The sequence below is a fragment of the Dyadobacter luteus genome (assembly GCF_003383615.1).
Taxonomy (GTDB): domain Bacteria; phylum Bacteroidota; class Bacteroidia; order Cytophagales; family Spirosomataceae; genus Dyadobacter; species Dyadobacter luteus.
The window spans coordinates 57,672-102,930 of record NZ_QNUL01000024.1 but is presented as its reverse complement, the minus strand read 5'-3'; the positions used below and the strand labels follow the sequence as shown (position 1 = coordinate 102,930).

The window sequence follows — 45,259 nt, the reverse complement described above, 5'->3', positions numbered from 1 at the left end:
AAAATCAAAGAACGTTCATAATTAATTTATTTACAACGTGTTATAAGAATTTTTTAAAAGTTAACGCATCACTAGTAATTTAGGATGAAGGAAAGAAAGAGCAAAAAATAACCACAGGGAAAAGTCGCTGTGGTTATTTTTATCGGTATTAATATTAGTTAGTCTCTCTCAAAATACAGCCACTTTAAGGCCATCGGAAACTCCTGGCTCCAGCGTTTTTCAGTGTGCTGGCCTGTAGGATCAATGGAAGTGTGGATTTTTACACGGTTATATCCAAATCCCTGGCTTTGCAGTGTTTCCTGCAATTTGGTAACATTCGGTATCATATTTTCGCCCTCTTTTCCACCGGCATATATGTAAATACGCGTTTCGAAAGGTTCAAAGAAGTGAATAGCATCGAAATAGATGCGCTGTGATATCCAAAGCGACGGAGAAAAAATCATTAGCCGCCCAAAGATATTCGGAAACATCAAAGCCGCATAAATAGATAAAAGTCCACCTACTGAGCTACCTCCCATACCGGTATTGAGGCGGTCAGCTTTGGTTCTGTATTGTTTATCAATCTGAGGCTTCAGTGTATCAATAACGAAACGAAGGAATTTTAATCCCATTCCTTTGCCCAGTCGTGGGTTATCGTAAGGTGAGAACTCCTGAACGCGGTCTTCTCCGGCATGATCAATCGCCACAATGATAACGTCAGCCTTATCTTCTGCCGCGAGTTTCGTAAGTCCTTTGTCGATTTCCCAGTTACCATAAGGAGAGCCGTCGCCGAAAAGGTTCTGGGCATCTGTCATGTATAGAACCGGATATTGCCGATCCGGATTCTCATAATAGTTATGTGGTAACAATACATGAATTCGCCTTTGCTTATTGAGTTGGGGAATTTCGAATGTATCGGACAAGACTTCTACGATAGGAGCCAGACTCTCCTTTGTATTACCTTGTTTCTGCCATCTTGTGATATAATCTATGACAGGTCCGTCTGTTGGATCGGCGAGACGATTTCCCTGAGGCTGACCGTAGTTGTCCAACTCTACCTGATCCCAGCCGCCTCGTGTATATTTATATTCAACCGGATAATCCAGCTCCAGTTCTTTAGGAAATTGAAAAGTGTAATAACCTGGTTCTACTTCGCGCATCCGGTAATCTTCCAGGTCTGGCAACCACTTACAAAACTCTCCTGTAATAAATATAGGACGTTTGTCCGACGGCGGAGTTTTTAGTTCAATCCTAAGCGTATCTACTGCTACTTCCATTCTTTCAATATCACTGACTTCGTAATTTCGGGGGGCAAATTTACGATTTAATCCCGTTTTTTAGAATAATTAACGAAGTTAAATGAAAAAATGTGTCGGTCATCTGCCTGATGAACAGTGCGTTCAATTTCCTCCCATTGCTCAGGATTGGATATTTCAAAGAAAGTGTCACCGTTAGTTACTGTTTCTACCTCTGTAATGTAAAGTTTGTCGGTAATTGGAAGAGCTTGTTTGTAGAGTTCGCCGCCACCGATGATGAAAACTTCCTGTTGTTCTATTTTGCGGGCTTCGGTCAGAGCCTCTTCCAGGGAGTGTACAACAAGAATGCCGTCTGCTTTGAAATCCTGGTTACGGGTGATGACAATGGATGTTCGGCCCGGGAGTGGTTTGCCAATGGATTCAAAAGTTTTGCGACCCATGATCATTGGGTGCCCCAGTGTTAAGGCCTTGAAACGCTTCAGGTCGTTGGGAAGCCGCCAGATTAGTTGATTGTCTTTTCCTATAACCCCGTTTTCAGAAACGGCTACAATGATTGAAATAAGCATTTTTGTCTTTTTGCAAATTTATCCAATAAAACAGGAAGAATGGAAATGGAGCTTTATTTTACCTGAAATTTGCATCCCTAGCGGGATTTCTCCTCCCTATGTTCGGCATTTTTCTGCCGGAAATTACATCGCTACGCGATTGATCCAGAACAACGTATGTTAATCCAATGCTGTCAGGCATGTCCTTTTGGTAGCAACAGATTTTGTCAGTTTGTTCCGTAAATACCTTTAGGCATGTTACCTTCGTTTCAATATTGGCGAATTGTTGTTACATCCCTAATTGGATTTCTATCCATTGTATGTTATATTTTCCCACCAATATTGCATTGCTACTCGATTATGGGATTTTATAGATTTTAATGCCGTTAGGCGTGTTATTTCGGTAGAAAAATAATTTTGATGCCGCCTAAATGCCTTTGGGCATGTAATGGATGCATCTAAGGTTGTCAGGTAATTCAACGGATATTTGGGCCAATTACTCAGGATGCTTGAAAATGTATTGTTCGTTATAATCGACTTCGAACTTTTGAAGAATCAACTTATACTCGTCTAAAAAGTTGATCTTTTTATGGTGTTGCTTCTGATTTTGAATGTAGTTGATTACATCAGAAATTTGTGATTTGGAATAAGAAAACACGCCATACCCGGTTTGCCAATCGAATCTCGACTTGCAAAATTTGTTTCTATTAATCCATTGAGAGGAATCTGCCTTAACATCCTGCATGAAATCGGCTATTGATTGGTTAGTCCTGAATCCGACAAGCATGTGAAGATGGTCCGCCATGCCATTTATTGAGATCATTTTATGGTTGTTTCTTTCAGTTATTCCACAGATGTATCTGAAGAGTTCATTTTCCCAACTGGAATCGATTAGTGAAAGCCTATACTTGGGGCAGAATATAAAATGAAGATGGATTTGAGAATAGGTATTGGCCATATACATAGAATTTTATGGTATACAGCTTTTATTTAAAAATGTCACAAATGTTGTTGCATCCCTAGCGGGATTTCGTCTGTTTGCCGACTGCAATATTTCTACCGAAATGACATCGCTACGCGATTGAGTCAGAATCATGTATGTCGAGCCAATGCCGTCAGACATGTCATTTCGGTAGCAACAAATTTTATCAGATTGTTCCGTAAATGCCTTTAGGCATGTAACTTCATATTAAAAGGAATAAATTGTTGTTATCATCCCTAATGAATAATTTCTATCCATTGTGCACGATATTTTCCTGCCAATATGTTGCATCGTTACGCGATTGAAAGACGGCGGGGAGATTTTTGTTCCATCAACTTTGAAATCTACCCCAACTTCGTCCCTCTCAACAAATCACCTATCTCCATTCTCTTTTTCCCTTCGAGTTGCAGTACTTCTATGGCCAAAGCCCCATCGCCGGTTTGAAAATGCAGAAATCGTTTATTGTCAGTTTGGTAGTAACCTGGTGTTGCGGATGCACCTCCTTCTACCAATTTCGTTTTGAATATTTTGCAGGATAAACCATTTAAGGTTGTCCATGCTGCAGGGTAGGGGGAAAGTCCTCTTACAAAGTTATGGATTTCTGATGCCGGTTTTGTCCAATCAATTTCGCAGGTTTCCCTGAAAATCTTAGGAGCTGCTTTTAACGGCTGACTGTCATCCTGATCCTGTTGCGGATAATCACCATTCTGAATCGCTTCTACGGTTTTTACAACCAGACCAGCCCCTTTATGCATCAGTCTTTCATAAACACTTCCGGCATCGTCATTGTCATAAATGGGTTCCGTCTCACGATAAATGATTTTTCCTGTATCGATCTCTTTCTCAATAAAAAATGTAGTAACACCCGTTTCTTTTTCCCCGTTAATCACCGCCCAGTTAATAGGGGCAGCTCCACGATATTGAGGTAATAATGATCCATGAAGATTGAATGTCCCGTACGACGGCATACTCCAAACTACTTCCGGCAGCATACGAAACGCTACCACAACCTGCAGGTCGGCCTGATAGGAACGCAACTCTTCCAGAAATGCGGGATCTTTTAGTTTTTCAGGCTGAAGAACGGGTATTCCCTGCTCCTGAGCATACTGTTTTACAGGTGAAGATGTCTGCTTTTGCCCCCTTCCTGACGGCTTGTCGGGAACAGTTATTACCGCTACGACGTTAGATTTGTTTTCAACCAGACTTCTTAAGCTTGGCACCGCAAACTCAGGAGTTCCCATGAATATTATTCTCAGTCCTTTTGACATATATTGTGGCCTCTTTTGATAAAAATGGTTGTTACCATTTACAAATATTGTTATTTTTGCCGTTCTTACAGAAAAATATGGTGAAGATTCAAAAACATATGAACCGAAAAGACGACGTCTTTTAGCCTTCTACTACGAGTTGAGAATACTTATGTAGAGCGGTTTTAAGGCCGTTCTTTTTTTTTACCCAAATTTCAAAAAATTCAAACAAGACTAATTAACTGATTTAAGGTCATGGCTAAGATTTCATACTATACTGAAGATGGTTTAAACAAGCTGAGGAATGAGCTGAATGATATGAAAACCAAGGGCCGCACGGCCATTGCTGCGCAAATTGCAGAGGCTCGTGACAAAGGAGATTTGAGCGAAAATGCAGAGTATGACGCGGCAAAAGATGCACAGGGAATGCATGAGATGAAAATTGCGAAACTGGAAGAGATACTTTCTAACGCAAGAGTGATTGATGAATCTGCTTTTGATAATTCACAGGTGGCGATCCTTTCTGTAGTGAAGATAAAAAACAAAAAAAATGGTATGGAAGTAGCCTATACCCTTGTTTCGGAAGAAGAAGCGGACTTGAAATCAGGAAAGATTTCAATTGGCTCCCCGATAGGAAAAGGTCTTCTTGGTAAGAAAGTAGGTGAAACTGCTGAAATCAAAGTTCCGGCCGGACTTATGGAGTTCGAAGTACTCGATATCAGCCGTTTTAGCTAATTACAGATTGCCTTATTATATTGATGTTGGATTCAGGTATAAATCAAACCTGAATCCAACATTTTTCTTTTTAGTATCGTTGACTAAATAATACCGAAAACCGATCATTTACGGATTACATGAAATTCAAAGGTTTTCAATTGTATACTTCGTTTCTTTGGGTGGAGGCCATGGCGATTTTTCCTTTCATTTTGTTGAAAAGAGAACGACCAGGTGCTACATTGCTCAATCATGAATGTATCCACCTGCGGCAGCAGCTGGAAATGGGTCTCGTACTATTTTACATCTGGTACTTTGCCGAATACCTTGTAAGATTGCTGCAGTACCGGGTTCATTACCTGGCTTACATGCATATCTCATTTGAACAGGAGGCATATCGCAACGAAAAGGATCTTAGCTACCTTTCGAAGCGGGGTTTGTGGGCTTTTTTGAAGTATGTTTGAGAAGGGAGGAGTTAAGAGGTTGAAGAAGTTAAGTAGTTAGCAGAGAATTATAAACATAACAATCAGGAATTTTCAGATCAATTTATAACAGCATGTCAGATAAAAGCACAGAGTTTCTTTATAAGTACTTGAACAATGCTTCCCCGACGGGTTTCGAGTCTACAGGGCAGCAGATTTGGCTGGATTATATCAGACCATATATTGAAGAGCATATCGTGGATGTTTACGGAACTGCGGTAGGTGTTATCGGTCCGGGCCAGGATTACAAGGTTGTTATCGAAGCGCATTCGGATGAGATTTCCTGGTTCGTCAATTACATTTCAGAAGACGGTTACATACATGTTCGTCGTAACGGAGGCTCCGATGCTGCCATAGCTCCTTCAATGCGGGTAAACCTGCATACGGCTAAAGGTGTAGTGAAAGGCGTATTCGGCTGGCCGGCAATCCACGTGCGTGAGGTTGCCAAGGATCAGGTTCCAAAGGTGCATGAGTTATTTATTGATGTCGGTGCTGCCAAAAAAGACGAAGTGCTTGAAATGGGTATCCATGTAGGTACTGTAGTCACTTTCGCGGACGGTCTGGATGAATTGAATGATAAATACTATGTTGGTCGTGCCTTGGACAACAGAATGGGTGGTTTTATGATTGCTGAAGTAGCGAGAAGGCTGCATGAAAACAATGTAAAACTTCCGTTTACGCTTTACGTAGTGAATGCGGTTCAGGAAGAGATCGGCTTAAGAGGGGCCGAGATGATTGCGCGCAGACTAAAACCGGATCTGGCGATTGTAACGGATGTTACCCATGATACGCAGTCTCCGATGTACAATAAAAAAGAACAAGGGGATCTGAAAAGCGGTGGCGGACCAGTGATTTGCTACGGCCCGGCGGTGCAGAACAACGTGCGCGCTCTACTCGAACGCGTTGCCGACGAAAAGAAAATTTCTTTCCAACGCCAGGCGGTGAGCCGTTCTACAGGAACTGATACGGATTCATTTGCTTATTCGACAGAAGGAATTGCATCAGCGCTTATTTCACTTCCTTTGAAATATATGCATACCACAGTTGAAATGGTTCACAAAGATGATGTGCAGAACGTAATTCAGTTAATATACGATACACTGCTTTCATTGAAAGGAGACGAAGATTTCAGGTATATCAAATAGCGATTTCAAGGTTAAAAAAGGAAAGAGCCGGATTGAGCAATATGCTTAGTCCGGCTCTTTCCTTTTTAAATAAAATGTATTGTAGATGAGGAGATTGTGTTGTAAATTAAATTAATTGTTGTTTTTGGTATCTGAAATTGATCTTAAAATTGTTATTTTTGATATCAAAATAAGAGTTTCAAATTCAGCGTTCGGAGACATGGAAAGACCAAGAGGGAGAGGTGCAGGAATCAATTCTCACAACAGATTTCATAAGCTGGAAACGGAATATACTTCTGAGGACTGGCAGCAGTGGGAGGATCAGGAAGTCAATCCGAAAACGCAGTTTATTATAGAAGAATCCAAAAAGCTGTTAAGTGTATCGGATAGCCCTGATTTGAGGAACTATAACTCCATCAATCCATATCGGGGCTGTGAGCATGGCTGTATTTATTGTTATGCCCGAAACTCCCACGAGTACTGGGGCTTCTCAGCCGGTATTGATTTTGAAACTAAAATCGTTGTTAAGAAAAACGCACCTGAACTTCTTGAAAAATTATTTCATTCCAAAAGCTGGCAACCAACCAGCATTATGTTTTCCGGAAATACAGACTGTTATCAGCCAGCGGAGAGGAAATTCCAGCTTACCCGAAAGTTGCTGGAGATTTGCCTGAAGTACCGGAATCCTGTAAGCATTCTCACAAAAAATGCCTTAATCCTCCGTGATATAGATATTCTTGAAAAAATGGCCAGGCTGAATCTGGTTCATGCTGCTGTCTCGATCACTTCTTTAAATGAAGATTTGAGAAATAAACTCGAACCCCGTACAGTAACCGCAAAACGCAGATTACAGGTCGTGCGGACGCTGCATGAAGCAGGAGTACCCATGGGAATCATGAGTGCACCTATCATCCCCGGACTCAATGACCATGAAATTCCGGCTATTATTCAGGCTGCTGCTGAAAACGGTGCAGCCTGGGCCGGTTATACAGTTGTAAGACTAAATGGCGCCATCGCGACTTTATTTAAAGAATGGGTGCATCACCACTTTCCTGATCGTGCGGAAAAAGTACTGAATCAGATTGCCGCCTGCCATGGAGGTAAGTTGAATGATTCACGTTTCGGACTCAGAATGAGTGGCGAAGGGAAGTATGCGGAGCATATCAGGCAGTTATACAATTTAGCTTGCCGTAAATACTTTGGTGAAAGGGAATTACCGGATCTGGATACATCACAATTCATAAGAGGAGGACAAATGAAGTTGTTCTGATAATAGAAACAGTGAAATCACAGATTGGCCAGTTTTATTGGATGAGATTTTTGTAAATGTTAGATTGCTGTTCGTAATGAAATTAGGAGCCGTTAACCGAAATAACCTGAACCCGCAGAATTATGAAAAGATATATCTTCACTTTGGGATTTGTTACACTAAGTAGTTTTTTACACCTGAACTGTGTAAGTAGTTCTTCATCCGGTAAAAATGCAGCTGTCATACAAAACGACTCTTTGGGCAGGGAGCAACACATAACTGATGGGAATGCAAAGACAATTGTGACCGGTGCCGATCGTACCGGAGAATATGTCAGCTACCTGAAAGGAAAAAAAGTAGGGGTGGTTGTGAATCAAACTTCAATCATTGGCAAAATCCCTTTGGCAGACAGTCTTGTTTCTTTGGGGCTAAATGTTGTGACCATTTTTGGTCCTGAGCACGGGTTCCGTGGAACTGCAAGTGCAGGGGATAAGGTGAGTGATACGAAGGATACAAAAACCGGCATTCCTGTTATTTCGCTTTATGGAAAACTAAAGCGTCCTACGAAAGAACAGATGGATAAGCTGGATGTAGTTGTTTTCGATATGCAGGATGTAGGAGCCCGCTTTTATACCTATATCAATACACTCGGGCATGTGATGGAAGCATGTGCTGAGACGAACAAGGAAATGGTGATTCTGGACAGGCCTAACCCCAATGGCTTTCTGATAGACGGGCCACTACTGGAAGACCATCTTCACTCCGGAATCGGGATGTATCGTATACCAATCAGTCATGGGCTTACCATCGCAGAATTTGCACAGATGATTAATGGTGAAGGCTGGTTACCCAACAAGATGAAGTGCAAACTGAAGATTATCAAGGTAGCCAATTATAATCATGATCTGCCTTATGTATTGCCTGTAATGCCTTCCCCGAACCTGAATACCCAGCAGTCGGTAATGCTTTACCCTCATATTTGTTTTTTTGAAGGCACCATCCTTAGTCAGGGCAGAGGAACTTACATGCCTTTCACTGTACTAGGTTCACCGCTGCTGAAAGGGAAATATGATTTTAGTTTTATACCGAAAAGTATCAAAGGAATGGCGGAAACTCCGTTGCATCAGAATCAGGAATGTTATGGGCTGGATCTGCGAAAATATGATATCGAGTTGCTGAGAAAAAGCCGACAGCTGCATCTCTCCTGGATCATTGAGCTGTACAACGCTTATCCTGATAAGGAACGGTTTTTCGATCGGAGTCAGAGCAAGCAAATGAATGATTTTGATAAACTTGCGGGTACAGAAAATCTTAGAAAACAGATTATCGCAGGTGCTACAGAAGAAGAAATCCGGAAGAGCTGGGAGCCGGGCTTATCGGATTTTAAATCCATGCGTAAAAAATATTTGTTGTATCCCTGATCAGGAAAACGTCTTTATCCTGCTCATCAACTCATTACGACTATCTGCAGTAATAGGAATTTCAAAATCATCGATCATCACATTGATATAGTTGATACCAGTAATAGCGTTGAGATTGATGATGTATGACTTATGAACCCGCAGAAACAGATTGCCTGGTAATTGGGCAATCATGTTTTTCATGGTTTCGCGAATCGTGTACTTTTTCTTCTTTGTATGAAGCTCCAGGTAGTTGTCGTCACTTCGGATATAGAGCAGGTCAGAAAGAAGAATCTTTGTGAACATGTGTTTTTCTTTGATAAAGAGCGCGTCCTTGATCACGGTGCTGTCTTCATCATCTCCACCTTCATGTGAATCTCTTTTTCTAAAACCCTTTAGCGCAAGGTTAACAGCAGTATAAACTGCAATTTTCTGAAATGGCTTATTAAGAAATGCATGAGGTGATGTGTTGAGTGCAGCATTAACGATCGCCATATCGTCGTGGCTCGTCAGGTATAAAAAAGGAATATCAAGATTGTCCTTTATGTATTCTCCCACATCTATCCCGGTTTGATAACCGTTCAGGTTAATATCCAGTAAAGCGAGGTGATATACGTTGGTTTGCAACAACTCAATGGCATTATGGTAATTTGTAGCCACATCATTTGCCTCATATCCGAAACTATTGAGGGTAAACTGTAAATGCTTCGCAATAATGTGCTCGTCTTCAACAATTAATATGTTCATTTCAATACTTACTAATGAAGATTAGGCTTCATAGATTGAAGACTAAAATAATTCTTATTTCCTCTGTAAAACTAAGTAGATCAGTTTATTTCTGACATATTTACGAAGGATTCACAAGGTAAGATTTTTTTGTACGAACTTTTTTGTAATTGAGAAAGAATCTAACTTATTAGATTTTATATATTCCTATTGGTCAATGGAATATAGGAATTGTCTTAAAAATGTCCGGGCGGTCAGTGATTGTAGGATGAAAATATTTCGGTCTGCTTATGAATGTATTTCTAACGGTACTAATGGAAATGAGATATACTTCCTTTTCGGTCAGGGTTGGAAATCGGCGATTTTCTCAGGCTCAGACTTATGCCTGCCAAAGGCCATGAAACCAGCAGCGAGAATTGCAAAGCCTGCGAAAAAATACAAACTCAGATTGAAATGGTAGTAAATAATCGCCACGAGGCATATAGAAGAGAGTATCAGTGACACGATTGGGAAAAATGGATAAAAGGGGACTTCGAAAGGACGCTCCAGGTTTGGTTCTTTCTTTCTCAGAACAAGCAATGCTACCATACTGATTATATACATCACTACCGCACCTAGTGCCGCAAGAATAATGACCTGATTGGTATTCCCAATGCTCAGGGCTATGCAGCCGATCAGGCCACCAGCGAGCAACGCCCAATGTGGTGTTTGATAACGGGTATTGACCTTTCCAAGAAAAGGAGGCAGGTAGCCACTTCTTGCCAATGCGAAGATTTGTCTGGAGTAACCGATAATGGTTCCGTGAAATGAAGCGATAAGCCCGAACAGCCCGAGGCTTGCAAAGATATGTGTGAGTCCTGAGTCTCTTCCTAGTATGTGGCCAAGTACGGCAGGCAAAGGATAATCAATATCACTGAGTTTGGACCAGTGTACCACTCCACCGGTGAAAATCATTACTGCAAGCGCCAGTAGAACCAGGGTAAGTATGCCATATATGTAACCTTTTGAGATTGTTTTTTTAGGGTTTTCGACTTCCTCTGCCACCATGGCAACTCCTTCTATAGCCAGGTAAAACCAGATCGCAAAAGGCAATGCTGCAAAAACGCCCTGCCAGCCGAACGGCATAGGGTCGGTTACATAGGTTTCCATTGAAAAATGAGGTGCAACAATTCCAATGTATACGAGCAGTTCGGCCACTGCAAGTATCGTTACAAACAGAGAAAATGTAGCGGACTCTTTGATACCAAGTAGATTGATGCCAATAAATATTACGTAGCATGCAAATGCAACCTGAAGTACAGAGAGGGATGGATAAAGGAAATTGGTATAGCTGCCAAGTGCGAAGGCAATGGCCGGGGGAGTGATGAGAAACTCCACCAGCGTCGCATAGCCAGCGATGAAGCCGCCCCACCATCCAAAAGCCCTGAAAGAATACGCAAAAGGGCCGCCTGCCTGTGGTATGGAAGTGGTGAGTTCGGTGAAACTAAAAATGAAAGTAATATACAACACTGTAACCAGCAGTGTGGCGATCAGAAAACCAATAGTACCGGATACTCCCCAGCCGTAATTCCATCCGAAATATTCTCCCGATATCACCAGTCCCACGGCAATTGCCCAGACATGAATCGGTTTCAGTACTTTTTTAAGCGAAGCGTTCGATGGTGCCGACATATTAGCTGGAATACAGTGAGTTTACGATACTAGTCTAATACTGAAAATGATGCTTAACGTCCTATCGCGGAGCGGTACGCAGGTAGTCTCCCATTTGAACGACCTTGTCAGTATTGAGATAATCCACTTTTAGATTCATCATCGTTTTCCAGGTATGGATGTTATCGGGCGTAGCCCAGAATCTGATTTTTTTGTTCTGATTATGAACCTGATCAATCACTCTGGTAAGTGCCTTTCTGTCTTTTTCTGGTAGCTCTCCTTCTCCGTTCCATCTGGAATACTTTTGAAACGCCTGGCTGATCAGTCCAACACGCGCCAGTTGCTGAGTGGTATATTGTATTTCGGGTCTTCCATCGAAGAAAATAAAGGTGGGATATTTGACGAAAGCTTCGGGCGAAGGCGTGTTTCCGCTTACCACAATTTTTACCGGTCCTTTGGGTGCCAGGACAGCTTCGTGAGGTTTAAGAATTTTGACAAGCGCAGCCAGCGTTTCGTCTGCAGGCGTTTTCAGATCAATCAGTAACTGAAGAGTAAGGTCTTTTTGCGGATAGATTTGCCCGTTATTTTTCTTGATCTCCTGAAGTATCGGGTTAAGGTATAGCTTGGAAAAAGTTTTTTCAGGTTTGATATCTTCCCGGTTATGAGCTGCATACAATGAATCATTGATAAGAAAAAGATCAGCTTCAATGGAGCCGAATTGCTGTTTATAGGCAGCTATAAAGGGAGTTAATTGTTCGTAATCATTATGAGAATGTGCCTGAGCCGTTGTATAAGTTGTGATGGTTTGCCCGAAGCTCAAACTGGTAAAAAACAGGAGAATAGCAGAGAAAGTACTTTTCATAAATGGCTGTTAGTGTTGGGGATAAGGATTTTGTAAATATAAACTTTTACAGCTGATTACGGAAACGAGAGTATGCTAAAAGTGACAAGTATGCGAAAGTGTAAATAGTCGATAGAAAATATTATATTGATAGTTGAATTTGAAATTTTATATTGACATTATGTTGATATTCAAACAACTTGTGAAGTGATACCCTGATCATTGAAGAATATGCTTATTTTCGCAGCCGCATTCAACAGCGGAGCTTACCTAACTTTTAATCCTGAATGGAAAAAAACACTTCTCTATTTCGTAAAAAAACAGTTGATCAGATTTTAAAAGATGCGCATGATGGCGAGCATGGTGGTTTGGCGCGTATCCTTGGCGTAAGGGATCTGGTTTCATTGGGTATCGCTGCGATTGTTGGGGCAGGTATTTTCAGTACAATAGGGCTGGCCAGTTACAACGGCGGACCGGCAGTTTCGCTTCTCTTCATTTTTACTGCCATTGCCTGCGTGTTCACAGCGCTTTCCTATGCGCAGTTTGCGAGTACGGTTCCGGTTTCGGGTAGTGCCTATACGTATGCCTATGTAGCATTCGGAGAATTGTTTGCATGGATTATTGGTTGGGCGCTTATTCTTGAATATGCCGTTTCCAATATGGTTGTCGCCATTTCCTGGTCTGAGTACTTTGTGAGTATGCTGAAGGGATTTGGAGTCACACTTCCCGGATGGTTGACGGTCAATCCGGCTGCTGCAAGTGAGGCTTTTGAGAAAATGCAGGCTTCGGGCATAGCATCTCTCAGTACTTACGAGCAAATGGCTGCCAATGCTTATGCAACTGCTCCTAAAATCGGCGATATATCTATACTGATGAATCTACCTGCCGGATTGGTCACTCTTTTGGTTACTGCATTGGTTTATGTAGGGATCAGAGAATCGCGTACGGCTAGCAATATTATGGTTATCCTGAAAATAGGAGTGGTACTTCTGGTGATTTTCGCCGGTGCTTTTTATGTAAAGCCTGATAACTGGACGCCATTTGCACCTAACGGGATGAAGGGCGTTTTAAGCGGAGTTGCTGCAGTATTTTTTGCCTTTATCGGTTTTGATTCCATATCTACCACAGCTGAGGAATGTAAAAATCCGCAACAGGATATGCCCAAGGCAATGATCTATTGTTTGATTATCTGCACCGTATTGTATGTGTTAATCACGCTTGTACTTACAGGGATGGTCAATTATAAAGAATTAAAAGTGAGTGATCCGTTGGCGTTTGTATTCCAGAAAAACGGGCTGGATTTTATGGCCGGGATTATTTCCGTGAGTTCAGTGATTGCTATTACCAGTGCTTTGCTGGTATATCAGTTGGGGCAGCCGCGTATCTGGATGACAATGAGCCGTGACGGATTGCTTTGGAAGAAATTTGCAACCATTCACCCGAAATATCAGACTCCTTCATTCGCAACAATTGTAACAGGGCTGGTAGTAGGGATTCCGGCGTTGTTTTTCAAGATGGACTTTTTCGTTGACCTTACAAGTGTAGGGACTTTCTTTGCTTTTATCCTTGTATGTGGTGGTGTTCTTTATCTGGATCACACAGGAATTTCAGCAAGATCAAAATTCAGAGTACCCTATATCAATGGTAAGTTCATTGTTGGTTTCGGCTTTGTTGCTGCTATTTTGGGTTTGGTATTTTATGGACAAGAAGTAGTTGCTGAGTGGCAAGCTTTGTCGGTGGCTGAGATTTTTGAGCACAAATTACTAACCATCATATTCTGGATTACCTGGTTGGTCCTTTCTGTGATGAGTTTTAAATACAACTTCTCGTTTTTGCCTGTCATGGGTATTCTCACCAATCTGTATCTGATGACAGAACTTGGGGCATCCAACTGGTTTATATTCGTGATCTGGCTGGCAATAGGTCTGGTGATCTATTTCAGTTACGGATACAAGAAAAGTAAGCTGGCAGGGAATTAGGATTTCATTGAAGAAGGGAAAAGGGCAAAGTGCTGGTGAACCGGCCTTTGCCCTTTTTTTGCTTTTATCTCTTCTCAATTTTTAAAGAGATGGAATATTTTTCCTTGGTGAAAGTGCTGTCAGCTATTTTGTGCGGATTTACATTTTCAAGAATGAACCTGTATTTCTGGCCTGCAAATTCATGGTCGAGCGTATCGGCTTGCCGGAAAGAGCCTGTTCCATATTGTGAGCGGCAATCGCCAAGACACATATTGATATGTTCAGTTAATTTACCTTCTGTGTTTACACCTTCTAAGAGGAGGTCCACCGTTGCGTTTCCTGCCCATATACAATTCACTCCTTCGGGACAACGGCTATCGTTTACATCGAAAAATGTGAGAGAAGACTTCGGAACATCATTTATAGAAACCGTTTCTTTCAGATGTATGTCTGATAATTTTTTCTCAATTCCGCTACTTTGGCAAGCCATGACGGCGACCAGTGAACTCAATATCAGTGCTTTCATCATTTTGTCGTTTGTTTGCATGACATGAAAAAGAAAGAAATGGTTGCAACACTTCACAGCGATATTGAAATATTCTAAATCATCAATGTAAATATGGTTCCCTTGCCTGCTTCCGACGATACATTAAGCTGACCATTATGTTGTTGTAGTATTTGTCTCGATAAGCTGAGCCCGATTCCGGATCCTGTTTTCTTGGTGGTGTAGAAAGGTATGAATATATTTTCGATGGCCTCAGGCTCAATACCGTCACCGTTATCTTTTACTTCAATTATTGTGAGATTCTCAGACTGATAGCCGTTGATCGTAATCAGCCGGTCGGTTTGAGAGGAAAATGATTCGGACGCATTTTTGATGAGATTAATCAATACCTGCTGAATTTGTCCTGTATCTACTTTGAAGGTCAGGTTTTCCGGTTTCACAGAGAGCTTCCATAACACACCAGATGCCATCAGGTCGGTTTGCAGTAGCTGAATTACTTCCTGTAAAAGTTCGGCAACATTTACAATTGCAAATACCGGTTTTGGCAATGTAGTAAAGTCTCGGTATGCATTCACAAACTGCATCATGCCCTTGCTTCTTTTCTCCAGCGTTTGCAGGGCCTCTTTCAAATCATTAACAGCTTCCTGATCAGATGTAGCTCGTTCAATGTCCTCATTTACAATCATTCTCATCGTACCTACAAGTGATACGATGGGGGTCATTGAATTCATAATCTCGTGCCGGAGTACGCGCGTCAGGTTTTGCCAGGATTCCACCTCCTGTTGCTGAAGTTCTGTCTGGATATTTTGAAGAACCACAATACGCACCCATTTGCCGCGCATCTGAATGGAAGCACCCTGTAGCGCAAGTGGCTGGTCGGAAGGGGTACGGTACAATTCTCTTACGCCCGAGTCAAGATTAGACAGCAGCTCATAAAGTCGGGGGTGTTTGTCCCTTAATTCGCTCAGCTGGTGAAGCCGGTAAATGCCTAGCATGCGCAGAGCGGCATTGTTGATCAGGCTCACCTGGCCGGAACTGTCGAAGGTAATCAGTCCCGTACCGATATGTTGTACGATGGTGTTCAGGTATTGCAGATTCGCTTCTTTTTCTGCCCTTGCCTGGCGGAATGCGTCCAGTACTTCATTGAACTGCTGATTGAGTTCCTGAAATGTACGACCCATTTTGTTGTCGTGGCGGAAATTGATCGTAAAGTCGGAATACCGGACAGATTCCAGAAAATAGGTTAGTTTTCGGTTGACATTAGTCACATAACGATACAGCAGTGAGCCCTGCACGATGATAAATATACCACCCAGAATATAGATCAGGACTACGTTGGTCTGTAACGAACCAAGCCACAAAATAACAAGCACACTTATAATGATCAGGATGATCCTTATTCCTATCACGAAACTGAAGTGTCGTAGTCCGATCATTTATTTTGTGCCTCTTATTCGTTGATGATGCTAACAGGCTGCCCGCACATTTCTTCAAAAATGTAGTGATTCAGCGAGGGGATTTTGTAATGTGCCAGGTCAAATTTCGGATGCTCATACACCTCCATAGCCGGTACGGATATGGTAATCATTCCGGCAGCATGCGCAGACCGCAGACCAGCGTGGGAATCTTCAAAAGCAATACATTCTTCAGGCGTTAGTCCGAGTTTGGCAGCTGTGGTAAGGTATACGGCAGGGTGTGGTTTGGTGAATTCTTCCAGTTCTCCTGAATGCCACAATTCGAAATAATCTATGATTTTCAGTCTTTTCAATACTCCTTCTATCAGCTCCATATGCGAAGCAGATGCCACTGCAAGGCGTAATCCACTTGCTTTCAGATTTTTTATGATTTCAATTGCACCAGGCATCGCCACCGCATTGGCTAATATATTTTTGTGCGCATGTTCAAGAATTTCCTGTTCCAGTTCTTCAAAGGTAGGCGTATTCCATGGTTGAATCTTGTAACAGAATTCAAGAAAAAGTTTTATTGACAGACCGGTTGTCTGTAATTTCAGAGCATGTGTCAGTTCGAAATTTACCTTTTGCATTACCTCACGGGCTGCATCCGCCCATATCGGCTCGGAGTCTATAAGCAGACCGTCCATATCAAAAATTGCCGCTTTAATATTTTGCATCAATACTGGTTTGAGATTTAAAAATAAGGCTGGTAAAAGAGGAATAATGATTATTCCGAAGCTTTTAGCCAGCTTTTTAATTATAGTCAAAACTACTACTTTCGCAGTTAAGAATGGCTTTAGGGGTGTCCTATTTACGGACTGAGATTTATACCCTTCGAACCTGATACAGTTGAGGCTGTCGTAGGAAAAAGCGCTTGAAGATCCTGAATGATCTTTTTTATCCGTTTTTCGGCTCCTCCCGGTATTAGCCCATTCTGTTTGTCTAACTCACAATAACAAGATTATGGAAAAACCAGGAAAAGCACTAGCCTCAGTACAAACACAGGTCCCGCTTGTGCACAATATAACGAATTTCGTTGTAATGAATTTTACAGCCAACGCTTTACTGGCCGTTGGGGCATCGCCCGTCATGGCACATGCCGTTGAAGAAGTTGAGGAAATGGTTGCTATCGCCGGTGCACTGGTGGTTAATATTGGTACCCTTGCCCCTCAGTGGGTGGAAGGGATGAAACTTGCAATGAAAAAAGCAGTGGAATTGGGCAAACCTATTATTCTGGATCCGGTGGGAGCAGGAGCTACTTCGTACAGGAATCAGGTTCTGACGGAATTACTGGAAACTGCAAGTCCTTCTATTATTCGTGGAAATGCTTCCGAAATATTGGCTTTGGCTGGTTCAAACATCAAAACGAAAGGTGTCGACAGTACTGCCAGCTCAGCGGATAGTCTGGAAGCTGCCAGGGAATTGAGTAAGAAATATGGCTCGGTTGTGAGCGTGAGCGGAGCAACTGATGTAATAGTCAGTGGTTCAGATGTGGCTTTTGTAGATAATGGTGTGCCTCTTATGACCCGTATTACGGGAATGGGCTGTTCGGCATCTGCAATAGCCGGAGCATTTGCTGCTGCTAATCAGGATGCTTTTGTCGCTGCTATCGGGGCTGCTGCCACGATGGGAGTATGCGGTGAAATTGCTTACGAAAAAGCGCAATTACCCGGATCTTTTCAGACCTTCTTCCTGGATGCCCTGGCTGAGATTAATGATGAAAAACTAAATCAACTGGCAAAAATCAGGCAGTGATGGAAATCGAAAAACACATACAATTGTATCTGGTCACAGACGAAAAGGCATGTTTGGGAAGAGATTTCTTCTGGGTTGTGGAAGAAGCCGTAAAAGGTGGCGTAACCATGGTACAGCTCAGAGAAAAGGAATTAGGGACGAGAGCATTTATTGAAAAAGGCAAAAGGCTGAAAGATCTTCTTGATATGTATGGAGTTCCTCTGATCATCAACGACAGGGTCGATGTGGCTCTGGCTATTGATGCAGCGGGTGTACACGTCGGGCAAAGTGATATGCCATTTGCCATTTTGAAAAATTTATTGCCGCCGGAAAAAATTACTGGTTTATCAGTAGAAAGTAAATGGCAGGTACAGGAGGCAGAGGACTGGAATGTATCCTATATAGCAGCGAGCCCGCTATTTTCTACTCCTTCAAAAACCGACACCGAGTCGCCCTGGGGCATGAGTGGCCTGCGTTGGATGCGCGACAATACACATCACCCTGTGGTTGTGATAGGTGGTTTGAGTGAAACCAACACAAAGCAGGCGATCACCAACGGTGCCAAAGGGATTGCAGTTATTTCTGCTATATGCAGCGCACCTTCTCCCTACGAAGCGGCCCAAAATCTGCGGGCGCGCATTGTCGCAGGCGTTCAATCTTAATATTCTAAAACATGACTACAGAAGTGAACAGATATCCCACGGTATTGACCATTGCAGGTTCTGACAGTGGTGGAGGTGCCGGAATACAGGCTGACCTTAAAACCATAGCAGCTTTGGGTGCTTATGGAACCTCTGCTATTACGGCGCTGACTGCTCAGAATACCCTTGGTGTGAAAGCAATACATGCGGTGCCGGCAGAATTTCTCGAACAGCAACTGGATGCGGTTTTTGAAGATATTACTGTAGACGCAGTGAAGATCGGGATGATTAACACCATTGAAGTAGCCAAAGTGGTAGCTACAGTTTTAAAAAGATACCAACCGGCATTTGTAGTTTTTGATCCTGTGATGGTATCTACAAGTGGGGCGAAATTGATTCAGGAGGAAACTGTGGAAGTACTCTGGACAGAATTGTTCCCGATTGTGGATCTCATCACACCGAATATAGACGAGGCTGAAATTCTGACCGGCAGAAAAATAAGATCTGTAGAGGAAATGAAGGAAGCATGTGAACAGATGCTTGACCGTGGGTGTAAATCGGTGCTGCTGAAGGGTGGCCATCTTATCGGTCCGGTCTTGTATGATGTTCTCGCTCAGGAGCAACAGGAGGTTATCACATTGCAAAGTGATTACATCGAAAGTAAAAATGTACACGGAACGGGCTGTACCTTATCTGCCTCGATAGCCTCTTATAGGGCATTGGGTTACGATCTCCAAAATGCTGTGAAACATGCCAGAATTTACATCGCAGGAGCCATTGAGGCCGGGAAAAATATAACTACAGGAAAAGGATCCGGTCCGCTCAATCATTCCTATTCACCTGTTAAAATGCAAATACGATCATGAAATTTACAGAAGAACTCTGGGAGGCAGCTTTGCCCATCTACAATCAAATAGAGAATCATAGTTTTAACCAGGAACTGAAAACTGGCATTTTACCGGTAGAAAAATTTAAATTCTATATTTATCAGGATTCGCTGTACCTGGCAGATTTTGCGCGTGCTTTAGCCACTGCGGGTACGAAGGCGGGAGGTAGCCAGGATCTGCTGGACTTTCTGGAATTTGCCCAAAATGCCATTTTGGTAGAGCGGGCGTTGCATATCAGTTATTTTAAAGAATATGAAATCAGCCATGATGGAGTGAAAGCACCGGGCTGTTTCGCTTATACCAATTACCTGTTATCGGTGAGTTCCTTCGAAAGTTTTGAAGTTGCGGTAGCTGGATTGCTTCCATGTTTCTGGATTTACAAGAAGGTGGGTGATTATATTTATGCCAATCAGACGAAGCCAAATGCTTACCAAAACTGGATTGATGCATACGCCGGAGAAGAGTTTGCAGCATCAGTGGAAAAGGCGCTCAGTATCTGCAATCGTATTGCTGAAACTGCTTCTTCAGCAACGCGGCAAAAAATGAAAGACGCTTATATTACAGCTTCCAGATTGGAATATATTTTCTGGGATAGTGCATACAAGCTGGAGCAGTGGCCGGTGTAACGGTTCATCCGATAAATCTGAAATTTCATCAGGTTAATATGTACGTCCATCCATAATGCTTAGTTTGTTTTATCAGCCTGTTTTACTTTTGAATCGTTGGCAAGAGATTGTCAACATTCAGACATTAACTCATCTGTAACAATTATAAAAATGGAAACTCCCCGAAATGAATTTCTTTGGAAAAAAGCCAAACATCGTGCTGCTTTCAAAATGCACCTGCGCACTTATTCATTGGTGATCGGCGGTTTGTGGGTGATTTATTTTCTCACCAGCGGCAATAGTTTTCTTACCAATTGGGACAACTGGGGACACCGTGCTTATCCATGGCCCGTATGGCCGATGTTAGGTTGGGGGATTGGTCTGGTTTCTCATTATATGTCGGCGTACGGGCATACTAATGAGGTAGATATGGCAAAAAGAGAATATGAAAAATTGCTGAGAGAACAGCAATAATTGATATAGAACAAGTGGTAGAAATCGGCAGGTGGCGTTTAGTCAACTGCCGGTTTTTCTATGTATAACCTCCGGTTTTGGAACAGTTGTTTTAGGATACACAACCTGAATGACAGAATCATAAAACATGAATTATTATGGAAAAGGACCTGAGAGATACGGAAGCAATCAAAAAACTAAAATCACTGGGTGAAGATATAAGGTTTTGTATGTACACCACCTTCGGAAATGGCAGAATAGATTCCCGTCCTATGACGACGCTGGATATAGATGAAAACGGAAATGTATGGTTTTTTACAAGTCGCAACACAGATATAGGCAAGGAAACAAACTGGGGTGAGAGTGTCACGCTGATCTATGCCGATCCGAAAAATAGCAGTTATCTGAGCGTAGCCGGACAAGCTGCGGTTGTGAATGACGAACAGAAGAAGGAGGAGCTCTGGAACGTAATGACCAAAGCCTGGTTTCCCGGTGGAAAGGATGATCCTGATTTAGTATTGCTGAAAGTTACAACGGATGAAGCTGCCTATTGGGATAGCAATTCGTCCAGAATGGTCGTATTCTTTTCCATGCTTAAAGCAGCTGTAACGGGTACAACGCCCGAAGGAGGCGATCATGGTAAGCTGGATCTGGCTTAAAATAACTTCGAATTTCTTTTTGGCAATCGGTGTGAAATGGAGCTCATGCCGATTGCTTTTTTGTATATGAAGAATAGAATTTTACTATAAAAGTCTCAGGGAATGATTTTTGAAAAGACATCTTTTACCTGAAAATTAAACTTCTTATGAGTATGCAACGACCGGTTAAAATTACGCTGATTATTGTTTTGATACTGGTGCTCGTTGCCGGTGGTTGGTATTTCTTCAAAGTTTACAAGGGAGAGAATGAAAATCCGGTTTCTGGTCTGAAGCCAAAGGTGGAGCTGGGAATTGGTCAGGTAAGTAATATCACTGACAGCACCGTGGATGTGAAGCTTAATCTGCTTATACACAATCCGCTTCCTGTAGGTTTCGACCTGGATGGTTTTGATTATTTCGTAACTATGAACGACAAGAAAATTGTCGAGAACAATTATGAAAAACCGTTGGCATTAAAAGCCCGGGACAGCAGCGCGATAGAGTTGCCTGCTCAGCTTAAAATCAAAAATATATCTGAAATAGGTGATGCTGCCACAGAGAGGGGCGAGGACAGTGCCAATTATCACTTTGAAACTGTTTTCCATCTCAAAAAACCTTTGCTTGGAAAGGATAGTATTACCCTGTCTGTGGATAAACGCTTACCACTGTGGCAGCTACCGAAGGTGGAAGTTGCAGGATATGATGTTGAGAAATTTCGATTGAGTAAATCAGAGATTGTGCTGCAACTCAAATTCACCAATAGAAACAGCTTTCCTATTCAGTTTAAAAATCCTTCTTATGTGATTGATTTGGGTAAACAAAAAAGGTTGGCGGAAGGAAGTGTAAAGGGTTTTACGAAGGTGAAAGGAAAAAGCAGTGAAATCTATGAAATTCCGCTTGCTATTGATATGGGGAAAATACTGAAGGCGGCAGGGCAGATTATTGTCAATGGGAAAGATATTCCGTTCACCTTGTATTTTAAAAGTGTGCTCGTTTCTGAAAATGATATCTTTAAGGACAGCGATGTGAATGTGGTTGTGAACGGTGAGCTTAAAGATATGGCAACAGTGCAAAAGAATCTGGGTAACTGATATTTGTATTTTGACCACGGATTACACGCATAGCAAGAATGCATGGCAGTCGGGTTGTGCGTATGATCCGTGGCGTACAAGCAGGTGTCTATTTTGTATTAAACCAAACCGTCATTTCATTGGCTCCTCTGTTGGCCCAGGCATAGAATGGGATCAATTTAGTCTGATCCGAATTCAATGTTGTAATACCTCCCAACAGGTTGGCATCGAATTGCGGTGTGAATGTTTGATCAGCATGGATAACAATCGAATTTGCCTTCCCGTGATTGTCGTGCCCCTCGGCACAATACAATACCGGCCCTCTTTCAATTGCTATTTTGCCTACGTTGTCTTTGATGTTTTCATTAGCAATCACTTGTCTCACCGGCATATCCAGCACCACTTCTACCACATCACCTTTCTTCCATTTGCGGGAAATTTTTGCATAACCGCTCTCAGACTTTATCTGCACTGTTTTCCCGTTCACTGTAATTGAAACAGGGTTCATTTTCGCTGATTTATAAGTATACAAATCTCCCGGAATAGCCTCTCCTGTTGCCCAGCCTGGTATCCTGATGGAAAGCGGAAACTCCTGCTGTTTTTCTGGCGAAACGATCAGTTTGATTTTACCTTCCCACGGATAATTGGTCTGCTGCGAAAGTTTAACTTTGTTATTTTCGATAGTAAATTCAGTTTCACTATCTGCAAACAGGTTTACAATAAGATCATTCCCATTTTTAGCATAGATAAACGCAGGAACCTGGGGTAAAAAACGTGCTACGTTTGTAGGACAGCAGGCTGTTCCAAAAAATGGATGGCGTACTGCGCCGGATCCTTTTCCAAAGTCATTTTTACCATCAGAAGCCATTGGGTTTACATAGAAGAACTCATCACCTTTGACTGACATTCCGCCCAGAAATCCATTGTATAGTACTCTTTCAAAAACATCCATGTATTTGGCCTGGCCTGTGTACAAGTACATTTTATGGTTCCAAAGCATATTGGCTATAGCGGAACAGGTCTCTGCATAGGCATTGTCGTTGGGTAAGAGGTAGGCTTTGTCAAAGGCTTCCCCGTCTTCGCGTGCACCCACTCCACCGGTGATGTATTGCTTTTTGTAGGTTGCGTCTTCCCAGATATGGTGAATTGCTTTTTCATAAGCAGGATCTTCTTTTTCAATCAACATGTCAGTAATGGCGGCATACAAATACTGGGCACGTACGGCATGTCCAACCGCCTCTTTTTGCCTTACGACAGGAATCTGATCCTGGAAATAACTCGGTCCCAGTTTGTGTTCGTCAAGGAACAATGGGCGTTTATCCGATCGCCCGCGCATGTCAATGAAGAATTTTGCGAGATCATAGTATTCCTTTTTTCCTGTCGTCCGATACAAGCGTATCAGAGCGGTTTCAGTTTCTTCATGACCAGGCACGACAATCAATTGACCCGGACCGGTCCCAAATGTGCGTACAAGATGATCCGCATTTTTGGTGGCAACATCCAATAAGGATTTTTTGCCAGTTGCTTCATAGTGTGCAACTGCTGCTTCATAAAGATGCCCCACATTGTAGAGTTCATGACTGCCGTTTTCAAATGAATAGCGGGTAGGACCGGCGATCCAGTCGTAAGATCCGGTAGTGTCCTTATTGATGGTTCGCAGGGTGTAGAGGTATCCGTCTGATTCCTGAGCAGCGGCGAAGAGTACGATCAGGCTGTCCAGATATTTGTCTAATTTAGGATCGTATTGATTTTGAAGCACGTATGCCGCTCCTTCTACTGTTTTGAAAACATCAGAGTCATTGAAACGTGCTCCCTGAAAAATGCCTTGTTTCAAGCCGCCTGCGACTGCGAAGTTATCTATGCGGCCCGAAGTTTCAATTTCATGCAATACGTGGGGAATTGTAGTAGTACGTGCACTTTCGATGCGCTGGTGCCAGAAGCCTTGTTTGGTTTTTACACTTTTTAAAGGAACCGGAGACGGTTTATTGCTTTGAGCAGAAATGAATAGAGTGTGTAGGAGAAAAATTATTGCAATGAGATATTTAGCCATTTTGGAATTGTTTGCAGTGTATATAAACTTGAAAACAATCCCAAAATGAAAAAATTATGCCTTTAACGAAGATTTTTATCTGCTTTTACCAAATGAACCGTCACATACATCTCCTTCTTCAAACTCGGTCAGCCAAACTTTCAGTTTTTCATTACGTTCATTTGTGAGCTCCGTCAGATATAATGACCAGCACATAGGATGCGCACTCCCATAGGCGTTAGCTTGCGTAAGCGGATACTTGGTAAGCATTTCTGCGTCTCTGAACTGGATCCATATACGCTGTGTGTTTTTAAGGTTTTTGATGAAAAGTTTATCCGAGGCATGTTCCTTCAACACTCTTTGATATGTCGCATTAAGCGCTTTATCTGCTTTTTTATAATTCAGATCAGCTTCCTGGTTCATTTCAGACTGAGTCTGAGCGGAAGCAGCAGTTAGTGCCGAACAGAACAGGAAAATCAGAATAAGGTATTTCATCGTCATTGAATCTAAGTTTATAACCCGTATTTTTCCATACGCCTGTATAATGCGGCGCGGCTTAGCCCTAGTTCTCTTGCTGCGTCAGTGATATTGCCATTAAAACGTTTCATAGCCTTCACAATGAGCGTCTTTTCCATGTTTTCAAGATCGAATCCAGTAGCGGTTGCAGCAGGTCCGGTCGCACTTTTCAGAAAGAGGTCGTCGGGTTGCAACGTTTTTTCCTGGGATAAAATTACCGCTCTTTCTATCGCATGCTGGAGTTCACGGATATTACCAGGCCAGTTGTATTGCTGCATTTTTTTGATCAGCGCACTGCTGATATCGTTTACAGGCCTGTTGTATTTTTTACTGAACTGTTTCAGATAGAAATCTGCCAAAGCTGAAATATCTTCATGCCTTTCACGTAGCGGGGGCAAATCCAGTTCAATAGTATTGATACGGTAAAGTAAATCCTGACGGAAAGTTTTTTCCTGTACCATTTTTTCAATATTCATGTTGGTAGCGCAAATAAGGCGTACATCCAACGCTATCGATTTGTTAGAACCTACGCGTGTCACTTTCCTGTCCTGAATAACTGTCAGTAACTTGGCTTGTAGCGGCAAACTCAGATTGCCAATTTCATCCAGGAAAATAGTGCCGCCTTTAGCTTCTTCAAATCGCCCTGCACGATCCTCTTTTGCATCCGTGAAAGCTCCTTTTACATGACCAAACAACTCACTTTCAAAAAGGCTTTCGCTTAACGCCCCTAAATCCACCGTTACAAAAGGTTTTTCCGCACGTTGCGAATGTTGATGAACATGCCGGGCCAGTTGCGTTTTTCCGGTTCCGTTTTCCCCAAGGATAATAACATTTGCATCCGTTGCCGCTACACGCTCAGCCGTGAATAGAACCTGTTTCATTGCATCGCTGGTGGCAACGATTGTATCAGCGTTGTTTTTTGCTTTTTTAGTCTCTTCTTTCGTTTTCTCTTCCGGTGCTATTCCAGCGCCGCCTGCGTTGTTGACCAGTAGCGCTGCTGAAATGGTAGCCAATAATTTCTCATTTTCCCAGGGTTTCAGCACAAAATCCGTTGCTCCCGATTTGATTGCCCTGATCGCCATTTCGATATCACCGTAGGCAGTAATCATAATCACCTTCATCTTTGGATTGATGTCCAGGATGCGGTCGAGCCAGTGAAATCCTTCTCTTCCGCTATTGACATCACGCGTGAAATTCATATCCAGCAAAATGAGATTGTACTCTCCGTTCGTTACCAGAAACGGAAGTTTTTGAGGATTTTTTTCGATGTCAACGGATTTGGCGTGGCGTTTCAGTAAAAGTTTTGCAGCACTCAATACGTCTACGTCGTCGTCAATGATGAGGATTTTGGCTTCTGATAATTGCATGGTTCTTAAATTAGATATTTTTCGTCGAACACGATCTGGTGTTCATTTAACATGGCTATAAATTCGTCCCTAAAAGTAAGCTTTTTGTGGTGCTCTACCTGATTTTTAACATATTCTATTAACATATCTCTATCTCTGACTGAATAGGTAAAGGCTCCGTAACCCTCCTGCCAGTAAGTAAATCCTGCAAAGAGACGATTTTCTTTGATGTATAAGGAAGTCCCGATCTTAATATCCTTAACCAGAGAGGATAAAGAAACAGAGGGATGAAGACCCGTCAGAATATGAATGTGATCTTCTACACCATTCAAACGATAAAGATGGCAATTTTTATTTTTTAGCAATCCGTAAATGTATTTGAAAAGTTGGGGACGGTTGTTTTCAGTCAGGACGCGTTCGCGATTTTTGGTACTGAAAACGATTTGATAGAGAATTTGCGTGTAGGTGTTCATGGTAGATAAGATGGTGAAGATGACAGTGTGATCTGAGGAAAGAACTGGGATTTTGACCGGTATGGTAGGAAAATGTAACGGATGGAAATCGGCTGTAATATTCAACCCTTACAGGGTTGCCGGGCGACGTGGAGTTTGTGCTTGTTGCCCCGGGTTTCACCCGGCGTTATTCGTATTTAAGCCCTCCGGGCTTCTTCTTCCGACTTCGAGTTAAATCCTCACCTATTATTCGTGTATCTTCTGTTTTTTTTCTGAACATCTGATTTCGGATGATCCCGGAGGGGATCCAATACGAGTAGCGCCGGATGTAATCCGGTGGAATAATGCGTTGATGAGTAACCACACATGATCCTGTAGGGATCAAATATGAATAGGGCCGGATGCAATCCGGTTGAAAGAGGTATTGATGAACAGTTACGCGCGATCCTGTAGGGATCGAATATGAATAGCGTCGGGTGAAACCCGGTGGGACGGATGTAATCCGTTGGAATGAGGTGTTGATGAACAGTTACGCATGATCCCGTAGGGATCGAATACGAATAGCGCCGGTGAAACCCGATGTGACGGATGCAATCCGTTGGAATGAGGTATTGATGACCAGTTACGCATGATCCCATAGGGATCAAATACGAATAGCGCCGGGTGAAACCCGATGGGACGGATGCAATTCGCGGATGCGTTGATAACCGGTTATACCAACCCCATCGGGGTTGAATGTTATTTACACAATGCGCTCAATGTCCGTACATGCACAGAAATGTCCGATAATGAACAAAATGTTAAAATGTAAAATGTACTAATTGTTTGAATATCAATTGTTTGATTTTTTTATTGACTCATGGCATAGTCATTGAAATTAACCTATGGATTTTAGTACTGATACGACTTATATTACATCGAAATAATGGAAGTGAAAACACCTAACGCGCCAGGTTCCGGCAATGGATTTACAGGCGGATCATCAACAATGGATAAGATTAAACCGAAGAAATTCTGGACAACGAAGCGTATCGGTCTGATTGCAGGTGGGGTTTTGTTTGCGAGCTTTTTGATCTATCAGTTTTTCTTCTCCGAAAAAAGAACCCGATTGAATGTGGATCAGGATAAACTCACTATATCATCTGTTTCACAGGGCAAATTCGATGAATTTATTGTTGTTACCGGTGTAGTTCAGCCACTCAAAACCATACAGCTGGATGCAATCGTGGGTGGTTACGTCACAGAAAAACTGATTGAAGGTGGTAACATGGTGAAGCAAGGAGAGGTTCTACTTCGTCTTGAAAATCAGAATCTTAAATTAAGCTTTCTTCAGTCTGAAACAGAAGCCAGCCGATTGGTAAACGATCTTCAAAATACGCGTCAGAGTTTGAAAATTGCACGATTTAATCTGCAAAAATCATTGAGCGAACTTGATTTTCAGATTGATCAGGCGAAGGATGCACACGACCGTAATACAAAGCTTTACAAGGATAAGGTCATTCCCGATGCAGATTATCTTAAAACCAAGCGTGATTACGAGCGTCTGGTGAAACAAAGAGAAATTGAGATCGAGTCTCAGAAATACCAGGAGGAGAATGCTAAAATGCAGATTGCTCAACTGGAAGGAACGCTGGCAAGCACGCAAAAGAACGTGAACCTATGGAAGCAAACGTTGGAAAATTTATCTGTGAAAGCGCCGGTGTCTGGCCTGTTGTCTTCTATGAACGTGGAGGTAGGTTCTAATATTAATCAGGGACAGAATATTGGCCAGATCGACGATTTGAATGGTTTTAAAATGCGTGTAGGGGTGGATGAACATTATATTTCCAGAATCTTTGCCGGACTGACTGGTACCATGGATTTCAATGGTAAATCTTATGGACTGAAGATCATCAAGATATATCCGGAAGTAAAAAGCGGCCGTTTTGAAGTGGATATGGAGTTTGAAAAAGCGCCCGAACTGATCAAAAGAGGGCAGTCGGCTCCGATACGCCTCCAATTAGGTCAACCATCTCAGGCCACACTTTTACCGGTAGGAGGTTTCTTCTCTGAAACAGGTGGAAACTGGGTGTACGTGGTGAACGAGGATGGAAAACGAGCTACAAAACGTAGTATCACCCTGGGACGTAAAAATCCGGAGTATTTTGAAGTATTGGATGGATTGAAGCCTGGCGAAAAGGTCATCACCAGCTCGTATGAGAATTTCGGAGATAATGAAGTACTTGAGTTTTAATAGAGCTATTAGCTTTTAGCGATGAGCTTATAGCTAATAGGGAATGTCAAACGGATCGAAGTTTTTTAATAAATGCTGTTAACATCTTTTGGACTTCGGTAAGTAGAGTATCAAGTTGATCGTAGTCAGAATGAGATAAATAGTCCAGTTCTTTTGCAAGGAAGATTTGATAGAAGAGTTCTGAAGCGGATCCATTGGCGATGATTAAAAACTGCGCTAGTTCTTTATCCGACATTCGACCACAGCCTTCAGCAATATTAGAAGGTATTGAAATGGCCGAACGTCTGATTTGACTGGTAAGCCCATATAATTCTTCTTTTGGGAAAATTTGGTGATTTCATAGATAGCAAAAGTTAAAATATGGCTCTTTTGCCAAACCAGAAGTTCTTTAAAATTTTTCATTTGATACCAATAGCAAGATTTGTCAATTAGAATAAACTTTTATGGATAAGTAACTATGTGCTCATCCGATCAAAATATTTAAATTATCTGTAATCTTGGCTAATAGCCAACAGCTCAAAGCTAATAGTATGATCAAAATTACCAACATGCACAAGGTTTTCTCTACGGAGGAAGTCGAGACTACTGCCCTCAATGGCATTGATATGGAAGTGAAAGATGGCGAATTTGTGGCCATCATGGGCCCTTCCGGTTGTGGGAAATCCACTTTGCTGAACATCCTCGGACTGCTGGATAATCCCAGTGAAGGATCTTATGAGTTCTATGGAACCGAAGTTGCGAAAATGTCGGAACGGCAGCGTGCGCAGATCAGAAAAGGAAATATTGGTTTCGTTTTCCAGAGTTTTAACCTGATTGATGAACTGACTGTATACGAGAACGTGGAGCTTCCGTTGTTGTACCTGAAGACACCACCTGCCGAACGTAAGGAAAAAGTGGAAGCAGCTCTGACGCGCATGAATATGATGCACCGTCGCAATCACTTCCCTCAGCAGCTTTCCGGTGGACAGCAACAGCGTACAGCCATCGCCAGAGCTGTTGTAGCCACTCCCAAGACGATCCTTGCCGATGAGCCTACCGGTAACCTTGACTCTAAAAACGGAGAAGAAGTAATGAATTTGCTAAGCCAGCTAAACAATGCAGGAACGACGATTCTGATGGTGACTCACTCACCTTATGATGCCGGTTTTGCACACCGTATCGTGAACCTGTTTGACGGAAAAATCGTGACCGAAAAAGTACACGTTTAGATTTTAAGAAACAGCCTGAGGCTGATACCAAATTAACTACCAAAATTTAATCCGGCCATGAAAAGAAAATTTTTAATCTTCATGCTTGCGGCTGTAACTGGTGTATCCACTACCACGTTGGCTCAGAAGAGCACGCACATTAGCAGGAGTATTGATGATGACGGAAATAAGTTGTCGATCAGTATCAACGGTACTATAGATGGCAAAAGCATTCGCTACGACCGTACTTTTCTTGTGGCCGGACTAACTAAGGCGGAGAGAAAAGATATTACCCAGGAGGCTTTTGATTCGTTAGGATTGGGAAGTGTTACTTCGCCTGAGCCCCATACAGCTCCGGAGCCACCACGAAGCAGACCTGCTCCACGCCCCGTTCCCTCTACATCCAAAGATCTCTCTGTTTCAGATCACAAAGAGATACGATCAACAGAAAAGGTAACCGGGAAACCTTTTACGAAAGAGGTTAAGTTCGATTCAGAAACCGGAGAAATGTATCTCAAATATGAATTCACGCGAAATGGCGAGGAGTTCGTATTTGAAAAAACGGTGAACGCTACGTCAAAATCTGCCAAACAGCGTGAGCAGATTATCAGCAACTTCGAAGCAGAGATCGTACTTCCATCAGGAAAGTAAAATAGTGCACCGAAAATAGAGGTACTTATCCGGTTCTAATGAGGATCCGGATAGGTACCGGTAATCCTTCATGTTCTTACAGCAACATAGCCATGTACAAAAACTATCTCAAAATCGCATTTCGTAATCTTTTTAAACACAAGGTTTTTAGTGTGATCAATATTGCTGGTGTGTCCGTCGGGCTTGCCTGTTTCCTGCTACTGGCTTTGTATGTGAAAGATGAACTAAGCTATGACCGTCATCATACGCATGCGGACCGAATCTACCGTTTGTCGAGAACTTTTCTTTCCAAAGACGGAACTACTTCCCTGAAACTTGGGCATGTAGCTCCTCCGTTTGGCCCGCTTATCAAAGAGGATTTTCCGGAGATAGAACAAGTGGTCCGCATGCTGGAAACCGGGGGACTTGTCAAATACGGAGAGCACAATTTCAATGAAGATGATTTGTTCGCGGCTGAACCCAACATTTTTAAGGTATTCAGTTTTGATGTGATTAGCGGGAATGCCGATAAAGCACTTGAAAATCCCTTTTCTATTATGTTTTCAAGACCCATGGCCGAGAAATATTTTGGAAAAGAGAATGCGCTTGGCAAAACTGTGCGGCTCGACAATCAGATTGATTATACCGTTACAGGCGTTTTTGAGCCCCTGCCTGCTCAGTCTCATTTTCATCCTTCTTTTCTGGTTTCATTTTCTACACTGAATGACCCACGCATTTATGGAGCGGATGGGTTAAAACGGAACTGGGATAATAATTCGTTTTCAACGTTTTTACTTTTACCTGAAAATTACAATCCTGAAAAGTTAGTAAAAGCATTTCCTGCTTTCCAGAAAAAACACATTGGCGACACTGCTCCGCAGTACTCTGTTCTTGACCTAATGAAGTTGACGGACATACATTTGTATTCTCATCTGGACTCAGAAATTGAGGCTAACGGCGATGTCCAATATGTTTATTTGTTTTCAGCTATTGCCATCTTCATTCTGCTGATTGCCTGCATCAATTATATGAATCTCGCAACAGCCAAATCGGCGACGCGGGCGAAGGAAGTGGGGATGAGGAAAGTGATTGGAGCAGTCAGGTCCCAGCTTGTTGGTCAGTTTCTGAGTGAGTCCGTGATGCTGGTTTTTATTTCGGTAGTTCTGGCGGTGCTGATCGTTGTATTCTGTTTGCCATCGTTGAATACATTTACTCATAAAGAACTCTCATTCTCGGCTTTACTCGATCCGGTGTTCCTGGGTATCCTGGCATTCATTACCATATTTACGGGTTTTGTAGCAGGAAGCTATCCGGCGTTTTTCATGACGTCGTTTCAACCTATCAGCGTACTGAAAGGCAAAATTGCAACTGCTCTGAAAAACGGACAGCTTCGCCAGTCATTGGTGGTCGTTCAGTTTTCTATTGCGGTGATACTCATCATCAGCACTGTGGTAGTGTATAGCCAAATGCGGTACATCCGTAATTATAGTCTTGGTTTTTCAAAGGATCAGGTGGTAGTGCTCAACATGCCACAGGATACCACAACCGATTTTGAATCCATCCGTCAACGCCTGAAAGAAAATAACAACATCAAGGAAGTGGGGCGCTCTTCACGTATACCATCTATGCGTTTGCTCGATTCCTGGGAAGCTTATGTGATGAAGGGAGACTCATTTACAGAGTCTAATATCATTATCAAATCGTTGTCGGTGGACGAAGATTTTATTCCTGCTTATCAGATTGAGATGGTTGCCGGACGGAATTTTTCAAGGGATTACGGAACAGATAAAACCAGCGGCTTCATTTTGAACGAAACCGCCGCCAGGCTGCTTGGCTGGAAAAACCCTTCAGAAGCAATTGGTTCGGGTTTTGGTTACGGGCAAAGCAGAGGACAGATTATCGGTATCACAAAAGATTATCATTTTGAATCTCTCCACCAGAAAATAGTGCCATTGGTAATGATGTATCAAGCTAATAGATTGGGACGCGTATCGGTGCATATATCAGGAAATAATCCTCAGGAAGCGATTGGCCATATAGAATCATTTTGGCGAAGCAAGTATCCGGATATTCCGTTCAGCTATGAATTTCTGGATCAGCGGTTTGGCAAGCTATATGCCACTGAGCAAACGCAACAATTACTTTTCGGTCTATTCGCAGGGATTGCCATCTTTATTTCTTGTCTGGGATTACTTGGACTTTCGATGTTCATGGCAGAGTTGCGAACTAAAGAAATAGGTGTGAGAAAGGTACTTGGTGCTTCAGTGGGGAGTCTGGTGGCTCTGCTGTCACAGGATTTTCTTAAACTGGTTTTGATCGCCATCGTCATTGCTTCCCCAATTGCCTGGTACGGCATGCACAACTGGTTACAGGATTTTGCTTATCATACAGAAATTCAATGGTGGGTGTTTGTACTTGCTGGCGTTCTTGCCATAGGTATCTCGCTTGTTACCATTAGTTTCCAGAGTATTAAAGCAGCGTTGATGAACCCGGTGAAATCGTTGAGAAGTGAGTGAAGGTAGCTAATAGCTGTTAGCATTTAGCTTTTACCCAAAATTAGTTGAGTTTTGGAACGAACATATTAATTAAGAGCCAATAGTCATAAATACCCATTGCCATTATTTAAGGCTGATAGTAGATAACCAAAGCTAATTATTAAAGTAGCAGACTCTCAAAGCTAACGACTAAGAGCTCACAGCTAAAAGCTTAAAAAGCCATGTTCAAAAACTATCTAAAAATCGCCTGGAGGAACTTGTGGAAAAGCAAGTCGTTCAGCCTCATCAATATTCTCGGACTTGCACTGGGAATGGCTTGCAGTTTGTTGATTGTCCTTTGGGTAAAGGATGAAATCAGGATGGATCGGTTTCATGAGAATGACGCCAGACTGTATCGTGTGTATGAAAATCAACATTATTCCGGCACCATAAATACGACAGTTGCAACGCCGGGTGTACTTGCAGAAAACATCGTGCGCGATATTCCTGAAATTGAAATGGCATCTCAACTACTTTGGGAGGAAACGCCTGTATTGAAGGTAGGCGACGTGTTTGACAATGAAAGCGGGAGGTATGTACAGGGTGATTTTCTGAAAATGTTCTCTTATGATCTGGCGGAAGGTGATGCCGCCAGCGCACTGAAACGTCCGGATGGGATTGTCATTTCTCAAAAACTGGCGGGTAAGTATTTCAAAGGCCAGAGCGCGATGGGAAAAACGATACGGGTGGATGGTAAAACGGATGTGATAGTGACAGGTGTATTGAAAGATATTAATCCTTCTTCATCACTGAATTTTGAATTTTTGATGAGCTTTGATCAATGGCTGAAGGACAATGCCTGGGCCAAAGAGTGGGGTAACAACGGGCCACGTTGCGCGGTAATGCTCGCGAAAAATGCGGACGTGGATAAGGTGAATGCCAAGATCAAAAACTATATCAAGACCAAAAACAAGAATAGTAACATTGATATTTTCCTGGTCAATTATGGAGAATCTTATCTGTATTCGAAGTGGGAATCGGGTAAACAAACAGGCGGGCGCATTGAGTATGTGAAGATGTTCTCGATTGTCGCAGTTTTCATTCTGGTGATTGCCTGCATTAATTTTATGAATCTGGCTACTGCGCGTTCTGTGAAAAGAGCGAAGGAAGTGGGGCTGCGCAAAGTTGTGGGCGCATACAGACATAGCCTCATTGCCCAGTTTATGGGAGAGTCGGTACTTATTACACTGATTTCATTGCTGGTTGCCATCGTAATCGTAGTTGTGATGCTTCCTTCTTTCAATCAGCTGACAGATAAAAAGCTTTCTTTTGATCTGTTCGATCCTGTTATGCTGGCTGTAGTTTTTGGTCTTACTGCCTTTACCGGTATCATGGCGGGGAGTTATCCGGCCTTGTTCATGTCGTCTCTCAATCCGGTAACGATTCTGAAAGGATCTTTGAAATTCAAACCGAGTGCATCCTATTTCCGCCAGGGATTGGTTGTTTTTCAATTCGGGCTATCTATTCTGCTGATTATGGCGATGATCGTTGTATACCGGCAAATCGATTTCATTCAGCATAAAAACCTTGGTTTCGACAGAGGTAACCTGCTTTATATTGATGACCTGGAAAAAGGAATGGCCAAAAATTTTCCGGCTTTTAAACAGGCGTTGGAGAATGAACCGGGAATTAAATCTGTAACTGCTTCTCAGGCAAGTCCGCTTGAAGTAGGGAGTTCGACCATGGGTGTAACCTGGCCCGGAAAAGATACAATTCAGCAATTGCTTTTTGCAGTGAATCCATCTGGTTACGATTTTGTCAAAACTATGGATATTCAGCTGTTGGATGGTCGCGATTTTAGTCCCGAATACGGAACGGATACATCCAATTACCTGATCAACGAAGCGGCTGCAAAAAAGATCGGTTATAAAGATCCCGTAGGTAAAGAGTTGACGATGTGGGGTAAAAAAGGGAAAATTATCGGGCTGATGAAGGACTACCACATAGGTTCTCTGCATGTAGCCATCGAACCATTGATTGTCGGTTTGCAACCTAAAACAGACAATTGGGGAGTTGCATTAATCCGTACTGAATCAGGACAGACCAAACAGGCCATTGATCGTATAGAACATGTCTTCAAACAATTCAACCCTGGTACACCGTTCAAATATTATTTCGCCGATCAGGAACTGGATAAATTGTATAAGTCTGAAAATGTGGTGAGTAAGCTTTCTAATTACTTTGCGTTCCTGGCGATTTTTATATCCTGCCTCGGATTATTCGGTCTGGCGGCTTTCACTGCAGAACAAAGAACCAAAGAAATTGGCGTGCGTAAAGTATTGGGCGCAAGTATAAGTAATCTGGTTGCCATGTTGTCGAAGGACTTTGTGAAATTGGTAGCCATTTCAGCATTAATTTCCTTTCCTATTGCCTGGTATTTCCTTCGAAACTGGCTGGACAAATACGCTTACAGGATTGAGTGGTGGTATTTTGTGGTTACTGCCATTGCTGCGCTTTCTATTGCTTTAATAACGGTGAGTTTTCAGGCGATTAAAGCAGCGCTGTTGAATCCTGTTAAAACGCTTAAAAGCGAATGATGAAATTAGCTTATAGCTATTAGCATTTAGCCGTTAGCCAGGGTTCGGTTTTATGCTGAGTAGCTAACCGCCAGTGACTCATAGTTAATAAATTGTATTGTAAATAAATTATTTAAGGCCCAAAGTATGTCACTCAGGCCAGTTGTAAAAGTTGCGACTTAAAGCTGGTGGCTAAGAGCTCACAGCTAAAAGCTAAAAAACTATGTTCAAAAACTATCTAAAAATCGCTTGGCGGAATCTTCGCAAAAACCAGTTCTACACCTTTCTGAACATGTTCGGTTTGTCGCTGGGGTTGGCTAGTTGCATGCTCATTACATTCTACATCGTCGATGAACTGAGTTTCGACCGATCGTTTGAAAATGCAGAGCGGATTTATCGTGTCAATTCGGATATCAGATTTGGCGGAGCGGATATGACACTCGCTGTAGCGCCTGATCCGCTTGCTTTTACATTGAAAAAAGATTATCCTCAGATAGAACAGGTAACAAGGCTGCGTGAAAATGGGAGCCAGCTTGTGAAAGTGGCCGGAACTACCGAAAACCAGAGAGAGAACCATGTTTTCTATGCTGATTCTACATTCTTTGATGTTTTCTCTGTTCCATTGGTAGCCGGTCAGAAAAATAAGGTATTGAGTACTCCGAATACTGTAGTTCTGTCTGAAACGGATGCACGTAAATATTTCGGTGACGCCGATCCCATAGGTCAGTCGCTGATCGTGGACAACAATACGACTTACACTGTCTCGGGCATTATGCAGGATATTCCTGCAAAGTCTCATCTCAGGAACGTACACATGTTGTTTTCAATGAGCTCCAGTGAAGAAAGCCGCAGGAATAATTGGGGAAGCCACAATTACAACACCTATTTGTTACTTAGTGAGGGAACAGATCCGGCACAGTTTGAAAAGTATTTTGATACTGTTCTTGAAAAATATACGGCCCAATGGGTGCAGTCATTTCTTGGAACAACGCTGGCGGAAGTCAGGAAATCGGGAAACTACATCCGTTACACACTCATGCCACTTACAGATATACACCTGTATTCTGACCGTGGAGCTGAAATAAATGCAAACGGGAATATTCAGTATGTGTACATTTTCGCTGTGGTGGCTGTATTCTTGTTAGCAATTGCCTGCGTCAATTTTATGAATCTGGCTACGGCCCGGTCTACCAACAGAGCCAAGGAAGTGGGAGTGAGGAAATCACTCGGATCGGGTAGATCAGCATTGGTACAGCAATTCCTTACAGAGTCGGTGATGCTGAGTTTTTTATCTCTGGGAATTGCATTGCTGCTGGCCTATCTTACACTGCCATTTTTTAATCATCTTGCAGGTAAACAAATCGTATTTCCGATTACAAATGTCTTGTTCTGGGCGATTCTGATAGTCACGTGTACTATCGTAGGGATTTTGGCTGGAAGTTATCCCGCATTTTTCCTGTCAGCATTTGAACCTTTACGTGTTCTCAAAAAGAATATTGAGCTGACCGGAAAAGGGAATGGAGCGATGCGGAATATCCTGGTGGTATTTCAGTTTGTAATTTCTGTCATGCTGGTTGTAGGTACCGGAGTAATTTATCGTCAGCTGAACTATATCCAGAACAAAAAGTTGGGGTTCAACAAGGAGCAAATGCTGATCGTGAATGATGCTTACGCGCTAGGCAGTCAGGTGGAAGCTTTCAAACAGCAAGTATTAAAAATTAAGAATATAGAATCGGGTACGATCAGCAGTTTTTTGCCTACTCCGTCTTCACGTACTGACCATACGTTTTTTCCTGAAGGACAAATTCAGCAGGACAAGGGAATTAATATGCAGAAATGGGCTGTTGATCTTGATTTTGTGAAAACCCTTGGTCTGGAGGTAAAAACGGGTCGGAGTTTCAGCCCCGATTTTCCATCGGATTCTACAGGTATTATTGTCAACGAGGCTGCTGCCAAAGTAATGGGCTATGACGACCCTGTTGGGAAAAAGATATTTGGCTACGAAGACGCTGAACTGACAAAGAAGGTGACGTATACGGTCATAGGGGTGGTTAAAAACTTTCATTTTGAATCACTGCGCAAGAACATAGGTGCTTTAAGTCTTATTCTTTATAAAAGCAATGGTACGGTGGTATTGAAAATGAATGGTGGTGCAGTTCCTGAGACGGTCAGTCAGGTGGAGGCGCTATGGAAAACTATGGCACCTGGTCAGCCTTTCAACTATCGTTTTATGGATCAGGACTTCGACAACGTGTACCGTAGTGAGCAGCGTGTCGGACAGATCTTCATCACTTTTGCAGCTATTTCAATTATCATTGGTTGTCTCGGACTTTTCGGTCTTTCTGCTTACACTGCCGAAAGACGGATGAAGGAAATCGGAGTAAGAAAAGTATTGGGTGCTAGTGTGGCAAGTATTGTGGCTCTGCTTTCGAAAGAATTCCTCAAACTGATTGTGATCGCTATTGCGATTGGAAGTCCTATTGCCTGGTTTGCCATGAACAGGTGGCTCAACGACTTCGCTTACCATGTGGAATTGTCGTGGTGGATGTTTGCCGCTGCGGGTATATTGGCCGTACTCATAGCCCTGTTTACTGTAAGTTTTCAAAGTATCAAAGCAGCATTGATGAATCCTGTGAAGTCGTTGAAGAGTGAGTGATATTGCGAGTAGCATTTAGCAGTCAGCAATTAGCCAGATGAATTAATAACTTTCTGATTGGTAGCGTCTTAATGTTGAATGCTTAATGCTGATAGCTAAGTGAAATGTTAAATAAACTCCGCCAATGCTTAAAGCTAACGGCCAAGAACGAATAGCTATGCTAAAAAACTATTTCAAAATCGCCTTCCGGAATCTCATCAGAAACTCCGTGTTTTCTGTGATCAATATTGCAGGCTTGTCGCTGGGGCTTACCTGCTGTATGCTGATCGTGCTGTATACTAAGGATGAACTTAGTTTTGATAGGTTTCATGAAAACAGGAATGAGCTATACAGGATTGATGTTACAATGAAAGATCACGAGGGCAGCAGGACTATCGGTAGTACAAATGCTATTCATGGGCCTTCGTTCAAGCAGGAAATTCCTGAAATTAAAGAGGTGGTACGGGTCCAGGGCAGTTCCTTTGTAATCAAAAAGGGTAGTGAGTTATTGAACGAAAATGTAATTTTTGCAGATAATAATTTCTTCAGTGTTTTTTCAATGCCTTTGCTGTCCGGTGAGCCCGGGACAGTGCTTTCGGACGTGCAGTCCGTTGTACTTACTGAGAAAATGGCTGAGAAATACTTTAGTACCATAGAGGCAGTAGGAAAGGTCTTAGAACTCAAAGTCGGGGAAAGTTTTGAGCCCTTTGTTGTGTCGGGAGTTGCAAGGGATTGTCCCCAGAATTCATCTATTCAGTTCGACTTTGTTTTGCCATTTGCTTTCCAGGAATCCAGAAAATGGATTGACAATGAATGGCTTGGGTTTTACATGAACACATTTGTTTTGCTGAACGATAAGGCTGATTACCAAGCTATATCTCCCAAAATGAACAAGGTTTTTACTACCAAATCTGCTGAAGAAATTAGTAAAATAAAGGATTTTAAGCAGAAAATTACCTTCCATCTTAAACCGTTCCTAGAACTTCATCTGGATGCCGAAGCGGATGGTGGGCTCAGGAATGGTTTGACTTATGCAAGTAATCCCATTTACTCATACATTCTTTCAGGGATTGCTATTTTTATCTTGCTTATCGCCTGTGTGAATTTCGTCAATCTGACTGTCGCACGTTCGTTGAAGCGCGCGAAGGAAATTGGAATTCGTAAGGTGGTGGGAAGTCAGCGGAAGCAACTCACGATTCAGTTTTTAGGCGAATCATTCCTGCTGTCCCTGGTCGCTTTCACATGTGCCATTATATTGTTGGTAGTTGTTTTACCCACTTTTAACGATTTGGCAAACAAACAATTAGCATTCTCCTATCTCCTGGATTTAAAACTCGTTTCCGGATATGTTGCTTTGTATCTGGTAACAGGCCTCACAGCAGGATTTTACCCTGCGCTGGTTTTGTCCGGATTTAGCCCGGCGCAAACACTTTATCACCGGACAAGGCTAACCCGAAAAAATTACCTCACCAAAGGCTTGGTTGTTTTCCAGTTTGCACTTTCTGTATGTCTTGTAGTTGGGACGGTTGTTATTTACTCACAGTTTAAATATTTGACAAACAAGAATTTAGGATACAATGACAAAAATCTGATGATGTTCCGCATCGGGCGGGGAGGCACAGCAGAAAATGCCAGGACAAGTATCATGCAGGATTTGAAGGGTATTTCCGGGGTCGAAAATGTTGCGGCATTTAACGGGAATTACAATGGAACAGGTGCAAAAATAAACGGGAGAGAGATCAGTTTTGGCTATATCGGGGTTGATGACAACTTTTTACGTACAATGGAAATTCCTGTTTTGAAGGGCAGAAACTTTTCTCAGAACTTCCCCTCAGATCCTGAAAATTCAGTCGTAGTTAATGAAGCCTTTGTAAAAGAAGCCGGGTGGAAAGATCCGATAGGCAAAGAGATTGACTTTTTCTGGAAACAAAAAAAGATGACTGTAATCGGCGTAGTCAGAGATTATCATTATGCATCTCTGAAGGAAGAAATCCAGCCTCTTCTTTTGACACAAGATCCCAATTATGGCTTAGGCGCTATTTATCTCAAATTGAATGAAACAGGTATTCCCGAGACGATGAAAAAGGTTTCAGCTATTTTTAACAAGCATGTCCCTTTTCTCCCTTTTGAATACAAATTTGAAGATGCTTCCAACTTGCAGCGGTATGAATCAGAAGCGAAATGGAAACAAATCATCACCTTTGCGGCTATCTTGTCCATTTTCATTTCCTGTATTGGTTTGTTTGGATTGGCTACTTTTAATGCTGAATCACGGATGAAAGAAATAGGAATTCGCAAAGTCCTCGGTGCTTCTGTTGCAAGCATCACAACCCGGCTTTCGGGAGATTTTATCAAATTGGTATTGATTGCGATTGTGGTAGCCCTCCCATTGTCAGCATATCTGGCCAATCTTTGGCTGGAGAATTTCCCGTACCGGATAGAAATTTCATGGACGTACTTTGCGATAGCGGCGCTGCTAGCAATAGCAATTGCTATGCTTACTGTAGGTTATCAGAGCATCAGAATGGCCATGACCAACCCTATCAGGTCGCTGGGAAGTGACTAATGCGCTACAGGCTGTTTGCCACGGAGCTTCCAGCTATTTTACCGGGATATATTTAGCGCCGCAGGGGGCAATACAGCCCGGGTTAATGACAAGTGTTTCGGGAGTAAGTTCAGAATACGACCATTTGGTTTTGTGAGGAAAAGAAACAGAATCTTTAACACTCAAAACGATAGTGCTGTCTTTCAGTAGTTTGTAGGTATTATTCACATTAATAGAGGAATAAATCAGCCCTTTTATCTCTGAGAAATCTCCATTTGCTTTGAATTCAAGAAGTGAAGATGCGTGTTCACCTACTTTTTGCCAGTTGGTAACACCATTTTGATCAGTCGTATTGATCAGTCGTAAATGTTTCTGTTAATTTCCATTTACCTACGATTCCTACATTTTCACGGCTATTTATATTTTCCTTTTTACAGGAAACAATGATGCAACCAGTTGCAAGCAAGATAAGGCTGTACAGCTTTTTCATAATAGGTTTGGGTTAGAGGTATGAAGTAATGACAGTATATCGGTTGATTTGGTTGGATTTATATCCGGATTTTTTCGCAACACGACCCGGTTAAAAAATGCCAACTTCAATTTCGTACAAATGTGTTCGGAATCGGACAATATGGTTTTAAGTGACTGATATAAGTATCTGTATATTAGTGTATTAAAATTAAATTTATAGCTGGTATAATTATATGCTTTTTAGTTTGAACTGTTAAGGATGCTATGCTCAAAAACTACCTGACGGGGATTAGGGGCATGGGGCACAGGATATTTGTACTGATAAGTATTATCCCAGGCTATTAACTCCATGCCCAAATTCCTCTGCTCAAAGCCCTTAGAACTCTGCCCTAATCCCTTAACCCCCAACCCTTATGCTGAAAAACCACCTGAAAATTGCGTTTCGGAATCTGATGGCTTCGAAATTGTTTACCGGCCTCAACATCATCGGTCTTACCGGGGGAATGGTTGCAGCTGTCTTCATTTTGCTATGGGTTCAGAATGAGCTGAGCTTTGATGCATATCATCAAAAATCTGACAAGATTTCCAGAATCATTACGCATCTCCAGGTAAGTAAGGAAGAGACCTGGCATTGGTCCAATACGCCATTACCATTGACAAATGAGCTGAGTAAACTACCAGAAGTCGAAATGGTCACGCGGAAAAATAGTATCGGGAGCTTATCATTGCGAGTGGGTGACCGAAAAGTGAATGCCGAAAATGTGATTTATGCAGATTCCAACTGGTTTCGCGTTTTCGATTATCAGTTTGTGGAAGGCTCTGCTTCGGATTTTTCAGCTACGGTACGCAACATCGCAATGACGGAAGCAAAAGCATTGCAACTCTTCAACACATCCCATGCGCTAGGTGAAATTGTCAGAATAGATTTGCTGGATTATACTGTTTCGGCTATCTATAAAGCCAATCCGGCCAATTCCAGTTTTCAATATGATTTCATTATTCCAATAGCAGCTTATTGGGCTAACCCTAAGATATTTGAAAATGACAATAACTGGAATCAGTTCAACTACGAAACTTATACTGTATTAAAGAAAAACACGAATCGGAATGAGTTTGGGAAAAAGTTAACTAAAGTGATCTCTGGTGCAAAGTTGGATGACAATGGAAAACCGTCGACAAACATTACTCTGGAAGTGGAGCCGTTAACCCAGATGCACTTTAACAATCAGATTCAGGGAGCCAGCCAGCACGTGGGCGACAAGCGCACAATTTATATTTTCTTTGGCTTGGCTTTGGTTATTTTGCTTGTAGCCTGTATCAATTACGTGAATCTAACCACTGCAAGAGCCAGCGTAAGATCTAAAGAGATAGGTGTTAAAAAGCTTTTGGGGGCAGGTAGCTCGCATCTTTTCGGGCAATTTATGACCGAGTCTGTACTGACATGCTTTGCCGCTTTTCTATTGGCATTTTTGTCTGTTTATTTGTTAATTCCTGTCTTCAATTCCCTGACAGGTAGAACTTTTGAGTTTTTTCTTAGCAATGCTTCACTCTGGTACGTTCTCGTCGGAACTACATTCACAGCCATACTTCTTACAGGTGTTTATCCTTCCTTGCTATTGTCGTCGTTCAAGCCTTTTGATATATTAAGAGGAAACAATGTGCTCGGCTCTACAAACGGGGGTTTCAGAAAAGCGCTTGTGGTTGTTCAGTTCACCGTGGCGGTAGTTTTTCTTATCTCTACTTTGGTCGTATTTCAGCAGATGAAATTTGTACGTGAAAAAGAACTGGGATATGACCGTGCTCACACATTTACATTTCGGATTCCTTGGTCACTGAAAGCAAAAGTTGCACCAGTGACCATGAAAAGTAGGTTACTAACTGAATCCAGTATTGCGGATGTTACTGTGGCGAGCCAGAGCATCGTACAAATCGGTAGCAGCACAACGGGCAGTTACGATTGGAATGGTCGTCCAAAAGATTTCAATCCTACTGTTTCCCAAATTGCGGTCGAAGATAACTTTCATAAGCTGTTCGATGTGAAAATAAAAGAAGGAAGGTGGTTTGAACCCAATAGCATCACAGATCAAAGTAATGTAGTCCTGAATGAAACTGCTGTTCGGAAACTGAATTTGCCCAAGCCTGTGATTGGTCAGAGGTTTGATTTCCAGGGTAAAAAAGGTGTAGTGATCGGTATTGTAAGAGACTTTCATTTTAAAAGCCTTCGTGAGAAAATTGAACCTCTGGTGCTTTTCAACAATACCGAATGGAGCTTGGGATTGTATGTAAAAGCGCTTCCGGGTAAGGAGGCAGAAGCGATACGCGCGGTAGAAAGAGTTTGGAATGAAATGATTCCAGATTATGCCTTGGACTATTCATTTCTTGATGATACCTACGACAGGCTCTATAAAAGTGAGCAGCGTACAGCGGTTCTTTTCAACGCGTTTGCAGCGATAGCTGTACTCATTTCCTGTCTTGGTCTGTTTGGGCTGGCCACTTTCACCGCCGAAAGACGCCTTAAAGAAGTAGGAATCCGGAAAGTGCTGGGAGCATCTGTTGCCGCTATCGTAACGCTACTTTCTACAGATTTTCTAATTCTGGTATTGATAGCCATCGTTATCGCATCTCCTATTGGCTTCTATTTTATGTCTTCCTGGCTCAAAGGCTTTGAATATAAAATCGAATTAAACTGGATCATTTTTGCAGTTGCTGGTTTTTGTGCCGTTCTCGTGGCACTTTTTACGATTAGCTACCAAAGTATCAGAGCGGCGCTGATGAATCCCGTGAAGAGTTTGAAAAATGAGTAGGACCATGAGGATTAGCGTTTAGGATTGATAATTGCCATCAGTCCAATTGTGAACGAAAGTGTCCGTAATTGAACACTTTTTCTTTGCTAATTTGGTGTTTAAGTGTTTGTATTTCAGTTTGTTGTTGTTTTGAGGGTAATTTGGTATGATTATCTTTCACTCTCTGCCAGATAAGAGCTCCACGCCTGAGCGCATCCTTCAAAGCCATGATCAAAAACTATCTTAAAATTGCCTGGAGAAATTTGCTGAAAAGTAAGTTGTTTTCCTTTATCAATATATTTGGGCTGTCTGTCGGGATGACCTGTTGTATGTTGCTGTTACTTTACATTTTGAGTGAGGTTTCTTTTGATAAACATCAGGAACATGCCAACGAACTGTACCTTGTACGTAGTGAAAATGTAAGGTTTAATGGCGAGAAAATGGATAATCCGCGTGCTCCGGCTCCCTATGCGGGAGCTTTGAAGCAGGAGTTTCCCGAAGTTGTTCAGGTAACCAGAGCGTGGGTTAATTTTCTAGAAAACAAAACGCTGCTTAAAGTGGTGGATTCCGGCAAAACTGTGAAGTCAGTCTTTGAAACAAAAGGCTGCCATGTGGATTCCACTTTTTTTGATATGTTTTCTTACCAGTTTATTGAAGGAGACCGTAATTCTGCTTTGAAAGATCCCCGGTCTGTCGTGCTTTCTGAAGATGTGGCAAAAAAGCTTTTCGGAAATACTTCTGCCATAAACAAAACGATCAATATAGGCGGTACCGATGGGAATGGAGAGAATTTTATTGTTACAGGTGTATACAAAGATGAAAGCGCCCGTTCCCATTTTGACGCCAGGTACTTTGTGCCAATGATGTCTGGCTGGGTGGGGGATTATCTGAAACAGGGTAACCTGGATTTTACCAATAACAACATGTTTTACACCTACATACGTGTAAAACCTGGTACGGATTTCAGAAAATTTAACGAAAAACTGCCCGCGTTTGTGGCTAAGTACGCGGGCAAGGACATCAAAGCTGCCGGTTACGCCAAACACATGAGTTTACTTCCGGTGACGGATATTCACTTGTTTAATAAAGTAACGGACATTATCACACCTACTACAAGTGCTACGTATTTGTATGTGCTGGCTTCGATTGCCATTTTTACGCTGTTAATAGCTTGCATTAATTTCATGAATCTGTCGACAGCACGATCGGCGAAGCGAGCCGCAGAAGTTGGGATGAGAAAAG

General features: G+C 42.3%; 39 protein-coding genes and 1 riboswitch (1 of these 40 running past the window's edge). Of the genes, 22 read left to right on the top strand and 17 right to left on the bottom strand.

Going from position 1 to position 45,259, the window contains the following annotated elements; genetic code table 11:
- Nucleotides 1-158: 158 nt before the first annotated feature.
- The 4 genes from DSL64_RS22635 to fmt all read right to left on the bottom strand — a co-directional run bounded on the left by DSL64_RS22635 (nt 159) and on the right by fmt (nt 4,030).
- Nucleotides 159-1,256 carry an alpha/beta hydrolase gene (locus DSL64_RS22635; protein ID WP_115833215.1) on the bottom strand — a complete coding sequence of 366 codons (1,098 nt, stop codon included), beginning with the start codon at nt 1,254-1,256 and terminating at the stop codon, nt 159-161.
- A 47-nt stretch (nt 1,257-1,303) separates the two neighbouring features.
- Nucleotides 1,304-1,801, bottom strand: a complete 498-nt coding sequence (locus DSL64_RS22630; protein ID WP_115833214.1) for a dihydrofolate reductase — start codon at nt 1,799-1,801, stop codon at nt 1,304-1,306.
- Between the two features lie 475 nt (nt 1,802-2,276).
- Nucleotides 2,277-2,738, bottom strand: a complete 462-nt coding sequence (gene tnpA / locus DSL64_RS22625; protein WP_115833228.1) for an IS200/IS605 family transposase — start codon at nt 2,736-2,738, stop codon at nt 2,277-2,279.
- Between the two features lie 368 nt (nt 2,739-3,106).
- Nucleotides 3,107-4,030: a methionyl-tRNA formyltransferase gene (gene fmt / locus DSL64_RS22620; RefSeq protein ID WP_229217188.1), complete on the bottom strand. Its 924-nt coding sequence runs from the start codon at nt 4,028-4,030 to the stop codon at nt 3,107-3,109.
- 234 nt (nt 4,031-4,264) lie between these two features.
- On the opposite strand from fmt, the gene greA reads away from it, so the two are divergent.
- From greA to DSL64_RS22595, 5 genes are all read left to right on the top strand, one after another.
- Nucleotides 4,265-4,744: a transcription elongation factor GreA gene (gene greA / locus DSL64_RS22615; protein ID WP_115833213.1), complete on the top strand. Its 480-nt coding sequence runs from the start codon at nt 4,265-4,267 to the stop codon at nt 4,742-4,744.
- A gap of 119 nt (nt 4,745-4,863) precedes the next feature.
- A complete protein-coding gene (locus DSL64_RS22610) occupies nt 4,864-5,187 on the top strand; it encodes a hypothetical protein (protein WP_115833212.1) in 324 nt (107 codons plus the stop codon).
- A 92-nt stretch (nt 5,188-5,279) separates the two neighbouring features.
- Nucleotides 5,280-6,350, top strand: coding sequence for a M42 family metallopeptidase (locus DSL64_RS22605; protein ID WP_115833211.1), 1,071 nt, complete (start codon nt 5,280-5,282; stop codon nt 6,348-6,350).
- A 199-nt stretch (nt 6,351-6,549) separates the two neighbouring features.
- Complete coding sequence (locus DSL64_RS22600; RefSeq protein WP_115833226.1) at nt 6,550-7,599, top strand: PA0069 family radical SAM protein; 1,050 nt, start codon at nt 6,550-6,552, stop codon at nt 7,597-7,599.
- Between the two features lie 122 nt (nt 7,600-7,721).
- Nucleotides 7,722-8,999, top strand: coding sequence for an exo-beta-N-acetylmuramidase NamZ family protein (locus DSL64_RS22595; RefSeq protein ID WP_115833210.1), 1,278 nt, complete (start codon nt 7,722-7,724; stop codon nt 8,997-8,999).
- Here DSL64_RS22595 and DSL64_RS22590 read toward each other — a convergent pair whose 3' ends face one another.
- The 3 genes from DSL64_RS22590 to DSL64_RS22580 all read right to left on the bottom strand — a co-directional run bounded on the left by DSL64_RS22590 (nt 9,000) and on the right by DSL64_RS22580 (nt 12,216).
- Nucleotides 9,000-9,725, bottom strand: coding sequence for a LytR/AlgR family response regulator transcription factor (locus DSL64_RS22590; RefSeq protein ID WP_115833209.1), 726 nt, complete (start codon nt 9,723-9,725; stop codon nt 9,000-9,002). It abuts the gene before it with no gap.
- Nucleotides 9,726-10,046: 321 nt separating this feature from the next.
- Complete coding sequence (gene eat, locus DSL64_RS22585; protein WP_115833208.1) at nt 10,047-11,375, bottom strand: ethanolamine permease; 1,329 nt, start codon at nt 11,373-11,375, stop codon at nt 10,047-10,049.
- Nucleotides 11,376-11,436: 61 nt separating this feature from the next.
- Nucleotides 11,437-12,216 (bottom strand): phosphatidylinositol-specific phospholipase C/glycerophosphodiester phosphodiesterase family protein, encoded by a 780-nt coding sequence (locus DSL64_RS22580; RefSeq protein WP_115833207.1) that lies wholly within the window; start codon nt 12,214-12,216, stop codon nt 11,437-11,439.
- Nucleotides 12,217-12,482: 266 nt separating this feature from the next.
- On the opposite strand from DSL64_RS22580, the gene DSL64_RS22575 reads away from it, so the two are divergent.
- Nucleotides 12,483-14,174, top strand: coding sequence for an amino acid permease (locus DSL64_RS22575; RefSeq protein WP_115833206.1), 1,692 nt, complete (start codon nt 12,483-12,485; stop codon nt 14,172-14,174).
- A gap of 64 nt (nt 14,175-14,238) precedes the next feature.
- On the opposite strand, the gene DSL64_RS22570 is transcribed toward DSL64_RS22575, so the two are convergent.
- The 3 genes from DSL64_RS22570 to hxpB are packed head-to-tail and all read right to left on the bottom strand — an operon-like array spanning nt 14,239 to nt 16,789.
- Nucleotides 14,239-14,700: a hypothetical protein gene (locus DSL64_RS22570; RefSeq protein ID WP_115833205.1), complete on the bottom strand. Its 462-nt coding sequence runs from the start codon at nt 14,698-14,700 to the stop codon at nt 14,239-14,241.
- Between the two features lie 53 nt (nt 14,701-14,753).
- A complete protein-coding gene (locus tag DSL64_RS22565) occupies nt 14,754-16,094 on the bottom strand; it encodes a sensor histidine kinase (RefSeq protein WP_115833204.1) in 1,341 nt (446 codons plus the stop codon).
- Nucleotides 16,095-16,108: 14 nt separating this feature from the next.
- Entirely contained in the window at nt 16,109-16,789 is a 681-nt protein-coding gene (gene hxpB, locus DSL64_RS22560; RefSeq protein ID WP_115833203.1) for a hexitol phosphatase HxpB, read from the bottom strand.
- A 111-nt stretch (nt 16,790-16,900) separates the two neighbouring features.
- Nucleotides 16,901-16,996: riboswitch (TPP riboswitch) on the top strand.
- Between the two features lie 79 nt (nt 16,997-17,075).
- On the opposite strand from hxpB, the gene thiM reads away from it, so the two are divergent.
- The 7 genes from thiM to DSL64_RS22525 all read left to right on the top strand — a co-directional run bounded on the left by thiM (nt 17,076) and on the right by DSL64_RS22525 (nt 22,161).
- A complete protein-coding gene (thiM, locus tag DSL64_RS22555; protein ID WP_115833202.1) occupies nt 17,076-17,867 on the top strand; it encodes a hydroxyethylthiazole kinase in 792 nt (263 codons plus the stop codon).
- Nucleotides 17,867-18,508 (top strand): thiamine phosphate synthase, encoded by a 642-nt coding sequence (gene thiE / locus DSL64_RS22550; protein ID WP_115833201.1) that lies wholly within the window; start codon nt 17,867-17,869, stop codon nt 18,506-18,508. The genes thiM and thiE overlap by 1 nt, the downstream gene beginning before the upstream one ends.
- Nucleotides 18,509-18,519: 11 nt before the next feature.
- Nucleotides 18,520-19,353 carry a bifunctional hydroxymethylpyrimidine kinase/phosphomethylpyrimidine kinase gene (gene thiD, locus DSL64_RS22545; RefSeq protein WP_115833200.1) on the top strand — a complete coding sequence of 278 codons (834 nt, stop codon included), beginning with the start codon at nt 18,520-18,522 and terminating at the stop codon, nt 19,351-19,353.
- Nucleotides 19,350-20,000, top strand: coding sequence for a thiaminase II (gene tenA / locus DSL64_RS22540; protein WP_115833199.1), 651 nt, complete (start codon nt 19,350-19,352; stop codon nt 19,998-20,000). The genes thiD and tenA overlap by 4 nt, the downstream gene beginning before the upstream one ends.
- 150 nt (nt 20,001-20,150) lie before the next feature.
- On the top strand, nt 20,151-20,453 hold the full coding sequence (locus DSL64_RS22535; protein WP_115833198.1) for a 2TM domain-containing protein: 303 nt from the start codon (nt 20,151-20,153) through the stop codon (nt 20,451-20,453).
- A 137-nt stretch (nt 20,454-20,590) separates the two neighbouring features.
- Entirely contained in the window at nt 20,591-21,091 is a 501-nt protein-coding gene (locus DSL64_RS22530) for a pyridoxamine 5'-phosphate oxidase family protein (protein ID WP_115833197.1), read from the top strand.
- Between the two features lie 152 nt (nt 21,092-21,243).
- Nucleotides 21,244-22,161, top strand: coding sequence for an LEA type 2 family protein (locus DSL64_RS22525; protein ID WP_229217187.1), 918 nt, complete (start codon nt 21,244-21,246; stop codon nt 22,159-22,161).
- Nucleotides 22,162-22,249: 88 nt separating this feature from the next.
- On the opposite strand, the gene DSL64_RS22520 is transcribed toward DSL64_RS22525, so the two are convergent.
- The 4 genes from DSL64_RS22520 to tnpA (DSL64_RS22505) form a co-directional block, all read right to left on the bottom strand.
- The gene (locus DSL64_RS22520) at nt 22,250-24,190 is read right to left on the bottom strand and encodes a glycoside hydrolase family 127 protein (RefSeq protein WP_115833195.1); all 1,941 of its coding nucleotides are present in this window, start codon (nt 24,188-24,190) and stop codon (nt 22,250-22,252) included.
- Nucleotides 24,191-24,265: 75 nt separating this feature from the next.
- Entirely contained in the window at nt 24,266-24,664 is a 399-nt protein-coding gene (locus DSL64_RS22515; protein ID WP_115833194.1) for a lysozyme inhibitor LprI family protein, read from the bottom strand.
- A gap of 17 nt (nt 24,665-24,681) precedes the next feature.
- Nucleotides 24,682-26,052 carry a sigma-54-dependent transcriptional regulator gene (locus tag DSL64_RS22510; protein ID WP_115833193.1) on the bottom strand — a complete coding sequence of 457 codons (1,371 nt, stop codon included), beginning with the start codon at nt 26,050-26,052 and terminating at the stop codon, nt 24,682-24,684.
- 5 nt (nt 26,053-26,057) lie between these two features.
- A complete protein-coding gene (tnpA, locus tag DSL64_RS22505) occupies nt 26,058-26,504 on the bottom strand; it encodes an IS200/IS605 family transposase (RefSeq protein ID WP_115833192.1) in 447 nt (148 codons plus the stop codon).
- 967 nt (nt 26,505-27,471) lie between these two features.
- Here tnpA (DSL64_RS22505) and DSL64_RS22500 point away from each other — a divergent pair.
- Entirely contained in the window at nt 27,472-28,716 is a 1,245-nt protein-coding gene (locus DSL64_RS22500) for an efflux RND transporter periplasmic adaptor subunit (protein WP_115833225.1), read from the top strand.
- A 46-nt stretch (nt 28,717-28,762) separates the two neighbouring features.
- On the opposite strand, the gene DSL64_RS29335 is transcribed toward DSL64_RS22500, so the two are convergent.
- A complete protein-coding gene (locus DSL64_RS29335; protein ID WP_229217189.1) occupies nt 28,763-28,984 on the bottom strand; it encodes a four helix bundle protein in 222 nt (73 codons plus the stop codon).
- A gap of 262 nt (nt 28,985-29,246) precedes the next feature.
- Here DSL64_RS29335 and DSL64_RS22490 point away from each other — a divergent pair, with 262 nt between their 5' ends.
- The 6 genes from DSL64_RS22490 (at nt 29,247) to DSL64_RS22465 (ending at nt 40,784) form a co-directional block, all read left to right on the top strand.
- Nucleotides 29,247-29,924, top strand: a complete 678-nt coding sequence (locus tag DSL64_RS22490) for an ABC transporter ATP-binding protein (RefSeq protein ID WP_115833191.1) — start codon at nt 29,247-29,249, stop codon at nt 29,922-29,924.
- A 57-nt stretch (nt 29,925-29,981) separates the two neighbouring features.
- Complete coding sequence (locus DSL64_RS22485) at nt 29,982-30,554, top strand: hypothetical protein (protein WP_115833190.1); 573 nt, start codon at nt 29,982-29,984, stop codon at nt 30,552-30,554.
- Nucleotides 30,555-30,646: 92 nt separating this feature from the next.
- Entirely contained in the window at nt 30,647-33,049 is a 2,403-nt protein-coding gene (locus DSL64_RS22480; RefSeq protein WP_115833224.1) for an ABC transporter permease, read from the top strand.
- A gap of 200 nt (nt 33,050-33,249) precedes the next feature.
- Nucleotides 33,250-35,604: an ABC transporter permease gene (locus DSL64_RS22475; protein WP_115833189.1), complete on the top strand. Its 2,355-nt coding sequence runs from the start codon at nt 33,250-33,252 to the stop codon at nt 35,602-35,604.
- Nucleotides 35,605-35,806: 202 nt separating this feature from the next.
- Nucleotides 35,807-38,239: an ABC transporter permease gene (locus DSL64_RS22470; protein ID WP_115833188.1), complete on the top strand. Its 2,433-nt coding sequence runs from the start codon at nt 35,807-35,809 to the stop codon at nt 38,237-38,239.
- A gap of 157 nt (nt 38,240-38,396) precedes the next feature.
- Entirely contained in the window at nt 38,397-40,784 is a 2,388-nt protein-coding gene (locus tag DSL64_RS22465; protein WP_115833223.1) for an ABC transporter permease, read from the top strand.
- A 33-nt stretch (nt 40,785-40,817) separates the two neighbouring features.
- On the opposite strand, the gene DSL64_RS29025 is transcribed toward DSL64_RS22465, so the two are convergent.
- Nucleotides 40,818-40,991, bottom strand: a complete 174-nt coding sequence (locus DSL64_RS29025; RefSeq protein ID WP_158547972.1) for a hypothetical protein — start codon at nt 40,989-40,991, stop codon at nt 40,818-40,820.
- Between the two features lie 115 nt (nt 40,992-41,106).
- A complete protein-coding gene (locus DSL64_RS29020) occupies nt 41,107-41,253 on the bottom strand; it encodes a hypothetical protein (RefSeq protein WP_158547971.1) in 147 nt (48 codons plus the stop codon).
- Between the two features lie 394 nt (nt 41,254-41,647).
- On the opposite strand from DSL64_RS29020, the gene DSL64_RS22460 reads away from it, so the two are divergent.
- Nucleotides 41,648-44,038, top strand: coding sequence for an ABC transporter permease (locus DSL64_RS22460; RefSeq protein WP_115833187.1), 2,391 nt, complete (start codon nt 41,648-41,650; stop codon nt 44,036-44,038).
- A gap of 206 nt (nt 44,039-44,244) precedes the next feature.
- On the top strand, nt 44,245-45,259 hold the 5' end (the start) of the coding sequence (locus DSL64_RS22455; protein ID WP_115833186.1) for an ABC transporter permease. The gene runs 1,442 nt beyond the window's last position; 1,015 of the gene's 2,457 nt are visible here — the first part of the coding sequence; it begins with the start codon at nt 44,245-44,247; its stop codon lies beyond the right edge, outside the window.

Bases quoted from the DNA above. Each gene is read 5' to 3' on its own strand.
- DSL64_RS22635 (WP_115833215.1), bottom strand. From the start codon at position 1,256: ATGGAAGTAGCAGTAGATACGCTTAGGATTGAACTAAAAACTCCGCCG.
- DSL64_RS22630 (WP_115833214.1), bottom strand. From the start codon at position 1,801: ATGCTTATTTCAATCATTGTAGCCGTTTCTGAAAACGGGGTTATAGGA.
- tnpA (WP_115833228.1), bottom strand. From the start codon at position 2,738: ATGGCCAATACCTATTCTCAAATCCATCTTCATTTTATATTCTGCCCC.
- fmt (WP_229217188.1), bottom strand. From the start codon at position 4,030: ATGTCAAAAGGACTGAGAATAATATTCATGGGAACTCCTGAGTTTGCG.
- greA (WP_115833213.1), top strand. From the start codon at position 4,265: ATGGCTAAGATTTCATACTATACTGAAGATGGTTTAAACAAGCTGAGG.
- DSL64_RS22610 (WP_115833212.1), top strand. From the start codon at position 4,864: ATGAAATTCAAAGGTTTTCAATTGTATACTTCGTTTCTTTGGGTGGAG.
- DSL64_RS22605 (WP_115833211.1), top strand. From the start codon at position 5,280: ATGTCAGATAAAAGCACAGAGTTTCTTTATAAGTACTTGAACAATGCT.
- DSL64_RS22600 (WP_115833226.1), top strand. From the start codon at position 6,550: ATGGAAAGACCAAGAGGGAGAGGTGCAGGAATCAATTCTCACAACAGA.
- DSL64_RS22595 (WP_115833210.1), top strand. From the start codon at position 7,722: ATGAAAAGATATATCTTCACTTTGGGATTTGTTACACTAAGTAGTTTT.
- DSL64_RS22590 (WP_115833209.1), bottom strand. From the start codon at position 9,725: ATGAACATATTAATTGTTGAAGACGAGCACATTATTGCGAAGCATTTA.
- eat (WP_115833208.1), bottom strand. From the start codon at position 11,375: ATGTCGGCACCATCGAACGCTTCGCTTAAAAAAGTACTGAAACCGATT.
- DSL64_RS22580 (WP_115833207.1), bottom strand. From the start codon at position 12,216: ATGAAAAGTACTTTCTCTGCTATTCTCCTGTTTTTTACCAGTTTGAGC.
- DSL64_RS22575 (WP_115833206.1), top strand. From the start codon at position 12,483: ATGGAAAAAAACACTTCTCTATTTCGTAAAAAAACAGTTGATCAGATT.
- DSL64_RS22570 (WP_115833205.1), bottom strand. From the start codon at position 14,700: ATGCAAACAAACGACAAAATGATGAAAGCACTGATATTGAGTTCACTG.
- DSL64_RS22565 (WP_115833204.1), bottom strand. From the start codon at position 16,094: ATGATCGGACTACGACACTTCAGTTTCGTGATAGGAATAAGGATCATC.
- hxpB (WP_115833203.1), bottom strand. From the start codon at position 16,789: ATGCAAAATATTAAAGCGGCAATTTTTGATATGGACGGTCTGCTTATA.
- thiM (WP_115833202.1), top strand. From the start codon at position 17,076: ATGGAAAAACCAGGAAAAGCACTAGCCTCAGTACAAACACAGGTCCCG.
- thiE (WP_115833201.1), top strand. From the start codon at position 17,867: ATGGAAATCGAAAAACACATACAATTGTATCTGGTCACAGACGAAAAG.
- thiD (WP_115833200.1), top strand. From the start codon at position 18,520: ATGACTACAGAAGTGAACAGATATCCCACGGTATTGACCATTGCAGGT.
- tenA (WP_115833199.1), top strand. From the start codon at position 19,350: ATGAAATTTACAGAAGAACTCTGGGAGGCAGCTTTGCCCATCTACAAT.
- DSL64_RS22535 (WP_115833198.1), top strand. From the start codon at position 20,151: ATGGAAACTCCCCGAAATGAATTTCTTTGGAAAAAAGCCAAACATCGT.
- DSL64_RS22530 (WP_115833197.1), top strand. From the start codon at position 20,591: ATGGAAAAGGACCTGAGAGATACGGAAGCAATCAAAAAACTAAAATCA.
- DSL64_RS22525 (WP_229217187.1), top strand. From the start codon at position 21,244: ATGCAACGACCGGTTAAAATTACGCTGATTATTGTTTTGATACTGGTG.
- DSL64_RS22520 (WP_115833195.1), bottom strand. From the start codon at position 24,190: ATGGCTAAATATCTCATTGCAATAATTTTTCTCCTACACACTCTATTC.
- DSL64_RS22515 (WP_115833194.1), bottom strand. From the start codon at position 24,664: ATGAAATACCTTATTCTGATTTTCCTGTTCTGTTCGGCACTAACTGCT.
- DSL64_RS22510 (WP_115833193.1), bottom strand. From the start codon at position 26,052: ATGCAATTATCAGAAGCCAAAATCCTCATCATTGACGACGACGTAGAC.
- tnpA (WP_115833192.1), bottom strand. From the start codon at position 26,504: ATGAACACCTACACGCAAATTCTCTATCAAATCGTTTTCAGTACCAAA.
- DSL64_RS22500 (WP_115833225.1), top strand. From the start codon at position 27,472: ATGGATAAGATTAAACCGAAGAAATTCTGGACAACGAAGCGTATCGGT.
- DSL64_RS22490 (WP_115833191.1), top strand. From the start codon at position 29,247: ATGATCAAAATTACCAACATGCACAAGGTTTTCTCTACGGAGGAAGTC.
- DSL64_RS22485 (WP_115833190.1), top strand. From the start codon at position 29,982: ATGAAAAGAAAATTTTTAATCTTCATGCTTGCGGCTGTAACTGGTGTA.
- DSL64_RS22480 (WP_115833224.1), top strand. From the start codon at position 30,647: ATGTACAAAAACTATCTCAAAATCGCATTTCGTAATCTTTTTAAACAC.
- DSL64_RS22475 (WP_115833189.1), top strand. From the start codon at position 33,250: ATGTTCAAAAACTATCTAAAAATCGCCTGGAGGAACTTGTGGAAAAGC.
- DSL64_RS22470 (WP_115833188.1), top strand. From the start codon at position 35,807: ATGTTCAAAAACTATCTAAAAATCGCTTGGCGGAATCTTCGCAAAAAC.
- DSL64_RS22465 (WP_115833223.1), top strand. From the start codon at position 38,397: ATGCTAAAAAACTATTTCAAAATCGCCTTCCGGAATCTCATCAGAAAC.
- DSL64_RS29020 (WP_158547971.1), bottom strand. From the start codon at position 41,253: ATGAAAAAGCTGTACAGCCTTATCTTGCTTGCAACTGGTTGCATCATT.
- DSL64_RS22460 (WP_115833187.1), top strand. From the start codon at position 41,648: ATGCTGAAAAACCACCTGAAAATTGCGTTTCGGAATCTGATGGCTTCG.